This window comes from Pseudomonas sp. KB_12 (assembly GCF_052114545.1).
In the GTDB taxonomy this organism is placed as follows: domain Bacteria; phylum Pseudomonadota; class Gammaproteobacteria; order Pseudomonadales; family Pseudomonadaceae; genus Aquipseudomonas; species Aquipseudomonas brassicacearum.
The window spans coordinates 1-56,540 of record NZ_JBFREY010000027.1 but is presented as its reverse complement, the minus strand read 5'-3'; the positions used below and the strand labels follow the sequence as shown (position 1 = coordinate 56,540).

General features: G+C 61.0%; 55 protein-coding genes and 1 tRNA gene (1 of these 56 running past the window's edge). 24 read left to right on the top strand and 32 right to left on the bottom strand.

Annotation, left to right across the window (positions count from 1 at the left end):
- The 4 genes from AB4Z20_RS20605 to AB4Z20_RS20590 all read right to left on the bottom strand — a co-directional run.
- Window positions 1-32 carry the start of a C40 family peptidase gene (locus AB4Z20_RS20605; RefSeq protein WP_214509579.1) on the bottom strand. The gene continues 595 nt to the left of window position 1, outside the view, so only the first 32 of its 627 coding nucleotides appear in the window; the start codon lies at window positions 30-32; its stop codon lies beyond the left edge, outside the window.
- 212 nt (window positions 33-244) lie between these two features.
- Entirely contained in the window at window positions 245-949 is a 705-nt protein-coding gene (hda, locus tag AB4Z20_RS20600; protein ID WP_003178999.1) for a DnaA regulatory inactivator Hda, read from the bottom strand.
- A 169-nt stretch (window positions 950-1,118) separates the two neighbouring features.
- Window positions 1,119-2,192, bottom strand: coding sequence for an AI-2E family transporter (locus AB4Z20_RS20595; protein ID WP_253477211.1), 1,074 nt, complete (start codon window positions 2,190-2,192; stop codon window positions 1,119-1,121).
- Between the two features lie 32 nt (window positions 2,193-2,224).
- Window positions 2,225-3,283 carry a DUF2066 domain-containing protein gene (locus AB4Z20_RS20590; RefSeq protein WP_253477214.1) on the bottom strand — a complete coding sequence of 353 codons (1,059 nt, stop codon included), beginning with the start codon at window positions 3,281-3,283 and terminating at the stop codon, window positions 2,225-2,227.
- 365 nt (window positions 3,284-3,648) lie between these two features.
- Between AB4Z20_RS20590 and purM the strand changes: the two genes are divergently transcribed.
- The 3 genes from purM to AB4Z20_RS20575 are packed head-to-tail and all read left to right on the top strand — an operon-like array spanning window position 3,649 to window position 6,079.
- Window positions 3,649-4,707 carry a phosphoribosylformylglycinamidine cyclo-ligase gene (purM, locus tag AB4Z20_RS20585; RefSeq protein ID WP_018610352.1) on the top strand — a complete coding sequence of 353 codons (1,059 nt, stop codon included), beginning with the start codon at window positions 3,649-3,651 and terminating at the stop codon, window positions 4,705-4,707.
- Window positions 4,707-5,357 (top strand): phosphoribosylglycinamide formyltransferase, encoded by a 651-nt coding sequence (gene purN / locus AB4Z20_RS20580; RefSeq protein ID WP_014339750.1) that lies wholly within the window; start codon window positions 4,707-4,709, stop codon window positions 5,355-5,357. The genes purM and purN overlap by 1 nt, the downstream gene beginning before the upstream one ends.
- A gap of 8 nt (window positions 5,358-5,365) precedes the next feature.
- A complete protein-coding gene (locus AB4Z20_RS20575) occupies window positions 5,366-6,079 on the top strand; it encodes a DUF3108 domain-containing protein (protein ID WP_003204662.1) in 714 nt (237 codons plus the stop codon).
- Between the two features lie 192 nt (window positions 6,080-6,271).
- On the opposite strand, the gene AB4Z20_RS20570 is transcribed toward AB4Z20_RS20575, so the two are convergent.
- Window positions 6,272-6,748, bottom strand: coding sequence for a hypothetical protein (locus AB4Z20_RS20570; protein WP_442090504.1), 477 nt, complete (start codon window positions 6,746-6,748; stop codon window positions 6,272-6,274).
- 513 nt (window positions 6,749-7,261) lie between these two features.
- On the opposite strand from AB4Z20_RS20570, the gene AB4Z20_RS20565 reads away from it, so the two are divergent.
- Window positions 7,262-7,456 carry a hypothetical protein gene (locus AB4Z20_RS20565; protein WP_442090503.1) on the top strand — a complete coding sequence of 65 codons (195 nt, stop codon included), beginning with the start codon at window positions 7,262-7,264 and terminating at the stop codon, window positions 7,454-7,456.
- Between the two features lie 187 nt (window positions 7,457-7,643).
- Here the strand turns inward: AB4Z20_RS20565 and AB4Z20_RS20560 are convergent, their stop codons facing one another.
- The 5 genes from AB4Z20_RS20560 to cysM form a co-directional block, all read right to left on the bottom strand.
- Entirely contained in the window at window positions 7,644-8,183 is a 540-nt protein-coding gene (locus tag AB4Z20_RS20560; RefSeq protein WP_214509576.1) for a DUF2058 domain-containing protein, read from the bottom strand.
- A gap of 26 nt (window positions 8,184-8,209) precedes the next feature.
- Entirely contained in the window at window positions 8,210-9,043 is an 834-nt protein-coding gene (gene mazG / locus AB4Z20_RS20555) for a nucleoside triphosphate pyrophosphohydrolase (protein ID WP_063324752.1), read from the bottom strand.
- 188 nt (window positions 9,044-9,231) lie between these two features.
- A complete protein-coding gene (relA, locus tag AB4Z20_RS20550; protein ID WP_442090502.1) occupies window positions 9,232-11,478 on the bottom strand; it encodes a GTP diphosphokinase in 2,247 nt (748 codons plus the stop codon).
- Between the two features lie 100 nt (window positions 11,479-11,578).
- A complete protein-coding gene (gene rlmD / locus AB4Z20_RS20545) occupies window positions 11,579-12,949 on the bottom strand; it encodes a 23S rRNA (uracil(1939)-C(5))-methyltransferase RlmD (RefSeq protein ID WP_442090501.1) in 1,371 nt (456 codons plus the stop codon).
- Window positions 12,949-13,851, bottom strand: coding sequence for a cysteine synthase CysM (gene cysM, locus AB4Z20_RS20540; RefSeq protein ID WP_442090500.1), 903 nt, complete (start codon window positions 13,849-13,851; stop codon window positions 12,949-12,951). The genes rlmD and cysM overlap by 1 nt, the downstream gene beginning before the upstream one ends.
- Window positions 13,852-14,126: 275 nt before the next feature.
- Here cysM and AB4Z20_RS20535 point away from each other — a divergent pair, with 275 nt between their 5' ends.
- The 4 genes from AB4Z20_RS20535 to AB4Z20_RS20520 all read left to right on the top strand — a co-directional run bounded on the left by AB4Z20_RS20535 (window position 14,127) and on the right by AB4Z20_RS20520 (window position 19,108).
- Window positions 14,127-16,877, top strand: coding sequence for a response regulator (locus tag AB4Z20_RS20535; RefSeq protein ID WP_253477252.1), 2,751 nt, complete (start codon window positions 14,127-14,129; stop codon window positions 16,875-16,877).
- Window positions 16,878-17,068: 191 nt separating this feature from the next.
- Window positions 17,069-18,058, top strand: a complete 990-nt coding sequence (locus AB4Z20_RS20530) for a 2-hydroxyacid dehydrogenase (protein WP_253477255.1) — start codon at window positions 17,069-17,071, stop codon at window positions 18,056-18,058.
- A 211-nt stretch (window positions 18,059-18,269) separates the two neighbouring features.
- A complete protein-coding gene (locus AB4Z20_RS20525) occupies window positions 18,270-18,704 on the top strand; it encodes a hypothetical protein (protein WP_024619740.1) in 435 nt (144 codons plus the stop codon).
- Entirely contained in the window at window positions 18,704-19,108 is a 405-nt protein-coding gene (locus tag AB4Z20_RS20520) for an META domain-containing protein (RefSeq protein WP_253477258.1), read from the top strand. The genes AB4Z20_RS20525 and AB4Z20_RS20520 overlap by 1 nt, the downstream gene beginning before the upstream one ends.
- Window positions 19,109-19,227: 119 nt before the next feature.
- Here the strand turns inward: AB4Z20_RS20520 and AB4Z20_RS20515 are convergent, their stop codons facing one another.
- Complete coding sequence (locus AB4Z20_RS20515) at window positions 19,228-19,692, bottom strand: TlpA disulfide reductase family protein (RefSeq protein WP_253477261.1); 465 nt, start codon at window positions 19,690-19,692, stop codon at window positions 19,228-19,230.
- A 114-nt stretch (window positions 19,693-19,806) separates the two neighbouring features.
- Here AB4Z20_RS20515 and arsC point away from each other — a divergent pair, with 114 nt between their 5' ends.
- Genes arsC through AB4Z20_RS20500 form a run of 3 tightly spaced genes read left to right on the top strand, consistent with a single transcriptional unit; the run spans window position 19,807 to window position 21,180 of the window.
- A complete protein-coding gene (gene arsC / locus AB4Z20_RS20510; RefSeq protein WP_018610326.1) occupies window positions 19,807-20,160 on the top strand; it encodes an arsenate reductase (glutaredoxin) in 354 nt (117 codons plus the stop codon).
- Complete coding sequence (wrbA, locus tag AB4Z20_RS20505) at window positions 20,157-20,762, top strand: NAD(P)H:quinone oxidoreductase (RefSeq protein WP_003204695.1); 606 nt, start codon at window positions 20,157-20,159, stop codon at window positions 20,760-20,762. Before arsC ends, wrbA begins: the two co-directional genes overlap by 4 nt.
- Complete coding sequence (locus AB4Z20_RS20500) at window positions 20,755-21,180, top strand: DUF2069 domain-containing protein (RefSeq protein ID WP_214509567.1); 426 nt, start codon at window positions 20,755-20,757, stop codon at window positions 21,178-21,180. Before wrbA ends, AB4Z20_RS20500 begins: the two co-directional genes overlap by 8 nt.
- A 97-nt stretch (window positions 21,181-21,277) precedes the next feature.
- Here AB4Z20_RS20500 and AB4Z20_RS20495 read toward each other — a convergent pair whose 3' ends face one another.
- Both AB4Z20_RS20495 and ttcA read right to left on the bottom strand, forming a co-directional pair.
- Window positions 21,278-21,952, bottom strand: coding sequence for a DNA-3-methyladenine glycosylase I (locus AB4Z20_RS20495; protein ID WP_442090499.1), 675 nt, complete (start codon window positions 21,950-21,952; stop codon window positions 21,278-21,280).
- A 64-nt stretch (window positions 21,953-22,016) separates the two neighbouring features.
- On the bottom strand, window positions 22,017-22,841 hold the full coding sequence (ttcA, locus tag AB4Z20_RS20490) for a tRNA 2-thiocytidine(32) synthetase TtcA (protein WP_063324743.1): 825 nt from the start codon (window positions 22,839-22,841) through the stop codon (window positions 22,017-22,019).
- 414 nt (window positions 22,842-23,255) lie between these two features.
- On the opposite strand from ttcA, the gene AB4Z20_RS20485 reads away from it, so the two are divergent.
- Window positions 23,256-23,858: a Yip1 family protein gene (locus tag AB4Z20_RS20485; protein ID WP_214509565.1), complete on the top strand. Its 603-nt coding sequence runs from the start codon at window positions 23,256-23,258 to the stop codon at window positions 23,856-23,858.
- A gap of 174 nt (window positions 23,859-24,032) precedes the next feature.
- Window positions 24,033-24,527, top strand: coding sequence for a SprT family zinc-dependent metalloprotease (locus AB4Z20_RS20480; protein ID WP_003204703.1), 495 nt, complete (start codon window positions 24,033-24,035; stop codon window positions 24,525-24,527).
- A gap of 120 nt (window positions 24,528-24,647) precedes the next feature.
- On the opposite strand, the gene AB4Z20_RS20475 is transcribed toward AB4Z20_RS20480, so the two are convergent.
- Both AB4Z20_RS20475 and AB4Z20_RS20470 read right to left on the bottom strand, forming a co-directional pair.
- Window positions 24,648-25,829, bottom strand: a complete 1,182-nt coding sequence (locus AB4Z20_RS20475; protein ID WP_253477267.1) for a CaiB/BaiF CoA transferase family protein — start codon at window positions 25,827-25,829, stop codon at window positions 24,648-24,650.
- A 317-nt stretch (window positions 25,830-26,146) separates the two neighbouring features.
- Entirely contained in the window at window positions 26,147-27,499 is a 1,353-nt protein-coding gene (locus AB4Z20_RS20470) for a dicarboxylate/amino acid:cation symporter (protein ID WP_442090498.1), read from the bottom strand.
- 332 nt (window positions 27,500-27,831) lie between these two features.
- Here AB4Z20_RS20470 and AB4Z20_RS20465 point away from each other — a divergent pair, with 332 nt between their 5' ends.
- Window positions 27,832-28,830: an AraC family transcriptional regulator gene (locus AB4Z20_RS20465; protein WP_442090497.1), complete on the top strand. Its 999-nt coding sequence runs from the start codon at window positions 27,832-27,834 to the stop codon at window positions 28,828-28,830.
- Between the two features lie 164 nt (window positions 28,831-28,994).
- Here AB4Z20_RS20465 and AB4Z20_RS20460 read toward each other — a convergent pair whose 3' ends face one another.
- The 3 genes from AB4Z20_RS20460 to AB4Z20_RS20450 form a co-directional block, all read right to left on the bottom strand.
- Window positions 28,995-30,341 carry an ATP-binding protein gene (locus AB4Z20_RS20460; protein ID WP_442090496.1) on the bottom strand — a complete coding sequence of 449 codons (1,347 nt, stop codon included), beginning with the start codon at window positions 30,339-30,341 and terminating at the stop codon, window positions 28,995-28,997.
- The gene (locus AB4Z20_RS20455) at window positions 30,338-31,015 is read right to left on the bottom strand and encodes a response regulator (RefSeq protein ID WP_214509560.1); all 678 of its coding nucleotides are present in this window, start codon (window positions 31,013-31,015) and stop codon (window positions 30,338-30,340) included. Before AB4Z20_RS20455 ends, AB4Z20_RS20460 begins: the two co-directional genes overlap by 4 nt.
- Window positions 31,016-31,120: 105 nt before the next feature.
- Window positions 31,121-31,720, bottom strand: a complete 600-nt coding sequence (locus AB4Z20_RS20450) for a porin family protein (RefSeq protein WP_253477273.1) — start codon at window positions 31,718-31,720, stop codon at window positions 31,121-31,123.
- Between the two features lie 147 nt (window positions 31,721-31,867).
- Here AB4Z20_RS20450 and AB4Z20_RS20445 point away from each other — a divergent pair, with 147 nt between their 5' ends.
- Window positions 31,868-32,656, top strand: a complete 789-nt coding sequence (locus AB4Z20_RS20445; protein WP_253477276.1) for a dienelactone hydrolase family protein — start codon at window positions 31,868-31,870, stop codon at window positions 32,654-32,656.
- Window positions 32,657-32,856: 200 nt separating this feature from the next.
- Window positions 32,857-33,582: a 4'-phosphopantetheinyl transferase family protein gene (locus AB4Z20_RS20440; protein ID WP_442090495.1), complete on the top strand. Its 726-nt coding sequence runs from the start codon at window positions 32,857-32,859 to the stop codon at window positions 33,580-33,582.
- Between the two features lie 115 nt (window positions 33,583-33,697).
- Here AB4Z20_RS20440 and AB4Z20_RS20435 read toward each other — a convergent pair whose 3' ends face one another.
- A complete protein-coding gene (locus AB4Z20_RS20435; protein WP_320389327.1) occupies window positions 33,698-35,308 on the bottom strand; it encodes an ATP-binding protein in 1,611 nt (536 codons plus the stop codon).
- Window positions 35,305-36,027: a response regulator gene (locus AB4Z20_RS20430; RefSeq protein WP_253477285.1), complete on the bottom strand. Its 723-nt coding sequence runs from the start codon at window positions 36,025-36,027 to the stop codon at window positions 35,305-35,307. Before AB4Z20_RS20430 ends, AB4Z20_RS20435 begins: the two co-directional genes overlap by 4 nt.
- Before the next feature lie 853 nt (window positions 36,028-36,880).
- Here AB4Z20_RS20430 and AB4Z20_RS20425 point away from each other — a divergent pair.
- A complete protein-coding gene (locus AB4Z20_RS20425; RefSeq protein ID WP_018610285.1) occupies window positions 36,881-39,772 on the top strand; it encodes a ribonucleoside-diphosphate reductase subunit alpha in 2,892 nt (963 codons plus the stop codon).
- Between the two features lie 286 nt (window positions 39,773-40,058).
- On the opposite strand, the gene flgE is transcribed toward AB4Z20_RS20425, so the two are convergent.
- The 6 genes from flgE to AB4Z20_RS20395 all read right to left on the bottom strand — a co-directional run bounded on the left by flgE (window position 40,059) and on the right by AB4Z20_RS20395 (window position 45,146).
- The gene (gene flgE, locus AB4Z20_RS20420) at window positions 40,059-41,357 is read right to left on the bottom strand and encodes a flagellar hook protein FlgE (protein WP_253477302.1); all 1,299 of its coding nucleotides are present in this window, start codon (window positions 41,355-41,357) and stop codon (window positions 40,059-40,061) included.
- 28 nt (window positions 41,358-41,385) lie between these two features.
- The gene (gene flgD / locus AB4Z20_RS20415; protein ID WP_214509553.1) at window positions 41,386-42,108 is read right to left on the bottom strand and encodes a flagellar hook assembly protein FlgD; all 723 of its coding nucleotides are present in this window, start codon (window positions 42,106-42,108) and stop codon (window positions 41,386-41,388) included.
- A gap of 15 nt (window positions 42,109-42,123) precedes the next feature.
- Window positions 42,124-42,567 (bottom strand): flagellar basal body rod protein FlgC, encoded by a 444-nt coding sequence (gene flgC / locus AB4Z20_RS20410; protein ID WP_003204730.1) that lies wholly within the window; start codon window positions 42,565-42,567, stop codon window positions 42,124-42,126.
- Window positions 42,568-42,570: 3 nt separating this feature from the next.
- The gene (gene flgB / locus AB4Z20_RS20405) at window positions 42,571-42,978 is read right to left on the bottom strand and encodes a flagellar basal body rod protein FlgB (protein WP_253477305.1); all 408 of its coding nucleotides are present in this window, start codon (window positions 42,976-42,978) and stop codon (window positions 42,571-42,573) included.
- Window positions 42,979-43,337: 359 nt separating this feature from the next.
- On the bottom strand, window positions 43,338-44,165 hold the full coding sequence (gene cheR / locus AB4Z20_RS20400; RefSeq protein WP_214509551.1) for a protein-glutamate O-methyltransferase CheR: 828 nt from the start codon (window positions 44,163-44,165) through the stop codon (window positions 43,338-43,340).
- A 54-nt stretch (window positions 44,166-44,219) separates the two neighbouring features.
- On the bottom strand, window positions 44,220-45,146 hold the full coding sequence (locus AB4Z20_RS20395; protein WP_214509550.1) for a chemotaxis protein CheV: 927 nt from the start codon (window positions 45,144-45,146) through the stop codon (window positions 44,220-44,222).
- A 79-nt stretch (window positions 45,147-45,225) separates the two neighbouring features.
- Here AB4Z20_RS20395 and flgA point away from each other — a divergent pair, with 79 nt between their 5' ends.
- The 4 genes from flgA (at window position 45,226) to AB4Z20_RS20375 (ending at window position 47,834) form a co-directional block, all read left to right on the top strand.
- A complete protein-coding gene (gene flgA, locus AB4Z20_RS20390; RefSeq protein WP_253477308.1) occupies window positions 45,226-45,990 on the top strand; it encodes a flagellar basal body P-ring formation chaperone FlgA in 765 nt (254 codons plus the stop codon).
- A 172-nt stretch (window positions 45,991-46,162) separates the two neighbouring features.
- Entirely contained in the window at window positions 46,163-46,480 is a 318-nt protein-coding gene (gene flgM, locus AB4Z20_RS20385; RefSeq protein WP_253477311.1) for a flagellar biosynthesis anti-sigma factor FlgM, read from the top strand.
- Window positions 46,481-46,527: 47 nt separating this feature from the next.
- Window positions 46,528-46,995, top strand: coding sequence for a flagella synthesis protein FlgN (locus AB4Z20_RS20380; RefSeq protein WP_214509548.1), 468 nt, complete (start codon window positions 46,528-46,530; stop codon window positions 46,993-46,995).
- Between the two features lie 92 nt (window positions 46,996-47,087).
- Entirely contained in the window at window positions 47,088-47,834 is a 747-nt protein-coding gene (locus AB4Z20_RS20375; RefSeq protein ID WP_253477314.1) for a flagellar brake protein, read from the top strand.
- A gap of 61 nt (window positions 47,835-47,895) precedes the next feature.
- Here the strand turns inward: AB4Z20_RS20375 and AB4Z20_RS20370 are convergent, their stop codons facing one another.
- The 5 genes from AB4Z20_RS20370 to AB4Z20_RS20350 form a co-directional block, all read right to left on the bottom strand.
- Entirely contained in the window at window positions 47,896-49,263 is a 1,368-nt protein-coding gene (locus AB4Z20_RS20370; protein ID WP_253477317.1) for an MFS transporter, read from the bottom strand.
- A gap of 70 nt (window positions 49,264-49,333) precedes the next feature.
- Window positions 49,334-50,575: a glutamine synthetase family protein gene (locus AB4Z20_RS20365; RefSeq protein WP_253478635.1), complete on the bottom strand. Its 1,242-nt coding sequence runs from the start codon at window positions 50,573-50,575 to the stop codon at window positions 49,334-49,336.
- 334 nt (window positions 50,576-50,909) lie between these two features.
- Window positions 50,910-51,602: a sensor histidine kinase gene (locus tag AB4Z20_RS20360; RefSeq protein ID WP_253477319.1), complete on the bottom strand. Its 693-nt coding sequence runs from the start codon at window positions 51,600-51,602 to the stop codon at window positions 50,910-50,912.
- Window positions 51,595-53,202 carry a tetratricopeptide repeat-containing response regulator gene (locus AB4Z20_RS20355; RefSeq protein ID WP_214509545.1) on the bottom strand — a complete coding sequence of 536 codons (1,608 nt, stop codon included), beginning with the start codon at window positions 53,200-53,202 and terminating at the stop codon, window positions 51,595-51,597. Before AB4Z20_RS20355 ends, AB4Z20_RS20360 begins: the two co-directional genes overlap by 8 nt.
- A gap of 350 nt (window positions 53,203-53,552) precedes the next feature.
- Window positions 53,553-53,629, bottom strand: a tRNA-Arg gene (locus AB4Z20_RS20350).
- A gap of 525 nt (window positions 53,630-54,154) precedes the next feature.
- On the opposite strand from AB4Z20_RS20350, the gene AB4Z20_RS20345 reads away from it, so the two are divergent.
- The 3 genes from AB4Z20_RS20345 to AB4Z20_RS20335 all read left to right on the top strand — a co-directional run bounded on the left by AB4Z20_RS20345 (window position 54,155) and on the right by AB4Z20_RS20335 (window position 56,149).
- Window positions 54,155-54,481: an Arc family DNA-binding protein gene (locus tag AB4Z20_RS20345; protein WP_053124387.1), complete on the top strand. Its 327-nt coding sequence runs from the start codon at window positions 54,155-54,157 to the stop codon at window positions 54,479-54,481.
- A gap of 167 nt (window positions 54,482-54,648) precedes the next feature.
- Window positions 54,649-55,449 carry an AraC family transcriptional regulator gene (locus AB4Z20_RS20340; RefSeq protein WP_253477323.1) on the top strand — a complete coding sequence of 267 codons (801 nt, stop codon included), beginning with the start codon at window positions 54,649-54,651 and terminating at the stop codon, window positions 55,447-55,449.
- Window positions 55,450-55,540: 91 nt separating this feature from the next.
- Complete coding sequence (locus AB4Z20_RS20335; RefSeq protein WP_253477325.1) at window positions 55,541-56,149, top strand: LysE family translocator; 609 nt, start codon at window positions 55,541-55,543, stop codon at window positions 56,147-56,149.
- Window positions 56,150-56,351: 202 nt separating this feature from the next.
- Here AB4Z20_RS20335 and AB4Z20_RS20330 read toward each other — a convergent pair.
- Window positions 56,352-56,540: hypothetical protein (locus tag AB4Z20_RS20330; RefSeq protein WP_442090494.1), on the bottom strand; the 189-nt coding region annotated here is incomplete at its 5' end.

Below are 56,540 nucleotides of genomic sequence, written 5' to 3'. Positions count from 1 at the left end.
AGAGGCACGAGGGGTGCGAAGCGATTTAGCATGGGCACGACCGTGGCTGAAGTAGTAAAGATGGCGAGACTATGCCTTCTATCAACCTCATTTGCAAATTCAATCGATGCAAATGTGACTTCTCGGTTTTACGTTTACATCTAAGCGCTTAAGCCCATTTTGAACGTCACGTGGCCTGCAGCCCAGCAGGACCGCGGGTTTCGCCGCGCCCAGAGCAGGCCAAGAGCCACTATTTGCAACGGTTCTACCAGCCCAAAGTTTCTTTCAAAAAAGGAATAGTCAGCTTGCGCTGGGCCTGGAGTGAGGCCTGGTCGAGGCGTTCGAGCAGTTCGAACAACGCGCTCATGCTGCGGGTGCCCCGGGTGAGGATGAAATGCCCGACTTCGTCGGTCAGGTGCAGGCCACGCCGGGACGCGCGCAGCTGCAAGGCACGAAGTTTGTCTTCGTCGGACAGCGGGCGCATCTGGAAAATCAGCGCCAGGGTGAGACGGGACTTGAGGTCCGCCAGCTTCACCGGCAGCTCCCGTGGCGACGTCGACGCGGCGATCAGCAAGCGCCGACCGCTGTCGCGCAACCGATTGAACAGATGAAACAGCGCTTCTTCCCAGTCAGCCTTGCCGGCCACGGCCTGGAGATCGTCCAGGCAGACCAGTTCGTACTGCTCAAGGTTGTCGAGGATTTCAACGCCGCGATCGAGCAACTCGGCCAACGGCAGGTACACCGCAGGTTCGCCCAATTGCTCGAACCGCAGGCACGCGGCCTGCAACAGATGCGTGCGCCCTACCCCGTCCTTGCCCCACAGATAGATCAGGCTTTCGGTCCAGCCGGCGTCGGCTTCGCAAAGCCGCTCGACATAGCCGAGTGCAGCGGCATTGGCGCCTGGGTAGTAATTGATAAAGGTGGCGTCATCACGCAGACGCACACCTAGGGGCAGCTGAATCGGTTTCATGCTGACTGAACAGTTCCTCGGGAACCGTTAGTGGCCTCTGTGTAAAGTGCGCAAAGTTTATACCCGTGGCGCGGACCGCACAATGCGCCGGACCACGAGCAAAATCAAAGGTTTGCAGCGGTAAGACAGCGGAGCGGCGGTTTCCCTGACGCTCCGCCCGACATTCGCCCTACAGATCAGGGTCTTCGGCGCCGCTATAGATGTCCGAATCCTTGTACAAATCGTGCATATGACGCACCAGCACCATGATCACCGCCGCCACCGGCAGCGCCAGCAGGATCCCGGTGAAGCCGAACAACTCGCCCCCCGCCAGGATCGCGAAGATCACCGCCACCGGATGCAGGCCAATACGATCGCCCACCAGCAGCGGCGTCAGCACCATGCCCTCCAGGGCCTGACCGACCATGAACACCGCGACGATGCCCACCATCGGGTACAGGTCGCCGCCGAACTGGAACAATCCGGCGATCAATGCCGCGCCAATACCAATCACAAAACCCATGTACGGCACGATGGCGGCCAGGCCGGCGATCAGGCCGATCAACAGCCCCAGCTCCAGTCCCACCAACATCAGGCCTGCCGCATAGATGAAACCCAGGGCCACCATCACCAGCAGTTGCCCGCGCACAAACGCCCCCAACACTTCGTGGCATTCGCCGGTCAGGGTCATGATGCGTTCTTCACGATGACGCGGCAGCAGGCTGCGAATCTTCGCCATCATCAGATCCCAGTCCCGCAGCAGATAGAAGGCCACCACTGGAATCAGCACCAGATTCGCCAGCCAGCCGATCAACGCCAGGCCCGAGGCCGTGGCCTGGCTCAACACCACGCCGACGATGTCGGTGGTCTGGCCCATGTGCTCGCTGATAGCCGCCTTGACCTTGTCAAACTTCCAGAAACCGTCCGCCAACCCCAGCTTCGACTGCACCCACGGCACCGCGCTGTGCTGCAACCAATCGAGCATCTGCGGCGCCAATTCGTACAGGCGCAACAGTTGCTTGGCGAGCATCGGGATCAGCACCAGCAACAGTGCGCCCACAATCAAGGTGAACAACGCAAACACCGCCACAACGCCCCAGGTTCGCGACAGGCCGAGTTTTTCCAGGCGATCCACCACCGGGTCGAACAGATAGGCCAGCAGCAGCGCAACCAGGAACGGCGTCAGGATCGGATGCAGCAAATAGATAAGCGCAATCAGCAGGGCAACCCCGCCCAACCAGAACCAACGCCGCGTATCGACCATGAACCACTCCTAGCTATATAAAGAAAGAAAACCTACCAGCGGAACCGCAGATTGGCTGCCGGCGCCGGCACAGGTGCTGCAACCGGGGCCAAGCCATCGGCGGCGGGCGGCGCCACTGGCACTGGCGCGACGGCCTCGCCGGGCGGGATCTCCTGCAGTTTCGCCAGGGCCAACTGCGCCTTCAGTTGTTCGGCACTGCCGTTGACCCGATAGACGATCCGGTCGCCTTCGACCCGCTGCAACTGCCCGCCAAATGGTTCGAGTAAACGCCCAAGCGCCGCATACCGCTCAAGGTTCATGCCCTGCACCTCCAGCAACTGTTCAGTCGCCACGCCCGGCTTGGCAACGAAGCGTGGCGCCAGGCGCTGGTTCACCGCCAGCATCACCGCGTCAGCCAGTGCGGCCGGATCGGCGCCCTGGGCAGTGCCCTGCTCACGCTGATCGCCCAGCCACAGGCGCCAGGTGCCGTGCCACTGTCCACCCTCTTCCTTGGCATGGACCGCCAGCAAAGCGTCTGTCGCGTAACGCTCCGAGGCATCGCGCAAAGGCGCCGGGTCGCTGCCTTCCAGGTTGGGTGCGGTGGCAACGATCTGCTCGCTCAAGTCCGCCAGCGGCAGGTGCAATGCCAGCCCCCGATGCTGGGCGGCACGCCGCAATGGCGTGGCGCTGGCCTGGCCATCGCCCACCAGGCTGGAGCCCTCGGCAGAGTCGTTCAGCCACCAGCCCAGGATCGATGGCCGGTTCGCGCTCCACAGCGACAAGCCTGCCGAGCGCAATGCCCGGTCGGTACTCGCCGGGTCGAAGTCCACCTTGAGGCTTTCCGGCGGGCCGGCGTCGTAGCCATATTGAAGAATGATCTGTTGCGGGTCCTTGCGGATCGCCGCCAGACCAGGATTCTGGGCAGCCTTGGCGTCGCCGGTCAGGCGCAGCACCAGAGTGTCCAGGGCGCGCAGGGTCGCCTGGTTACGCTCCTCCGGGGTCTGGTTGCTGACCGGTTCGAGCACCTGATAGAGGCCATTGACGGTTTCGGCATGGCTCGCCAGGCTGATCAGCGACAAGCAGCTCACGGACAAGAATTTGAACAAACGCATGGAAGATTCCCGGACATAACGGCTGGAACAGGCCGTGTGAAGAAGATTGAGCATGGCTGTGACCACAGCACCCGGCAAAACATTCACACACCCGGTGGAAGTTTCGCACGGTCATCACCATAACCGGTTACCGCTACACCTTATACAGACGCGCTACGCAGTACCAATATAAGAAATATCGGTTTTTTTCCGTGGATATGTCCCTGCCCGTCGGCGCGAGGATGGCCGCTGCCCCTCAAGCCTGATAAAATCGCGCGCCTTCGCAGACCGGCAATGGCTGGGCTCCCGGAATAATTCGTACAACGGTTATTCAATGGCCCCGGCGTCGGTCGTTACCCAGAAATCCCCCCCTAAAGGCCTGGATCATGAGCAAGCAACCCTCCCTGAGCTACAAGGACGCCGGTGTAGACATCGACGCCGGTGAAGCATTGGTCGAACGCATCAAGAGCGTCGCCAAGCGCACTGCGCGTCCGGAAGTCATGGGCGGCCTGGGCGGTTTCGGCGCCCTCTGCGAGATCCCGGCCGGCTACAAGCAACCGGTCCTGGTCTCGGGCACCGACGGCGTCGGCACCAAGCTGCGCCTGGCCCTGAACCTGAACAAGCACGACAGCATCGGCATCGACCTGGTGGCCATGTGCGTGAACGACCTGGTGGTCTGCGGCGCCGAGCCGCTGTTCTTCCTCGACTACTACGCCACCGGCAAACTGAACGTCGACACCGCCGCCCAGGTCGTGACCGGCATCGGCGCTGGCTGTGAGCTGTCCGGCTGCTCCCTGGTCGGCGGCGAAACCGCTGAAATGCCTGGCATGTACGAAGGCGAAGACTACGACCTGGCCGGCTTCTGCGTCGGCGTCGTGGAAAAGGCCGAGATCATCGACGGCTCGAAAGTCGCCGCTGGCGATGCCCTGCTCGCCCTGCCGTCCTCCGGCCCGCACTCCAACGGCTACTCGCTGATCCGCAAGATCATCGAAGTCTCGGGTGCCGACATCGAAAACACCCAGCTCGACGGCAAGCCACTGGCCGATCTGCTGATGGCCCCGACCCGCATCTACGTCAAGCCGCTGCTCAAGCTGATCAAGGACACCGGTGCCGTCAAGGCCATGGCCCACATCACCGGTGGTGGCCTGCTGGACAACATCCCGCGCGTGCTGCCAAAAGGCGCCCAGGCCGTGGTCGACGTAGCGAGCTGGACCCGCCCGGCGGTGTTCGACTGGCTGCAAGAGAAAGGCAATGTCGATGAAACCGAAATGCACCGCGTGCTGAACTGCGGCGTGGGCATGGTCATCTGCGTGGCCCAGGAGCACGTCGAGACGGCCCTGAACGTACTGCGTGAAGCTGGCGAGCAGCCTTGGGTCATCGGCCAGATCGCTATCGCGGCCGAAGGCGCTGCACAGGTCGAGCTGAAAAACCTTAAGGCGCACTGATGTCCGCAACCTGTGACGTGGTGGTGCTGCTGTCCGGCACCGGCAGTAACTTGCAGGCCTTGATCGACAGCACACGGACCGGCGACAGCCCGGTCCGTATCCGCGCGGTGATTTCCAACCGCGCCGATGCCTACGGCCTGCAACGCGCCAAAGAGGCGGGTATCGACACCCGCGTCCTGGATCACAAGGCGTTCGAGGGCCGCGAAGCCTTCGACGCCGCGCTGATCGAGCAAATCGACACCTTCAATCCGCAACTGGTGGTCCTCGCTGGCTTCATGCGCATCCTCAGCGCTGGCTTCGTGCGTCACTACCAGGGCCGCCTGTTCAATATCCATCCCTCGCTGCTGCCCAAATACAAAGGGTTACACACTCACCAGCGGGCGCTGGAGGCCGGAGACACGGAGCACGGCTGCTCTGTGCACTTTGTCACCGAGGAACTCGATGGCGGACCACTGGTCGTACAGGCAGTAATACCGGTAGAGTTGCACGACACGCCGCAAAGCCTGGCGCAACGGGTTCACGCCCGCGAGCACCAGATCTACCCGATGGCCGTGCGTTGGTTTGCCGAAGGAAGGCTGACCCTCGACGATCGCGGAGCCTCACTGGACGGCCAGTTGCTCGCCGCCAGCGGCCATTTGATTCGATACTAGGAGATTTTATGCGTCGCGCCCTGCTCTTCGCTTGCGCTCTGCTTGCCTTGCCCCTGGCACAGGCTTCGGAACTACAACCGTTCTCCGCCAGCTACACCGCCGACTGGAAACAGTTGCCCATGAGCGGCACCGCCGAGCGCAGCCTGACCAAGGAAGCCAACGGCACCTGGAAGCTGAGCTTCAAGGCTTCGATGATGATCGCCAGCCTGACCGAAGAAAGCACGCTGACCCTGGACAAGGACACGCTGCTGCCACAGTCCTACCACTTCGAACGCGGTGGCCTGGGCAAAGCCAAGAAGGCCGACCTGGACTTCGACTGGAACACCAAGATGGTCACCGGCACCGATCGCGGTGACGCGGTCAAGCTGCCGCTCAACCGTGGCATGGTCGATAAATCCACTTACCAGTTGGCCCTGCAGCACGACGTGGCGGCCGGCAAGAAAAGCATGAGCTATCAGGTCGTCGATGATGGCGAAGTCGATACCTATGACTTCCGCGTGCTGGGCTCGGAAAAAGTCGACACCAAGGCCGGCCAGATCGATGCGATCAAGGTCGAGCGCGTGCGCGACCCGACACAAAGCAAGCGCATCACCGTGCTCTGGTTCGCCAAGGACTGGGACTACCTGCTGGTGCGCCTGCAACAGGTCGAGACCGACGGCAAGGAGTACAACATCATGCTCCTGGACGGTACGGTCAACGGCAAGGCTGTGAAAGGCAGTTGATCGACACCGATAACACCAAGCCCCGCCGATGCGGGGCTTTTTATTGCCCGGATTCCAAACTCGCGCCCCACAGGTTCGAGTGCATAGAGGAGCAACGGCCACTTTTATAAACCTCACCCATGCGGATGAAGGTCATGAAAAATCTGCGCTTTACGCCCTTTTTAAAGCCAATATATTTTAAATTTAATTTATTTATGGCTGCGCCGAAGGTTTCGTGCGAACGCAACTTAGTTTCCCCTTAATCGGCACAGAGGTATTAGTTTTTTTCTTTACCAGCACAACCCCTCTCACTGCAACTGAGCCCTCTGGAATACTTTTCAATTCCTCCAAGTTAACCCAACGAGTAGTAATAGGATGAATAATGGTTTTTATTTCGAAATTCCACTCTTGCGTAGAGCCGTCGCACCTTTCTGATTCAAACCGTATCGTCGTGGCCGAAGGTACATTATCAAGTTGAAAGTAAGTCATCTGATCATTTTTACATCCATAATACTGCATATCATAATAGCCATCTTTATCAGTAGGAAGACTACAGGAATCGCCTGTCCCTCCTTCTCTCTCAGAAAACTTAACGACCCCCTTTGGCGTATCAGCAGCCATTACTGAATAGCCCCCCACCCAGCTGGATATAACGACAAACCCAACAAATATAACTTTGGAAAGATTCATCATATAACTCCTCTGACTACCACCCGCCATGGACTTCTACGACTGTTTCATCTCGAAAACAGACTAAGCACTGTCGACTATCACCCAAACACATCCCGTCGCGCCGCACTGGATAGAAGTAAACAAGATTTTGGGGAACGGGGTAACTGTCAGAGTTGACAGGTGCGCTAAAAAATCTCTTGCAGGCATGCCAATCGTCGAGCTTGTCCTGTTGCGACGGCTTGACCCTCCGCTTTGGGGGGAGGGATTGTCATTGACTGTGATGGCCTCTTCGCGAGCAAGCTCGCTCCCACAGAGGGCTTGCGCTCCCTCAAGGCTTGCCGCTGCAACATGAAACCTTTTTCATGAACAATACCTGCGACCGAATGCCGCGCACTGCCTGGCCTGCAGGATTGCTGCGCTTTCCATGAAAATTTCTTAACGCGCCGAAGCATTTACTTAGCACGCTACCAAAATCTATAACAAAGTCCTGCACACGCCTTGCTGCAGATAACAGAGATTGGAGCTTGCAAGATGACTGTGAAAGTAACTGAACGCGACGACGCTCACATGTCCCACGAAGGCATTGCCGCCGGTATCCGGATCTGGGATGTGCATCAACAGGATTTACTGGTGGGGATGTTCCACTCCGAAACGGACGCCCACAGCTACAAGGCCGAGCTGGAGTGTGAGGAGCGGCAGCGCTCGCATGAGACCGCAGAATCCTGAACAACACAAACCCCTATGGGACTTGTGCCTGTGGGAGCAAAGCTTGCTCGCGATAGCACTGTGTCAGACAGAAAAATATTGCCTGATACTGCGCTATCGCGAGCAAGCTTTGCTCCCACAGGCTCCCACAGTTTTTCTGGAGACCTCTGCAGATGCTCCAGGTTGTGCGTTTAGCTTACAGCCCTGCTTACCACATCAAATCATCAGGAATCTGATACGCCGCGTACGGATCATCGGCATCCACTTCTTCGGTCTGGGTGTTGAGCTGGACGATGCGCAGGGGGTCGCGTTCCTGGATCTTCAGGGCCGCCTCGCGCGGGATCACTTCGTAGCCGCCGGCATGGTGGACAATCGCCAGCGAGCCACTGCTCAGCTTGTTGCGCATCAGAGTGTTGACCGAGATGCGCTTGACCTTCTTGTCGTCGACGAAGTTGTAATAGTCCTCAGTGGTCAGCTTCGGCAGGCGCGAGACCTCGATCAATTGCTTGATCTGCGCGGCCCGAGCTTTCTGCTCGACCTTTTCCTGCTGCTGACGGTTGAGTTCCTGGTCGCGCTTGACCTTCTCGGCCAAAGCTTGCTGGGCGGCACGCTGCTGGGAGTCATCCAGTTCGATCTGGCCTTTATGGGCCAGGCGTTGCTGCTTCTGTTTCTCTTTGCCGACCTGCTTGGCCTGCTTTTGGTTGACCAGCCCTGCTTTGAGCAACTGGTCGCGAAGGGAAAGGCTCATGGTGCTTACTCACTTAGGCAACGGCCTCAGCCACAGCTGGGCAAATTCTTTTCCTGACGTTTGGCTTCGCCCCACAAGGCGTCCAACTCTTCGAGGGTGCAATCTTCCATGGGACGGTGGGTGTCGCGCAATGCCTGTTCGATAAATCGGAACCGCCGCTCGAACTTTCCGTTGGCGCCACGCAGGGCGGTTTCCGGGTCGACCTTGAGGTGGCGAGCCAGATTCACCACGCTGAACAGCAGATCGCCGATCTCGTCGCTGATGGCCACCGGATCGTTGTCGGCCATGGCTTCGAGCACTTCGTCCAATTCCTCCCGGACTTTGTCGAGCACCGGCAACGGGCCTGGCCAGTCGAAACCGACCTGAGCCGCACGCTTCTGCAACTTCGCCGAACGGGACAACGCCGGCAGCGCCCCCGGCACATCGTCGAGCAACGACAACTGCTCGGGCGCAGCGGCTTTCTCGGCCCGCTCCTCTGCCTTGATTTCTTCCCAGCGCTGCTTGACCTGCTCTTCGCTCAGGCGCGGGATATCCACAGGCGCATACAGGTCACCGGTAGGAAACACATGGGGATGACGGCGGATCAACTTGCGGGTGATGCTGTCGACCACGCCGGCGAACTCAAAGCGGTTTTCTTCCCGGGCCAGTTGGCTGTAATACACCACTTGGAACAACAGGTCGCCCAACTCGCCCTGCAAATGATCGAAGTCGCCGCGCTCGATGGCATCGGCCACTTCGTAGGCTTCTTCCAGGGTATGAGGGACGATGGTCGCGTAGGTTTGCTGGATATCCCACGGGCAGCCGTACTGCGGGTCCCGCAGGCGGTTCATCAGGTGGAGCAGGTCTTCAAGGCTGTACATTAAATCCGTCTCATCACACAAAGCCCTGTGGGAAATAATCCATAGGAGCAGCCTGTGGTGAGAGAGCCTGTGGGAGCAAAGCTTGCTCGCGATTGGGGCTGTGGACCCAACCTATATAGAGGCTGACCCACCGTTATCGCGAGCAAGCTTTGCTCCCACAGGCTTTCTCCCACATTAGTGGTTAGGGATCACCCCGGCGTCCGGTTACGCCGGGTCTCGATGATGTTCGGCAACTGGGAAATCCGCCCCAACAACCGCCCCAGCGCATCCAGCCCCGGAATCTCGATGGTCAGGGACATCAGCGCGGTGTTGTCTTCCTTGTTCGAACGGGTGTTGACCGCCAGCACGTTGATCCGCTCGTTCAGCAACACCTGGGACACGTCACGCAGCAGGCCGGATCGGTCGTAGGCGCGGATGACGATGTCCACCGGGTAGGTGAGCACCGGCACCGGGCCCCAACTGACCTGGATGATCCGCTCCGGCTCGCGACCGGACAGTTGCAGCACCGAGGCACAGTCCTGGCGGTGAATGCTCACACCACGGCCCTGGGTGATGTAGCCGACGATCGCATCCCCCGGCAATGGCTGGCAGCAGCCGGCCATCTGGGTCATCAGGTTGCCCACGCCCTGGATCTGGATATCGCCGCGCTTGCCTGGCTTGTAGCCGGTGGCCTTGCGCGGGATCAGCTCCAGTTGCTCGTTGCCCCGCTCCGGCTCCACCAGTTGCTGGGCCAGGTTGACCAACTGCGCCAGGCGCAGATCGCCGGCACCGAGGGCGGCGAACATGTCCTCGGCGGTTTTCATGTTGGCTTTTTCGGCCAGCTTGTCGAAATCCACTTGCGGCAGGCCCAGGCGACCGAGCTCACGCTCGAGCAGGGTCTTGCCAGCGGCGACGTTCTGGTCGCGAGCCTGCAACTTGAACCAGTGGACGATTTTCGCCCGTGCCCGCGAGGTGGTGATGTAGCCCAGGTTCGAGTTCAGCCAGTCGCGGCTCGGCGTACCGTGCTTGCTGGTGATGATCTCGACCTGTTCACCGGTCTGCAGGCTGTAGTTGAGCGGCACGATCCGCCCGTTGATCTTGGCGCCACGGCAGTTGTGGCCGATCTCGGTGTGGACCCGGTAGGCGAAGTCCAGCGGCGTCGAGCCCTTGGGCAGGTCGATGGCGTGGCCGTCGGGGGTGAAGATATAGACCCGGTCCGGCTCGATATCGACCCGCAGCTGTTCGGCCAGGCCGCCGATGTCACCCAGCTCCTCATGCCACTCGAGGACCTGGCGCAGCCAGGAGATTTTCTCTTCGTAGTGGTTGGACCCGGACTTGACGTCGGTGCCCTTGTATTTCCAGTGGGCGCAGACGCCCAGCTCGGCCTCCTCGTGCATGGCATGGGTACGGATCTGCACTTCCAGTACCTTGCCCTCGGGGCCGATCACTGCGGTGTGCAGCGAGCGATAGCCGTTTTCCTTGGGGTTGGCGATGTAGTCGTCGAACTCCTTCGGAATGTGCCGCCACAGGGTGTGGACGATCCCCAGCGCGGTGTAGCAGTCACGCATTTCCGGGACCAGGACACGAACGGCGCGAACGTCGTAGATCTGGCTGAATTCCAGGCCCTTGCGCTGCATTTTTCGCCAGATCGAGTAGATGTGCTTGGCCCGGCCACTGATGTCGGCTACCACGCCGGTGGCCTGCAACTCTTCGCGCAGTTGGGTCATCACATCGGTGATGAAACGCTCGCGATCCAGGCGCCGCTCATGCAACAGTTTGGCAATCTGCTTGTACTGATCGGGCTCCAGGTAGCGGAAGGACAGGTCCTCCAGCTCCCACTTGATATGACCGATGCCGAGACGGTGGGCCAGGGGTGCATAGATATCGAACACCTCCCGGGCGACGCGATTGCGTTTTTCGTCATCGGCAGACTTCACGGCGCGGATGGCGCAGGTGCGTTCGGCCAGCTTGATCAGCGCGACGCGCACATCGTCGACCATCGCCACCAGCATCTTGCGCAGGTTTTCCACCTGGCCCTGGGTGCCCAGCACCATGGACTGGCGCGGGCTGAGGCTGGCGCTGATGGCGGCCATGCGCAGCACGCCGTCGATCAGCTTGGCCACCACCGTGCCGAAGCGCTGACTGACCATCGGTAGCTGGATCTGCCCTTCGCGCACGCCGCGGTACAGCACCGCCGCCACCAGCGAATCCTGGTCGAGCTTGAGGTCAGCGAGAATTTCGGCGATCTCCAGGCCCGTCTGGAAACTCGAGGTGCCTTCGGACCACAGGTTCTTCGCCGCATTATGTTGCTGCTCCGCCTCACGAGCGAACTCGCAGGCGGCCTTCAAGGCTTCGCGATCCAGAGCCATGTCGACGCTGACCGCATGATCGAGCCAAGCCTCGAGATTGATACTGCCGTCGGTGTTGATCGGCTGGTGTGCTCTCACCTGTACCATCTTTACTTACCTTCCCTACGACGCAGATTCAATGCGTCAACTTCGCTGACCTTCATGCCCGTGTTTTCGCCCAGGACTGTGGCGGGTTGGCACGAACGGGTCAGTCGGACAAGCCATCCTGGCTCGCTTCAAATAACGCCATGGCCTCGACATGCGCCGTTTGAGGAAACATATCGAGAATCCCGGCACGTTTTAACCGGTAGCCCTGCTTGATCAGTTCGACCGTATCCCGGGCTAAAGTTGCCGGGTTGCACGATACATAGACCAACCGTTTGGCACCCAGGGACGACAGTTTGCGCACCACCTCGAAAGCACCGTCACGGGGTGGGTCCAAGAGTACCGCAGAAAAGCCTTCGCCGATCCATTCGGCATCAGCCAGAGGCTGGGATAAATCGGCCTGAAAAAAGGCCGTGTTATTCAAATTGTTGCTGACGGCATTGGCCGCCGCACGATCCACCATGGTCTGCACGCCTTCGACAGCCACCACCTGGCGCACGCTTTTGGCCAGCGGCAAGGCAAAGTTGCCCAGGCCGCAGAACAGATCCAGCACCCGCTCCTCGGTTCGCGGTGCCAGCCATTGCAAGGCCTGGGCGATCATCGCCTCGTTGACCCCGGCGTTCACCTGGATGAAGTCCCCGGGCCGGTACGCCAGCTCAAGGTCCCAGGCATCCAGGCGAAACCCCAGGGCCTGCCCAGGCTCGACCGGTTGCGGCTCACCTTCACCGTGCAGCCACAACTGGGCTTCATGGAACGCGCAGAAGTCCTTGAGGATCGTCAGGTCGGCCTCCGACAGCGGCGCCATGTGGCGCAGCAATACCGCGAGGGACGAACCGGCGAACAACTCCACATGCCCCAGCGCCTGGGGTTTGCTCAGGCGACGCAGCATCTCCGGCAGGCGGCTCATGATCGGCTGCAAGGGCTGTACCAGCACCGGACAATCACCGATGGCCACGATGTCCTGGCTGCCGACGGCACGGAAACCGACTTCGAGTTTTTTCGCTTTCTGGTCCCAACGCACCGCCACCCGGGCGCGACGTCGATAACCGAATTCCGGCCCGCTCAACGGCGCTGCCCATTCCTCTGGCGCCACCCCGGCCACCCGCGACAGTTGCTCGGCGAGCATGCGCTGTTTCAGGGCGAGTTGTTCGTCATGGGGCAAATGTTGGACGCTGCAACCGCCGCAGCGACCGGCATGGATGCACGGCGCCGCACGACGCAGTTCACTGGACAGGAACACCCGCTCGGTACGCGCCTCGACCACTTTGCCATGGGCACCGAGCACCCGCGCCTCGACTTCTTCGCCGGCCAGGGCGCCGATGACAAACCAGGTGCGCCCCTCGACAAAGGCGATGCCCCGGCCATCGTTGGCCAGACGCTCGATGGTCAAGCGCTGCTTTTTACCGGTGGGCACTTGCGGGGCCCGGCTTCCGCCGCTGGGCTGGAAGCGCAAGCCTCTTTCTTGTTTGGCCATCAGTTGGGCGCGTCGAAAATGCCGGTCGACAGGTAACGGTCGCCACGGTCGCAGATGATCGCGACGATCACCGCATTTTCAACTTCCTTGGACAGGCGCAGCATCCCCGCCACGGCACCGCCCGAAGACACGCCGCAGAAGATGCCTTCTTCGCGCGCCAGGCGACGGGTCACGTCCTCGGCTTCGCTCTGGGCCATGTCGATGATGCGGTCCACGCGCTCGGCCTGGTAGATCTTCGGCAGATACTCCTCGGGCCAACGACGAATGCCGGGGATGGCCGAGCCTTCCATCGGTTGCAGGCCGATGATCTGCACGTTCGGGCTCTGTTCTTTGAGGTAGCGCGAGGTGCCCATGATGGTGCCGGTGGTGCCCATCGAGCTGACGAAATGAGTGATGGTGCCGTCGGTCTGGCGCCAGATCTCAGGGCCAGTGGTGGTGTAGTGGGCCTCGGGATTGTCGCCGTTGGCGAACTGGTCCAGCACCTTGCCACGACCCTCGGCCTGCATGCGCTCGGCCAGGTCCCGGGCGCCTTCCATGCCCTCCTCCTGGGTCACCAGGATCAACTCGGCACCGTAGGCCGTCATCGCTGCCTTGCGCTCGGCGCTGGAGTTGTCGGGCATGATCAGGATCATCTTGTAGCCCTTGATCGCCGCCGCCATCGCCAGGGCAATACCGGTGTTGCCGGAAGTCGCCTCGATCAGCGTGTCGCCGGGCTGGATCTGCCCGCGCAATTCGCCACGGGTGATCATCGACAGCGCCGGCCGGTCCTTGACCGAACCCGCGGGGTTATTCCCTTCGAGCTTGAGCAAAAGCGTATTGGTGGTCACGCCGGGCAAGCGTTGCAAACGGACCAGCGGAGTGTTGCCGACGCAATCGGCGATGGTTGGGTACTGCAGAGTCATGGCGTATTCGCAATCCGGACTGCGGGGGCGCCTATCATACCGGCAAACCTGGCGAGGCCATATCACGCAAAGTAAGGGGGTTATGGCTTATAGGAATAAGCGAAGCGAAAGCCGAGGGCGTGCTCGGTTCTTCCTTGACGGTGATTCCATAAACCATAACCCCATGGCCTTGTGAATTTTACGAAGATCGCCCGCCCGCAAATCGCTACACTGCGCAGGTAATGCGTGCCGGATGCGCGCACCGCTCAATCAGACGCTGGATGCAGGAGACAAGTGTGCTCAAGAAACTGGGAATCAAAGGCCGCGTGCTGTTGCTGACCCTGTTGCCAACCAGCCTGATGGCGCTGGTCCTGGGCGGCTATTTCACCTGGATGCAGCAATCGGAGCTGCACGTCCAGTTGTTGCAACGTGGTGAAATGATCGCCGAACAACTTGCGCCGCTGGTCGCCCCGGCCATGAGCCGCCAGGACACCGATCTACTGGAGCGCATCGCCACCCAGTCCCTCGAACAGGCGGACGTGCGCGCCGTAACCTTCCTCGCCCCCGACCGCATACCGCTGGCCCACGCCGGCCCGACCATGCTCAACCGGGCGCCGGAGGGCAACAGTACGCAATTGCTGCAACGCACCGGCAACGACGCCACGCGCTACTTGCTGCCGGTATTCGGCAAGCACCGCAATCTGGCGGGCGAACTGATTCCCGAAGAAGCCGACCGCCTGCTGGGCTGGGTCGAGCTGGAGTTGTCCCACAGCGGTATGTTGCTGCGCGGCTATCGCAGCCTGTTCGCCAGCCTGCTGCTGATCGGCGCCGGCCTGTGCCTGACCGCGTTGCTGGCCCTGCGCATGGGCCGCACGATCAACCGCCCACTGAGCCAGATCAAACAGGCCGTGGCGCAACTCAAGGACGGTCACCTGGAAACCCGTCTGCCGCCGCTGGGCAGCCAGGAGCTGGACGAACTGGCCTCGGGCATCAACCGCATGGCCAGTACCTTGCAGAACGCCCAGGAAGAATTGCAGCACAGCATCGACCAGGCCACCGAAGACGTGCGCCAGAACCTGGAAACCATCGAGATCCAGAACATCGAGCTGGACCTGGCTCGCAAGGAAGCCCTGGAAGCGAGCCGGATCAAATCCGAGTTCCTGGCGAACATGAGCCATGAAATCCGCACGCCGCTCAACGGTATCCTCGGCTTTACCCACCTGTTGCAGAAAAGCGAACTGACCCCGCGCCAGCTCGACTACCTGGGCACCATCGAGAAATCCGCCGACAGCCTGCTGGGGATCATCAACGAGATCCTCGACTTTTCGAAGATCGAGGCCGGCAAGCTGGTGCTCGACAACATTCCGTTCAACCTGCGCGACCTGCTGCAAGACACCCTGACCATCCTCGCCCCCGCCGCCCATGCCAAGCAGTTGGAACTGGTGAGCCTGGTCTACCGGGACACGCCGCTGTCGCTGGTGGGCGATCCACTGCGCCTCAAGCAGATCCTCACCAACCTGGTGAGCAACGCCATCAAGTTCACCCGCGAGGGCACCATCGTCGCCCGGGCCATGCTCGAAGACGAGCACGAAGACAGCGTGCAGTTGCGCATCAGCATCCAGGACACAGGTATCGGCCTGTCCAACCAGGATGTGCGGGCGCTGTTCCAGGCGTTCAGCCAGGCTGACAACTCGCTGTCGCGGCAACCGGGGGGCACCGGGTTGGGCCTGGTGATTTCCAAGCGCCTGGTGGAACAGATGGGCGGGGAAATCGGCGTCGACAGCACACCGGGCGAAGGCTCGGAGTTCTGGATCAGCCTGCGCCTGCCCAAGACCCGTGACGATGCCGAGGACCTGCCCGGCCCGCCGTTGCTGGGCCGGCGTGTAGCGGTGCTGGAGAATCACGAACTGGCCCGCCAGGCCTTGCAGCACCAACTCGAAGACTGTGGCCTGCAAGTGACGCCGTTCAACACCCTGGAAAGCTTGACCAACGGCATCACCATCGCCCACCAGACCGATCAGGCGATCGACCTGGCCGTGCTGGGCATCACCAGCAACGACATGCCACCGGAGCGCCTCAACCAACACATCTGGGACCTTGAGCATCTGGGCTGCAAAGTACTCGTGCTGTGCCCCACCACCGAACAGACCCTGTACCACCTCTCGGTGCCCAACCCTCACAGCCAGCTCCAGGCCAAGCCGGCCTGCACCCGCAAGTTGCGCCGCGCGCTTTCCGACCTGGTCAACCCGCGCCCGACCCGCAGCGAACCCCACGAACCGGTTTCCAGCCGCGCCCCGAAAGTGCTGTGCGTGGACGACAACCCGGCCAACCTGCTGCTGGTGCAGACCCTGCTCGAAGACATGGGCGCCAAGGTGCTGGCCGTGGAAAGTGGCTATGCGGCGGTCAAGGCCGTGCAGAAGGAAACCTTCGACCTGGTCTTGATGGACGTGCAGATGCCCGGCATGGACGGTCGCCAGAGCACCGAGGCGATCCGCCAGTGGGAAAGCGAGCGGCACTGCACGCCGCTGCCGATCGTCGCCCTCACCGCCCACGCCATGGCCAACGAAAAGCGCGCCCTGCTGCAAAGTGGCATGGATGATTACCTGACCAAACCCATCAGCGAGCGGCAACTGGCCCAGGTGGTGCTCAAATGGACTGGCCTGGCCCTGCGCAACCAGTCACCGGAGCGCAGCGGCGATGCCCCGGGCGGCAGCGAACTGTTGGTGCTCGATCACGAAGAAGGCCTGCGCCTGGCCGCCGGCAAGGCCGACCTGGCGGCGGACATGCTGGCGATGCTGCTGGCCTCCCTGGAAGCCGACCGCGAAGCGATCCGCCAGGCCTGCGAGGCCAACGATCACAACGCACTGATCGAACGCGTCCACCGCCTGCACGGCGCCACCCGCTACTGCGGCGTACCGCAATTGCGGGCGGCCTGCCAGCGCAGCGAAACCCTGCTCAAGCAACAGGACCCCAAGGCCGCCGCCGCCCTGGAAGAATTGGAGCGGGCCATCAACCGCCTGGCCAGCGAGGCGCGTATCAGCGCCTGATCCAGGGCAATACCCCGGGAATCGGAATCACTGAAAATCCACGCTCCGACCCCGGACCGTAGGAGCTGTCGAGCGAAGCGAGGCTGCGATCTTTTGATCTTTCGCTTGCAACTCAATTGTCAGCGTACAGATCGCAGCCTCGTTGCACTCGACAGCTCCTACGGCCCTGTTTTTTCTGCCAGGAGGCCGCCATGCGCGTGATTTTTTTCAGCAGCCAGACCTACGACCGCGACAGTTTCACCCAGGCCCCGACGCCCGCAGGCCTTCAATTGCAATTCCAGCCCGCCCGCCTGAACCTCGACACCGTGGCCCTGGCCGAACGGCATGAAGTGGTGTGTGCCTTCATCAACGATGACCTCAGCGCCCCGGTGCTGGAGCTGTTGGCCGAAGGCGGCACGCGGCTGATCGCCCTGCGCTCGGCCGGCTACAACCACGTCGACCTGCTCGCCGCCCAGCGCCTGGGCTTGAGCATCGTCCGGGTGCCGGCCTACTCGCCCCATGCCGTGGCCGAACATGCCGTGGCATTGATCATGGCCCTCAATCGATGCCTGCACCGCGCCTACAACCGCACCCGGGACGGCAATTTCAGCCTGCATGGGCTGACCGGGTTCGATCTGGTGGGCAAGACGGTCGGGGTGATCGGCACCGGACAGATCGGCGCGACGTTCGCACGGATCATGGCCGGCTTCGGCTGCCAGTTGCTGGCCTACGACCCCTACCCCAACCCGCAGGTCGAAGCCTTGGGCGCCCGCTACCTGCCCTTGGCGGAGCTGCTCGCGCAGGCGCAGATCATCAGCCTGCATTGCCCGCTCAATGAACAAAGCCGACACCTGATCAACGCCCAATCGCTTGCTGCGATGCAACGCGGCGCGATGCTGATCAACACCGGGCGCGGCGGCCTGGTGGACACACCGGCCTTGATCGAGGCGTTGAAAAGCGGCCAACTGGGCTACCTGGGCCTGGATGTCTACGAGGAAGAAGCCCAGCTGTTTTTCAAGGACCGCTCCGACCTGCCCTTGCAGGACGACGTGCTGGCCCGGCTGTTGACCTTCCCCAACGTGATCGTCACCGCCCACCAGGCGTTCCTGACCCATGAAGCCTTGGCTGCGATTGCCCTGACCACCCTGGACAACATTGCCGCCTGGGCGGCCGGCACGCCGCAAAACCTGGTGGACAGCTAACCCTTGAACCAGCACAAACCCTGTGGGAGCGAGCTTGCTCGCGATAGCGGTGTATCACAGCCAGCCTCGATGTTGACTGACACACAGCCATCGCGAGCAAGCTCGCTCCCACAGGGGATGGAGTTTCGTCGGCCTGATCTCCAGGTGCCCGCCATCGAGACCATCCAAAGCCATGCCCCGTGCTAGCATGTCGCGCCTATTTGGAGGACCCATGGCCGAACACGATTTCCGCTACACCCTGATGAACCCGCAGCACACCTTGACCGAAGTCCGCGCACTGGCGCCGGGCCGCTACCAGGTCACCGGCAATGGCGGTTCGATCCAGGCCAACGATGTATTGCTCGTCACGCTCAAGGGCAGCAAGGACTTGTCCATGCGCCTGACCGTGGACACCGTGCGGCACCTGCTCAAGCCCATGGGCCAATGGACCGCCATGACCACCGGCCCGGTGTTCGGCGAACTGGCGATCCACACCTGGCAGGTCAACTGCGACAGCTGCGCCAAGGAACTGAGCTTCGAATTCGCCGTTGATGCCAAGCTCGGCGTCAAGGCCCAGAAACCGGCCGCCACCGCACGGATCGCCGAACTGGGCTGGACCACCGTGGGTGAAAAACACCTGTGCCCGAAATGCCAGGAAGCCGCCTGATGAAACGTTTGGCCCTGTCCGCGTCGATCGGCATGAGCCTGATGGGGTGTGCCGCTGAACCTGTGCAGCTGCAACATAACCGCAGCTACATCCTGGAGTGGATCGGTGAGCGGCCATTGATGGACTACAGCCACCTGACCATCACCCTTGGGGATGACGGTCGTGCCTATGGCAACGGCGGCTGCAACCACTGGTTCGCGCCCTATACCCAGGAGGGCCACCGCTTGAGCTTCGGCAAGATCGGCAGCACGCGCAAACTCTGCGCCCCGGCGGTGATGGAGCAAGAAACGCGCTTCTTGCAGGCGCTGGAAAAGGTCGAGCGCTGGGACATCTCGCCCATCGAGCAGATACGCTTCTGGCCGGCCCAGGGCAAGCCGCTGCGGTGGTGGCTGGAAGAGGGCTGAGGCTGACCGCTGGACTGCCCTGTAGGAGCTGCCGAAGGCTGCGATCTTTTGATCTTGATCTTTCGCTCAAGATTCAATTGTCTGGGACAAGATCGCAGCCTCGTTGCACTCGACAGCTCCTACAGCGCCTGCAACGCCTCAAGCTTGGCCATCACCCCCGCCGCCGTCTGCTCCCCCAGCAACTGCTCGCGCACCTTGCCCAGGTTATCGATGATGTACGTCACCGGTAGCCCTTCGCTGCGAGGCAGGTCGAAGATCTCGGCCGGATCCCGGGCCAGCACCGTGAAGCGAATCCCCATCTTGTCGCTGGCACTCTTGAGTTCTTCGCCCTGCACCTGGTCGAAGTTGACCCCGAATACACCGACGTTGCGCCCCTTGAGCTGTTCGGCCAAGGCATTGAATTCCGGGATTTCGGTACGGCACGGCGCACACCACTCGGCCCAGTAGTTGAGCACCACCCATTGTTTGTCCAGCCGCTGCGAGGCAATGGCCTGGCCGTTCTGGTCCACGCCGTAGTCGTTCCCGCAACCGGCGAGCAACAAAATCCCGATGAATGTCAGTGCCGCCGTCAATCGCCTTGCCATGTGCCAATCCTTGTCTGAATGTGAACGCTGCTGCGACCCGTCGCCTCTCTCAGGTGCTAGGGGCTTCGCGGCACAGTAGAATAGCCGCCACCTTACGCAAGATGCGACCCGCTCATGACCGATCTGACGCTTTATCACAACCCGCGCTGCTCGAAATCCCGCGGTGCGCTGGAACTGTTGGAGGCCCGTGGCCTGACGCCCACCGTGGTCCGCTACCTGGAAACCCCGCTCGACGCCGCGCACCTGGAACGCCTGCTGGGCAAGCTCGGCATCACCGCCCGGCAATTGCTGCGCACCGGCGAGGACGAATACAAAGACTTGAACCTGGCCGACGAAAGCCTGAGCCAAGCCCAGTTGATCGCGGCCATCGCCGCCCACCCGAAACTCATGGAACGGCCGATTCTGGAAGCCGGGGAAAAGGCCATGATCGGCCGTCCGCCGGAGAAGATCCTGGAGATCCTGCCGTGACCACGCCGTACATCCTGGTGTTGTATTACAGCCGCAGTGGCTCCACCAACGAAATGGCCCGGCAGATCGCCCGTGGTGTCGAGCAGGCCGGGCTGGAAGCCAGGTTGCGTACGGTGCCGGCCATTTCTGCCGAGTGCGAAGCGGTTTCGCCAGACATCCCGGAACAGGGCCCGCTCTACGCCAGCCTTGATGACCTGAAGAACTGCGCTGGCCTGGCCTTGGGCAGCCCGACCCGTTTCGGCAACATGGCCGCGCCGCTCAAGTACTTTCTCGACGGCACCAGTAACCTGTGGCTGACCGGCGCACTGGTGGGCAAACCGGCCGGGGTGTTCACCTCCACCGCGAGCCTGCACGGCGGCCAGGAAACCACCCTGCTGTCGATGATGCTGCCGCTGCTGCACCACGGCATGCTGATCACCGGCCTGCCCTACAGCGAATCAGCCCTGATCGACACCCAGGGCGGTGGCACGCCCTACGGACCGAGCCATCACGCCGGGGCCGACGGCAAAAGCGGCTTGAACGAACATGAGGTCGCCCTGTGTCGCGCCTTGGGTTTGCGCCTGGCGAAAACCGCCCTGTTGCTGGAGAACGGCCGTGGCTAAGAAGCCGAAGATCCTGCCTTCGATCCAATGGCTGGAACCGCGCGTACGCATCGCCCGCGCCCTCAGCCTGCTGTGCTTTTTCGGCCTGGTGGGGTTGCTCAGCGCCTACTACCTGCTGATCGCCGACCTGCACGGCGCGCGCCCCTGGGTGATTCTGCTGATCGAACTGGTGCCGCTGCTGATACTCGCCCCCGGCATGCTCACCGGCAGCGCCCGCGGACACTCGTGGATGTGCTTCGTGGTGAACCTGTATTTCATCAAGGGCGCACTGGCAGCCTATGACCCGAATCGGCAACTGTTCGGCGTGCTGGAAATGGCGGCGAGCGTGGCGGTGTTCTGCTCGGCGTTGTTGTATGTGCGTTGGCGGTTTCAGTTGAATCGGCGGCTGGCGGGCGAAGGCGAGGTCTCCGTCGCCTGATACGCCGCTATCGCGAGCAAGCTCGCTCCCACAGGGTTTTGGAACGCCAAAGATCCAGTGTGGGAGCGAGCCTGCTCGCGATGGCCGCGACGCGGTCTCAATGATTGACGGTGAAAGCCAGCATCATCGAAATCTGCGACATCGGCCGCCCGCCACTCTGTTCATGCCACTGGTTGAAGGCATTCTGCACCGTCGCCAGGTCTCGCTGGCTGGTGGGGACTTTGTCGATGATGTCCTGGGCATTGAGCGCCGCCACGACGTCATAACTGGGCGAGAAGGTGTCCTTGCCCATCATTCGCAGGTAGCGCGGTGCCGACTGGCCGCCCAGTTGATGGCCGTGCTTTTTCAGGTAGGTCCACAGGCCGACGATGTCAGTCACCGGCCAGTCGGCGACCAGCGCGCCGAAGCTGCCCTTTTCGTGGGCCACGTCCAATATCATCTGCGCGTTGCGCGGCACGCTCTTGAGCTTGCCCAGGTGGCGGATGATCCGCGTATCCTGCATCAATCGCTCCAGATGCTCAGCGCCCATCAGCACGACTTTTTCCGGGTCGAACTTGAAGAATACTTCCTCGAACGCCGGCCACTTGGCGTCCACCAGGCTGTGCTTGAGCCCGGCGCGAAAGACCCGCAGCGCCATGGTCGAGAGGTAGCGGTCGTCGCTGATCTTGCGCAGTTGCGCCGGGGTATTGGGCACCGGCAGACGGGCTTCCAGTTCAGCCGCCGAACCGAAGCGGTTCAGACAGTACTCGTGCAGCCACTTGTAATCGCGCATGCCCTCTCCTGGGGGTTAAAAATGAAAACGGCGCTTGAAAGCGCCGTAATAACTATCGGTAGAGTCAGAGATTCACCACATTGACGAACCGCGGCGTGGCGTTTTCGTCGATGCGCAGGTTAGTGAAGTCGAACAGGTTGCGATCCGCCAGTTGCGACGGAATGACGTTCTGCAAGCCGCGGAAAATACTCTCCGTACGGCCCGGCGTCTTGCGCTCCCACTCCTGGAGCATCTCCTTGACCACCTGGCGTTGCAGGTTTTCCTGGGAGCCGCACAGGTTGCAGGGGATGATCGGGAATTGCTTGAAATCCGAATAGGCCTGGATGTCTTTCTCACTGCAATAGGCCAGCGGGCGGATCACCACGTTGCGCCCATCATCGGCGCGCAGCTTGGGCGGCATGGCCTTGAGCGAGCCGTTGTAGAACATGTTCAGGAAAAAGGTCTCGACGATGTCGTCGCGATGGTGCCCCAGGGCCATCTTGGTTGCGCCGATCTCGTCGGCGAAGGTGTAGAGCGTTCCGCGCCGCAGGCGTGAGCACAGCGAACAGGTGGTCTTGCCTTCGGGAATCAGTTCCTTGACCACCGAATAGGTGTCTTTCTCGACGATGTGATATTCCACGCCCAGCGACTCAAGGTAAGCCGGCAGCACATGCTCGGGGAACCCGGGCTGCTTCTGGTCCATGTTTACCGCGACGATGTCGAACTTGATCGGCGCAACCTTCTGCAGATGCATCAGCACATCGAGCAAGGTGTAGCTGTCCTTGCCGCCGGACAGGCAGACCATGACCTTGTCGCCGTCCTCGATCATGTTGAAATCGGCGACCGCCTCACCGGCCAGGCGGCGCAGGCGCTTTTGCAGTTTGTTCTGGTTGACCGTAAGAGTGCCCATGACGCGAAATCCGTGAGGTGTGACGAAGGGCCGGCATTTTACGCAAAAACCGGCTTTCGGCGAAGAGTTGATGCACCACTGTTGTGGTCAGGGTTTGTGGGAGCAAAGCTTGCTCGCGAAACAGACGCCTCGGTTTCTGAAAGACCGCATCGCTTCCATCGCGGGCAAGCCTTGCTCCCACAATCGCCTCGCTACAAGGTGAATTTCTTTGCCAAGGGTTGTGTACAGACCCATCGGCGATTAGCACCACGGCCAACAGCGCGATTTGCTCTAAGCCCCCCATCCCCCTCGGGGTGACTCCTTTCTATACTGCGACATAAGGTCGCACACACTTACAGACCTTCACTTACCCGGCCATTTGGCCCGTAGGCGCTCCGTTGGGGGGCGATGGCAATAACAAAGGAGTGACTGACTATGATCCATCATGTCGTGGGGCTCTTTACCCACCCTGATCAAGAATGGAAAGAAATCCGTGGCGATCAGGAGGAAAGCATCAGCCACATGTACCTCACCCACACGCTGATCCTGGCGGCCATTCCCGCGATATCGGCGTTCATCGGCACCACGCAGGTGGGATGGGTCATTGGCAATCGTGCACCGGTCATGCTTACCCAGGAAAGTGCGCTGTGGATGACCGTCATGTCGTACCTGGCCATGTTGGGCGGTGTGGCAGTGATGGGCGCCTTCATCCACTGGATGGCCCGCACCTATGACGCCAACCCGAGCCTGGCCCGTTGCGTCGCGTTCGCCACCTACACCGCGACACCTTTGTTCATCGGCGGCCTGGCGGCGCTCTACCCGCACATGTGGCTGGGGATGATCGTCGGCACGGCGGCGATCTGCTACACGGTCTACCTGCTGTATGTGGGCTTGCCGACGTTCATGAACATTCCCCAGGACGAAGGTTTTCTGTTTTCCAGTTCGGTGCTCGCCGTCGGCCTGGTGGTGCTGGTCGCCATCATGGCGTTCACGGTGATTGTCTGGGGGCTCGGCGTCGGCCCGGTCTATACCAATTGAAGGATTGAAACGATCCCGATAGTACCCTCCAATAAAAAAGCAGGATCTGCCGACACAGGCCGCCGCAAGGCGGCCTTCCTGTGTTTGAGCCGCTCGAAACGACCACTGGGCGCCTGGACGATTCGCAACGACCGACGCTTGCGGCATACTCGGGCTTCTGGAGACCCGTAAAGCATGCTCGAGCAACTCAATACCCGCGTCGAAGAGTGTTACCAACAAGCCGAATCCTTTTTCAAACGTCCTTTCAAACGCCCAGTGGTCAGCTTCAAGTTGCGTGGCCAGAAGGCTGGTGTTGCGCACTTGCATGAAAATCTGCTGCGCTTCAATCCACAGTTGTACCGGGAAAACGCCGAAGACTTCCTCAAGCAGACCGTCGCCCATGAAGTCGCGCACCTGATCGCCCATCAACTGTTTGGCGAACGCATCCAGCCCCATGGCGAAGAATGGCAACTGATCATGCGCGGGGTGTACGAACTACCGCCCAACCGCTGCCACACCTACGAAATCAAACGCCGCAGCGTGACCCGCTACATCTACAAATGCCCCTGCGACGGCAGCGACTTCCCGTTCTCGGCCCAGCGCCACAGCCTGGTGCGCCAGGGGCGGCGGTATTTGTGCCGGAGCTGCCGCAATACCTTGGTGTTCAGTGGAGAAACCCGGGTCGAGTAGTCAGGCTTTGTGGTGTCTGGGCTGGCCTCATCGCGAGCAAGCTCGCTCCCACACTGGATCTTCGGCGTTCACAAATCCCCTGTGGGAGCGAGCTTGCTCGCGATGAGGCCCTAAAGGGCACTACAAAATCACCTTGGCATCCCGCAATTGAGCGATCCGCTGCGCACTAAACCCCAACTCCCCCAACACCTGATCCGTATGCGCCCCCAACTCCGCGCCAATATACCGAGGCTCGGGCAACCCTTCGGAAAATCTCAACGGGCAAGCCATCTGCGCCTGGCTCGAACCATCGCCGCGGGGCACCTGTGTCACCAGCTCCCGAGCCTGTAACTGCGGATGCCGAACAGCTTCCTCCAGGCTCAGGACCGGCTCGACGCAGGCATCGATCCCGGCAAACAGGCTGCACAGCTCGGCAAAATCGTGTTTTTCAAACTCGCCTTGCAGCGCCTGCTTAAGGGCGTGTTGTTGTTCAGGCTTGGGCGACAACCCCTGGGCCGCCAGTTCCGGCCGCCCCAAGGCCTCGCACAGCGCCTGCATGAACACCGGCTCCAGGCTACCCACCGACATCCAGCGACCATCGCGGGTGCGGTAATAGTCATAGAAGCTGCCGCCGTTGAGCATCTGCTTTTCCCAACCCGGCTCGACACCGCAGGCCAGGTAACCGGCACCGGCCATGGCGTTGAGGCTGAACACACAGTCAGTCATGCTCACGTCAAGATGCTGCCCCTGACCGGTTTGATGGCGGGCGATGACCGCCGCCAACAACCCGATCACCCCGTGCAACGAACCACCGGCGATGTCCGCCGCCTGGATCCCCAGCGGCAACGGACCGCTGTCGGCGCGGCCGGTGTGGCTGGCCAGCCCCGCCAGGGCCAGGTAATTGATGTCGTGACCGGCGCGGTCCTTGTAGGGCCCGGTCTGGCCGTAGCCGGTGATCGACACATAGATCAGCCGCGGATTGATCGCCTTCAAGGCCTCGTACCCCAGGCCCAGTCGCTCCATCACGCCGGGGCGGAACTGTTCCAGCAGGATGTCGTAGTCCTTCAGCAATTGCGTGACCACCGCCAACGCTTCCGGTTGCTTGAGGTCCAGGGCTAGGCTGCGTTTGTTGCGGTTGAGGTAGGCGTGGCTGGCCGAGGTGCCCTGATCGTGGGGCGGCAGCACCCGCAGCAGGTCCTGGCGGGTCGGCGACTCGATGCGCAACACCTCGGCCCCCATGTCCGCCAGCAACAGCGAGGCGAACGGGCCGGGCAACAGGGTCGAGAAGTCCAGAACCTTTAGCGATGCCAGTGGGCCTTGCATGGGCGATCTCCGAGAGGGTGATGGTTGAAGACTAGGCAGGGATGGGGGGTGGGGCAATTACCGCAGCTGTCACAGGAGATGACCATTGCGCTCACGGCTGGCGCAGATCCCTTTGTGGCGACGCAGGGCTGTGGGAGCAAAGCTTGCTCGCGAAACAGACGCCTCGACTTCTGAAAGACCGCATCGCCTGCATCGCGGGCAAGCCTTGCTCCCACAGAGTGTGGGATACATCCCCTCGGCGCAAAAGCACTCTCACCCCGAGAACTCCGGCCCATGAAAAAACCCGCCGAAGCGGGTTTTTCATTGCAGCCTGAAGATTACTTCACAGCGCCTGGAGCAGAGGACTCAGCCGCTGCAATCTGCGCCGACGCGATCTGCTCGTCATCTTCACGAACGTCGGAGATACCGCGACCACCGGAAGCCAGCTCGGTGTGCAGTTGATCTACGTTCAGTTCCTTGACCCACTTGGCAACCACGATCGTGGCGACGGCATTGCCCACCAGGTTGGTCAGGGCGCGGGCTTCGGACATGAAGCGGTCGATGCCCAGGATCAGTGCCAGGCCGGCCACCGGCAAGGTGCCCACGGCCGACAGGGTGGCGGCCAGTACGATGAAGCCGCTACCGGTCACGCCAGCCGCACCTTTGGACGACAGCAACAGCACCAGCAACAGGGTGATCTGGTGAGTAATGTCCATCTGGGTGTCGGTGGCCTGGGCGATGAACACCGCGGCCATGGTCAGGTAGATCGAAGTACCGTCGAGGTTGAACGAGTAGCCAGTCGGGATGACCAGGCCTACGACCGACTTCTTGGCACCCAGGCGTTCCATCTTGATCAGCATGCGAGGCAGGGCCGATTCCGACGAGGAAGTACCCAGCACGATCAGCAGTTCTTCACGGATGTAGCGGATCAGCTTGATGACGCTGAAGCCGTGGGCGCGGCAGATGGCGCCCAGTACTACCAGCACGAACACCAAGCAGGTGATGTAGAAGCAGATCATCAGCTGGCCCAGTTGCACCAGCGAACCGACACCGTAGGCGCCAATGGTGAAGGCCATGGCACCGAACGCACCCAGCGGAGCCAGCTTCATGATCATGTTGATGATGATGAACATCACGTGGGCGAAACGATCGATGAAGTCCAGCACCGGCTTGCCATAGGCACCCAGGCGATGCAGGGCGAAACCGAAGATCACCGAGAACATCAGCACCTGCAGGATGTCGCCGTTGGCGAACGCACCAACGATGGTGCCAGGGATCACGTTGAGGAGGAAAGCAACGATGCTCTGGTCTTTACCTGCCGCAATGAAACCGGCGATCTGCTTGGTGTCCAGGGTCGCTACGTCGATGTGCATGCCGGCGCCCGGTTGCACGACGTTGACCACGACCAGGCCGATCAGCAGGGCGATGGTGGAAACGATTTCGAAGTACAGCAGCGCGTAGCCGCCGGTCTTGCCCACCGACTTCATGTTCTGCATGCCGGCGATGCCGCTGACAACGGTACAGAAGATGATGGGAGCGATGACCATTTTGATCAGTTTGATGAACCCGTCGCCGAATGGCTTGAGGGCAACACCGGTCTGTGGGTAGAAGTGGCCGAGCAAAATACCGATGGCAATGGCTACGATCACCTGGAAATACAGGGATTTGTACAGTGGCTGACGAGTCGTCATGGCAAACCTTCCTCAAGAGTCCCGTTTGACGACATCCACCTGTCGCCTACGGCACCTCAATTGCGAACCCTCCTGCACTGGAGGGATTTGTTTTTTGTCGGCTGCACGCGGCAGACCTACGTAACCCATCGCAAAGCGCGTGCCATTTTTGCGAACCCCCCTACATCCGGTATAGCAGACGGGTTAGCGGATTTCACATGGATTAAACGAGGTGTATAAGGTGGCGGATTTCCGCCTACAGACCGTTTACTGTTCCGGGATTTGGCGGATATCCGCCTTGTTCAGCCTCCCTCCCCTGCTACCATCGCCCGCTCAACGGACGGACTTCAGCCATGCGCCAACGCACGATCGCCAGCCACTTCGCCCGCGCTGCCCTGGGCGGCGCGCGTCGGCAAGGCTTCGACTATTTGCCTTTGCTGCAACAGCTGGGCATCAGCCCAGAGCTGTTGGATGAGCCGCGCGCACGGATTGCACCCGAGCAGTTCGCGCGCCTGTTGCAGGCGCTGTGGCTGGCATTGGGGGACGAATACCTGGGGTTCGGCAGGGCTGCGAGTAAACCCGGGACGTTTGCCATGATGTGTCACGCGTTGATCCACTGTAGGACCCTGGGCAAGGCCCTTCAACGCGGCTTGCTGTTCTACAGCCTGTTCCCCGACGCGCCGAGCCTGACCCTGGAAGTCGAAGGCGAGCGAGTGCGGCTGGTGCTGGACGATTCGACGCTGTGGGACCCGGATCACTTCCTGACTGAAAGTTTGCTGGTAGTCTGGCATCGCCTAGCCAGTTGGCTGATCGGCCAGCGGATCGGCCTGGAACAGGCGACCTTCGGCTACACCAAACCCACCCACGGTGCCGAATACGACCTGCTGTTTCCCTGTCCGCTGGTGTTCGAAGCGCGCAGCAGCAGCCTGTTGTTCCACAGCCGTTACCTGGATATGCCACTGCTGCAGGACGAACGCACCCTCAAGCATTTCCTCGAACGCTCCCCCGCCGACCTGCTGTCGCGCCCGGACGATGGCCACAGCCTGAGCAGCCAACTGCGCCGCCTGCTCAGCCGCGACACCGCCCGCTGGCCCGACCTGGACACCGTCGCCGGCCATCTGCACATCAGCCCGCAGACCTTGCGCCGGCATTTGCGTGAGGAAGGCACCAGCTTCCAGGAACTCAAGGATCAGCTGCGGCGGGATATCGCCATCTACCATCTGGGGCGGGCGGACTTGTCGTTGCAGCAGATTGCCGAGCAGTTGGGGTTCTCAGAGCCATCGGCGTTTCACCGGGCGTTCAAGAAGTGGACGGGGCTGACGCCGGGGGCTTACAGGGAGTTGGAGAACTGAGTGGTGACATCCAACTTCTGTGGTGTATCCACCGTCTCCTGTGGCGAGGGAGCTTGCTCCCGCTGGGCTGCGAAGCGGCCCCAAAAACTTGCGAGCGCTGCGCACTCGAGCGGGAGCAAGCTCCCTCGCCACAGAGGCCCGCACACACACCGAAAACACTCCAGTCAAACCACCGGAAAATGAATCCTGAACGCCGCCCCGCCCAACTCTGAATCCCCCAGGGTCAACTTGGCGCCGTAGCTCTCGATGATGTCTTTCACCACGGCCAGCCCGATCCCCTGCCCCGGATGCTGGCGATCCAGTCGCTCGCCCCGCTGGAGAATCCGCGCACGTTGATCCGGTGGCACCCCCGGCCCGTCGTCCTCGACACTCAACTCCGTGCCGCCGAGGGTCTGGTGCACGCTGACGCGCACCTCGCCCAGGCACAGCCGATAGGCGTTTTCCAGCAGGTTGCCGAGCATCTCCAGCAAGGCGCCCTGTTCGATCGGCACCTGGCAGTGCTCCGGCAGATCGAAACTGACATTGACCCGTTTGTCGCGATAGACCTTGTCCAGGGTGTCACACAGACTTTGCAGCACCGGGCGCAAGCGCACCTGATGACGCACCAGCCCGCTTTTGCGCAGGCTGGCGCGCTGCAACTGGTAGCCGATCTGCTGGCTCATGCGCTCGATCTGGGATTGCAGCACCCAAGCCTGTCCACGGTCCTCGGGGCGCCGGGCCATGTCCTCGCTGACGCCCTGCAACACCGCCAACGGGGTCTTCAGGCTGTGGGCCAGGTCATCGAGGGAATCGCGATAACGGCTGCGTTGTTCCCGCTCGCTGTACAGCAGCCGGTTGAGGGAGCCGGTCAGGCGCAACAGTTCCCGGGGATGTTCGGTACTGAGGCTTTCCCGGGCCCCGCTTTCGATTTCGTCCAGTTCCTGGCTCAAGCGCCGCAGCGCCCGAAGGCCCCAGGTCAGGCCGATCCACAACAGCGCCAGCAACACCAACAAGGCCGCGCCAAAGCCCAGGTAGAGATTGTCCCGCAGCCCCTGCAGGGTCACTTCGTAGTCGCGCACCGGTTGCAGCGTGACGATGCTGAACGCCGCGCTCTGGCCGCCGAGCAGCTTGATCTCGACGTCATAGACAAAAAACTCCTGGCCGTCGTTCTCGCGAATGCGCGCGAACTGGTTGCCCTGGCCGTCATAACGCGGCGTGTAATTGATGTTCTCTTCCTGGGTGGCCTTCGAGCGCCAGACCAACCGCCCCTCGCGATCATAGATGTAGCCCAGCAGGCGGGCATCGGCGAGGTTGAAGCGCTCATCGGGCAACTGCACTGGCATCTTCAAGCGGTTGTTTTCCACTCGGGCGGCGGAAATCAGCGTGGTCACGTCCGAGGCCAGGCGTTGCTCGATGGACTCCTGCAATGCCAGGCTGAACGCGCCCTGCATGGCCGGCAACAGTGCCAGCATGAACAGCACCGCCAGGGTCATGGCGGCCAGCATCAACCGCAGGCGAAGCGAACGAATCACTGGCAGCGCTCGTTGAACAGGTAGCCCAGGCCGCGCACGGTATCGATCGGCTTGAAGCCAGCCGGCGCTTCCAGCTTACGACGCAGGCGCCCGACCAGCACTTCGATGACATTGGGATCACGCTCGTCGTCATCGGGGTAAAGCTGCTCCATCAAGCGGTCCTTGGCCACCACCTGCTGGTGATGGCGCATGAGGTATTCGAGGATGCGGTATTCGTAGGCGGTCAACGCCAGCGGTTCCTCATCGAGGGACGCCTGCTTGCGATTGAGGTCGAGCAGCAACGGACCGGCGACGATGGTCGATTGGGTAAAACCACTGGAGCGGCGCAACAGGGCATTCAGCCGGGCCTCCAGCTCTTCGAACTGAAACGGCTTGACCACGTAGTCATCGGCACCGGCGGCCAGGCCTTCGACCTTGTCCTGCCAGTTGCCGCGGGCGGTGAGGATCAGGATCGGAAACGTCTTGTCCTGCGAGCGCAGCCGACGGATCAGTTCCAGCCCGCTGATGCCCGGCAGGCCCAGGTCGATCACCGCCAGGTCATGGTTGAATTCCCGGATCTGGTACAAGGCCTCTTCGGCATTGGCCACGGCCTGCACCACATGGCCGCTGTCGGTGAGACGGGTTTGCAGATGGTGACGCAACAGCGCTTCGTCTTCGACGACCAGTAATTTCATGGAGCCTCTCCCCAGGCAAATCAAACAATCCAGTGCGGCGCACTTCAACGAAAGGCGCCGGATCGTCTTCGACCGATCCGGCTGGATACGCTCACCATCGACCGCTTAGAACGTGTAGTTGGCGGACAGGTACGTCTGGGCGCTGCTGGTCAGGTCCAGCGAGCCAACCTTGTCGCCACCGTGCGGGCTCATCTCGGTGCTGGCGTTGCTGCGCAGGTAACGGTAACCCAGTTCAACCGAGGTGTTTTGCGAAATTTGTTGCAGCACGCCGCCCTGCAAGCCCACGGCGTAGCCGATGTCGCTGTCGCGGCTGAAGCCGGGAGAATCCTGGGTCAGCTTGGTCAGGCCCGCCGTGCCGCCACCGAACAGCTTGGTGCTGCTGGTGACCGGATAGAACACATCGTAGCTGCCCAGCAGGTTTTCCTGGCGCAGCTTGATGCCGTTGTGGGTGCCCGAGACGTTGTCGTAGGTGGCGTAGTAGCGGCCCTGGTCGTTTTGCTTGCCCAGTCGCAGGCCATACGTGGTGTCCTTGCCGATGACGCCGTCGGCGTTCGGGTTGTTCAGGGCGTTGTCCAAGGCGTTGGATTTCTTCACCTTGTCGCTGGTCTGGCCGAGGGTCAGGCTGGCGAAGTTGTCATCGGCGTGGGCCAGGGCACTGGCGCCCAGCACGGTGAAAGCCAGCAGCAGTTTTTTCATGGCAGTCATGATCAAGTTCCTTTGCAACGTGGGTGAATTGTGAAGTCGCCGTCACCTTAACCAGCGATCCCTGAACACCCCTTGAACGTTCTCTGAACCTGCGCTGAATGAATCGACTAGAGTGTCCTGTCCCAGCACTTTTTAAGGAGATCCATCATGCGCAGGCTGCTTGCTGTTGTACTTCTGGCCATTAGCGGCGTGAGCCACGCCGCCATCCAGACCCAGGAGCTCCCCTACACCAGTGCCGACGGCACCAAGCTGATCGGCTATTACGCGTATGACGACGCCGTCAAAGGCCCGCGCCCGGGCGTGGTGGTGGTGCATGAATGGTGGGGGTTGAACGACTACGCCAAGCGCCGTGCCCGTGACCTCGCGGGCCTGGGCTATAGCGCCCTGGCCATCGACATGTACGGCGACGGCAAGAACACCGAGCACCCCAACGACGCCATGGCCTTCATGCAGGCGGCGCTCAAGGACGGCGCGGCGGCCAGTGCCCGCTTCCAGGCTGGTCTCGACCTGCTGAAGAAACAACCCCAGACCGATCCGGACAAACTCGCCGCCATCGGCTACTGCTTCGGCGGCAAGGTGGTGCTCGATGCCGCGCGCCAGGGTGTGCCGCTGGCCGGCGTGGTGAGTTTCCACGGTGCGCTGGTGACCAACACCCCGGCAACGCCTGGCAGCGTCAAGGCCAAGATGCTGGTCGAGCATGGCGCCCTGGACAGCATGGTCACCCAGGACAACGTCACCGCGTTCAAGAGCGAGATGGACAAGGCCGGCGCCGACTATAAATTCGTCAGCCTCAAAGGCGCCAAGCACGGCTTCAGCAACCCCGATGCCGACCGTTTGAGCCACGGCGAACATGGCGGGCCGGACATTGGCTACAACAAGGAAGCCGATGAGAAGTCATGGGCGGATATGCAGAAGTTCTTCAAGAAAATCTTCTGATACATCCCCTTGTGGCGAGGGAATTGTGGGAGCAAAGCTTGCTCGCGACCCAGGCAACTCGTTTTCTGGAGGACCACATCGCCTTCGTCGCGGGCAAGCCTTGCTCCCACAGCAAGCTCCCTCGCCACAAGAGCCGGCCTCTGCTCCATACACATGCCCCCCACTACCCAGCCTCAGGCCAACCCGGCAAAATGCCCGGCATGAACACACTCCCTACCCTACCCGCCTGCTGCTCGCCCCTGGACGAGCACTGGCTATTGCCCGATGCCCTGCCCGATACGGTGCTGCTGAGCACGCGCTTCGACCCGTTGTTGCTGGTGGGCGCCGACTTCTCAAGCAGTGCCATCGAGCCCCCGGCGAGCATCCAGCGCTCGGTCGCCAAGCGCCAGGCAGAATTCCTGGCCGGGCGGATCTGCGCCCGGGCGGCGTTGCAGCGGCTCGACGGCCTGACCTGCGTGCCGGCCATCGGCGAAGACCGCGCCCCGGTGTGGCCGGCCCATGTCAGCGGTTCGATCACCCACAGCACGGGTCGGGCAGCGGCCATCGTCGCGAAAAAAGATCACTGGCAAGGGCTGGGCATGGACGTGGAAAACCTCCTCGACCCCGAACGCGCCGAACGCCTGGCCGGTGAAATCCTCACCCCGCCAGAGCTGCAACGCATGACCAAGCTCGCCCGCGATGACCGGGCCTTGCTGGTGACCCTGACCTTTTCCGTGAAGGAAAGCCTGTTCAAGGCGCTGTACCCCATCGTCAGGCAGAGCTTTTATTTCGAGCATGCCGAGGTGCTGGATTGGACACGCGACGGACAAGTGCGCCTGCGCCTGCTGACGGACCTGTCGACCGAGTGGCGCCATGGCAGTGAGTTGCAGGCGCAGTTTGGAGTGAAGGATGGGCAGCTATTGAGCCTGGTGGGGATCAGGGCCTGAGATCTTGGGTGTTTTCGAGGGCCTCATCGCGAGCAAGCTCGCTCCCACAGGTTGAACGCATGCCCATGTGGGAGCGAGCTTGCTCGCGATGAGGCCAGTACAGGCCCCCCACCTATCAAGACCTGTCCTGATGCCTCGGCCAACTCAAGCTGAAGCACGCCCCGCCCAGGCTCTTGCTCTTGCCGATCAGCGCCCGGCCGTCATGCCAGTGGATGATCCGCCGCACGATCGACAGCCCCAGCCCATGGCCGCCCGACGCCCGGGCGCGGCTGTCGTCCAGGCGCAGGAAGGGCTTGAAGATCCGCTCCCATGCCGCTTCCGGCACACCGGGCCCGTCGTCTTCCACATCCACCCGGCAGCGCAGCTGGCCCACCTGGTAGCTGACGGTGACCCGGGAGCTGGCGTGGCGCATGGCATTGCCCACCAGGTTCTGCAGGGCACGATGCAGAAAGCGTGGCTCGGCCTCGACCCAGGCGCCGTCGCAATCGGCGGCCGACAGGCATAGACCGCGCTCGACCGTGATCCCGGTCCGCAATGGTCCCAGCTCATCGATCACTTGATTGACCAGCGCATCCAGATCCACCCGCTGGAAATTCAGGGCCGGTGAACCCTGCTCCAGCCGCGCATAGGTGAGCATTTCGTCCACCAGCCGATCCAGGTCTTCGATGTCGTGATCCATGCCCGCCAGGTATTTGTCCCGGGCCTGGGGCGTGGTGGCGCTGCCGAGCATTTCCAGGCCGAAGCGCAGGCGCGCCACCGGGGTACGCAATTCGTGGGACACCGCCCGCACCAGCTCACGCTGGATCGCCAACAGTTGCTGCAGGTGCTCGGCCATGCCATTGAACGCCGCGGCCAGTCGCCCGACCGAGTCGGCGCCTCGGGCCGGCACCCGGGTTTCCAGGCTGCCCTGGGCGATCTGCGTGGCGGCCGACTCCAGGCCACGCAAGCGCCGCTCCAATTGGCGCACCAACAGGTAGACGATCAAGCCGATCAGGCTCAAGCCCAGCGCCGCGATCAGCACCAGCCATTGCGGCGGATAAGGGTTCATCTGGTACAGCGGCCCGATCTCCAGCACCCACGGCGTGCCGACCATGCCGGCGAAGACCCGGATGGAATCGCCGCCCTTGCCCAACGCCATCACCGTATCGCCCTCGGACACACGACGGCGCTGGTCTTCGTCCATGTCCGCCTGCTCGGCGGTCATGAGTCGCAGGTCGAAACCAAAGCCTTTTTCCTGCGCCAGTTGCGCCAGCCGTCTGGGTTGTTCGGCCACCGGATAACGCACCAGCTCATCAGCCAACAGGTAAATGGTTGCGCGGGCCAGTTGTTCGCTGATTTGCTGGACTTCCCCCACCAACATCAGTTGCTCGCCATCGCTGACCAGCCGATAGACTTTCGCCGCATGCGGCCCGGTCTGTTCGACCAACGCCTGGCCACGCAGTACGCGGGTGCGCTGGCCGAGGTCGAGGTCGGTCTGGGCAAAGGTCTGCAACGCCAGGGGAATGCCCAGCAGGCGCTCCCACACCAGCAACGCCCGCCGCCGCTCGGTGTCGTTCATCGGCCGCAGGTTGTCGGCCATCAACGAAAACGTGCCGTGGGCCAGGCGCTCGCGGTATTGCTCACTGCGGGTCTGGTTGAGCAGGTGCAAGGCCAGTACACCGAGGACCGCCACCAGCACCAGTGCCGCACACATGCCGCCATAAATACGCAGGAAGATCGAATTCACGGTGCCAGGTCTACGCAGGCTTCAGGAACGAACAGGTAACCTTTGCTGCGAATGGTCTTGATCAACCGTGGATGGTCCGGGTCGTCGCCGATCTTGGGGCGGATGCGTGAAATGCGCACGTCGATGGAACGGTCCTGGCCGTCATAACCAATGCCGCGCAGGGCGGTAAAGATTTCTTCCCGGGACAGGATGCGCCCGGCATTGGACACCAGCAGCCACAGCAGGTCGAATTCGGCGCTGGTCAGCTCGATACCGTCGCCCTGCAACCAGGCTTCGCGCAGGGCGTCGTCGACCACCAGCGGGCCGAATTGCAGGCGTCGCGGCTTCTGCGCGGCGCTCGGCTCCGGTTCGCTGCGCCGCAGCAAGGCCTGGATACGCGCCAGGAGCAATCGCGGGCGAACCGGCTTGCAGACGTAGTCATCGGCGCCCAGGTCCAGGCCCTGGATCTGATCGGTGTCGTCGGTGCGGGCGGTGAGCATCAGGATCGGCCCGTCATAATGCCCGCGCACCTTGCGACAGATGCTCAGGCCGTCTTCGCCGGGCAGCATCAGGTCCAGGACCACCAGGTCCGGCTGCTCGGCAATGATCCGCGCCGCCGCCACCGCGCCGTCGCCTTCGATGGCGACACGCAACCCGTTGCTTTCGAGGTACTCCCGGGTCAGCTCGGCCAGACGCTGGTCATCCTCGACGATCAATACCTGCCAGGCTTCTTGTTCCACTGGGGCCTCGTCTTGCTGCGAATATAAAAGGAAGGATCAGCACTCACCTGTGGCGAGGGAGCTTGCTCCCGCTGGGCTGCGAAGCGGCCCCAAAAACTTGCGAGCGCTGCGCACTCGAGCGGGAGCAAGCTCCCTCGCCACAAGGAGCGCCTTCAAATACAGCGCCTCCACCCGTCTTTTTGTCATGTTAAAGGAGGATAAACACCCCCATGCATGGGCCGATTGTATAAACGTCACCTGCGTAGAAAACAAGCGGACAAATGCGTTTCGATCGGCAGGGTTTTATGTGGTAATGTCCGCGCCCGCAAAAATCACCGGGCTGTTTTCAGATCGTCGAAACCGATGAAAAAAGGTCCACTCCAGCTAGGTCGCGGCCTACAGAGCCGTTCCACGTTTCGCACACAAATTACGCACAGGCTTATCCACAGGTAGCACGTTGCATACCCCCCAAAAACGCATTATCTTGTAGCCCGCCGCGCAAAAAACCCTACATGTAGGGTTTCAGGCCAAAAACCAAACACAAGTCGGACAGAGAATTCAAGCGCTTTTCTTGCTTCTGTCCAACTGAAACAGTGCATTTCCCCAAGCCCAGACCGCCCCTGCGGATGGCAACTGTTTCCAGGTCGAAAACGACCGAAACGGTACGGGTGTTGCAGTCAATTGCTGCCACCCCGGCAACCCGGTTTCGAGCCCCGCTCGCAACCTGAGAACTTCGGATGGAAGCGGTATTAAACGCCTGCTTCCTACTGTCCCGAAGTTGTTATGCCCGGCGCCAGTCGGTTGTAGTGCTTCAGGACGGAACGGTGGGCACCGTGATGGTGCCCAAACAAACATAGAGAACGTGGAGACACCCATGCACACCGACACAACTCGCGAGAACCCGCAGGGCACCGCGCCGCTGGCCGCCGATTCGAACCCGGATCTGTCCGCCACCGCGCCGGGCCAACTGCGCGTGATCAAGCGTAACGGCACTGTCGTTCCTTACACCGATGACAAGATTACCGTCGCCATCACCAAAGCGTTTCTCGCAGTTGAAGGCGGCACCGCTGCCGCTTCGTCGCGAATCCACGACACCGTGGCCCGCCTGACCGAACAAGTCACCGCGACCTTCAAGCGTCGCATGCCCTCGGGCGGCACCATCCACATCGAAGAAATCCAGGACCAGGTCGAACTGGCCCTGATGCGTGCCGGCGAGCAGAAAGTTGCCCGAGACTACGTGATCTACCGTGACTCCCGCGCCAAGGAACGTGCTATCCGCACCCCGGCCGACGCACCGGTCCAGGCTCACCCATCGATCCGCATCGCCCGCGCCGACGGCAGCCTGGCGCCGCTGGACATGGGCCGCCTGAACACCATCGTCACCGAGGCCTGCGAAGGCCTGGAAGAAGTCGATGGCGACCTGATCCAGCGCGAAACCCTGAAGAACCTCTATGACGGCGTTGCACTCAAGGACGTCAACACGGCCCTGGTGATGACTGCGCGGACCCTGGTGGAGCGCGAGCCGAACTACTCCTTCGTGACCGCCCGCCTGCTGATGGACACCCTGCGTGCCGAAGGCCTGAGCTTCCTGGAAGTCGCCGAGAGCGCGACCCACCACGAAATGGTCGACCTGTACGCCAAGGCGTTGCCAGCTTATGTAGCCAAGGGTATCGAGTTCGAATTGCTGAACCCGGTCCTGGCCGAATTCGACCTGGAAAAACTCGGCAAGGCGATCAACCACGAGCGCGACCAGCAGTTCACCTACCTGGGCCTGCAAACCCTGTACGACCGTTACTTCATCCACAAGGATGGCGTGCGTTTCGAACTGCCGCAGATCTTCTTCATGCGCGTGGCCATGGGCCTGGCGATCGAAGAGAAGCAACGCGAAGACCGTGCGATCGAGTTCTACAACCTGTTGTCGTCCTTCGACTACATGGCCTCGACCCCGACCCTGTTCAACGCCGGCACCCTGCGTCCACAGCTGTCGAGCTGCTACCTGACCACCGTTCCGGATGACCTGTCGGGCATCTACGGCGCCATCCACGACAACGCCATGCTGTCGAAATTCGCCGGTGGCCTGGGCAACGACTGGACCCCGGTTCGCGCATTGGGCTCGTACATCAAGGGCACCAACGGCAAATCCCAGGGCGTCGTGCCGTTCCTCAAAGTGGTCAACGACACCGCGGTCGCGGTCAACCAGGGCGGCAAGCGCAAGGGCGCGGTCTGTGCCTACCTGGAAACCTGGCACATGGACATCGAAGAGTTCATCGAGCTGCGCAAGAACACCGGTGATGACCGTCGTCGTACCCACGACATGAACACCGCCAACTGGATCCCTGACCTGTTCATGAAGCGTGTCTTCGATGACGGCAAGTGGACCCTGTTCTCGCCATCCGAAGTGCCGGACCTGCACGACCTGACCGGCAAGGCTTTCGAAGAGCGCTACGAGTACTACGAAGCCCTGACCGAGTACAACAAGATCAAGCTGTTCAAAGTCGTCCAGGCCAAAGACCTGTGGCGCAAGATGCTGTCGATGCTGTTCGAAACCGGCCACCCATGGCTGACCTTCAAGGACCCGTGCAACCTGCGCAGCCCGCAGCAGCACGTGGGCGTGGTCCACAGCTCGAACCTGTGCACCGAGATCACCCTGAACACCAACAAGGATGAGATCGCGGTCTGCAACCTGGGCTCGATCAACCTGCCGAACCACATCGTCGACGGCAAGCTGGACACCGCCAAGCTGCAACGCACCGTGAACACCGCCGTGCGCATGCTCGACAACGTGATCGACATCAACTACTACTCGGTGCCACAGGCGAAGAACTCCAACTTCAAGCACCGTCCGGTCGGACTGGGCATCATGGGCTTCCAGGACGCGCTGTACCTGCAGCACATCCCGTACGGTTCCGATGCCGCGGTCGAGTTCGCCGACAAGTCCATGGAAGCGGTCAGCTACTACGCGATCCAGGCTTCCTGCGACCTGGCCGACGAGCGTGGCGCCTACGAGACGTTCCAGGGTTCGCTGTGGTCCCAGGGCATCCTGCCGCTGGACTCGCAACAGATCCTGATCGCCCAGCGCGGCCAGAAGTACATCGACGTTGACCTGAACGAATCCCTGGACTGGGCACCGGTTCGCGCCCGTGTGCAGAAAGGCATCCGTAACTCCAACATCATGGCCATCGCACCGACCGCCACCATCGCCAACATCACTGGCGTGTCGCAGTCGATCGAACCGACCTACCAGAACCTGTATGTGAAATCGAACCTGTCGGGCGAGTTCACCGTGATCAACCCGTATCTGGTTCGCGACCTCAAGGCCCGTGGCCTGTGGGACTCGGTCATGATCAACGACCTGAAGTACTACGACGGTTCGGTGCAGCAGATCGAGCGTATCCCGCAAGAGCTCAAAGAGCTCTACGCCACTGCGTTCGAAGTGGACACCAAGTGGATCGTCGACGCCGCCAGCCGTCGCCAGAAGTGGATCGACCAGGCTCAATCGCTGAACCTGTACATCGCCGGCGCGTCGGGCAAGAAGCTGGACGTGACCTACCGCATGGCTTGGTACCGTGGCCTGAAAACCACTTACTACCTCCGTGCCCTGGCCGCCACCAGCACCGAGAAGTCGACCATCAACACCGGCAAGCTGAACGCTGTTTCCAGCGGCGGCAACCACGGTGACGATTCGGTCCTGGCTGCTCCAGCAGGCCCTGCGCCAGTGCCAAAGGCCTGCGCGATCGACGAGCCGGATTGCGAAGCTTGCCAATAAGCTGAGCGAGTGGGCGCGTAAAGGCGCCTGCTCAAAGAAGCCCCCGATAGACCGCTGGTTTATCGGGGGTTTTCTTTTGCCTGGAGAAAAGTCGGCGCCTGGCCCGCCCCCATCGCGAGCAAGCTCGCTCCCACATTGGAATGCGTACACATAACCCTGTGGGAGCGAGCTTGCTCCGGGCGGCGATCCGACGATGAGGCCGGCACAGGCACCACAAAAATAGCCGCCCACAAAAAAGCCCCTCTTTCGAGGGGCTCCTTGTGCAGCCTTCAAACAACCATCGATATCAGGCCATCTGAATGATGGTCTGCATGATGGTGCTCTGGGTGGAGATGGTCTTGGCGTTCGCCTGGTAGTTGCTCTGGGCCTTGATCAGCTCGACCAGTTCGTTGGTCAGGTTGACGTTGGACTCTTCCAGGGAGTTGGAGACGATCGAACCCAGGGTGCCGGTTTGTGGAGCATCGTAGCCTGGGATACCCGAGGCAAAAGTTTCCTTCCAGCTGGTGCCGCCTATTGGCTGCAGGCCTTGCTCGTTGGTGAAGCTGGCGAGGGCGAGCTGGCCGATCGGCTTGGTCTGGTTGTTGCTGAAGTTGGCCAGCAATACACCGCTGCCGTCGATGGTCAGGTTGGTGATCTGGCCAGTGGCGTAGCCGTTCTGGGTTGGGATCGACCGGGCGGTGTCAGCGTTGAATTGGGTGGTGTTGCCCATGGAAATCGTGATGGTCGGCGCACTGGCGGCGCCGTTGGCGGTCCATACGCCGTTGGTCACAGTGCCGGGGACCCAACCGGTCAGTACCAGATCGCTATTGACCGTCGCTGGCGGAGTGGTGACCGTGGTCAACTTGCCGCTCGAATCGAAGTTCATGGTCGAAGGAACCGGCGCAGTCGCACCCGTCGTGGTCGGCAAGCTGCCGTTCAGGTTACGACCATCGATCAAGGTATAGACATTCCAAGTGTTGCCGGCAGTCTTGACCATGTACTGGTCCATGGAGTGCTGGTTGCCCTGGGTGTCATAGACCGGGGTAGTGAACTGCTTGGTGAACGTGGCCGTGTCAGCCGGATTGAACGCCGCAGTGATCGGCGTCGCCGTCGAGTTCAGGTTGATCGTCGACGAAACCAGGCTGGTGGCAGTCGGCGGCAGGTTCGAGGTGTCGATGCGCAGGTCGGTCAGGATACCGTTCTGGATCTTGCCGTTGGCATCCACGCCATAGCCCTGCAGGCGCGACGTGCCGTCGCTGTTGGTGATGAAGCCTTCCTTGTCGGTCTTGAAGGTACCGGCACGGGTGTAGCTCAGGGAACCGTCGTTGCTCAGGACAAAGAAGCCCTGGCCCTGGATGCCCATGTCCAGTACGTTGCCGGTGTTGTTCACATCACCCTGGCCGAACTGCTGGGAAACGTTGGCCAGGCGTACGCCGTTGCCGACGGTCTTGCTACCCGAACCCAATTTGGTGGCCGAGTAGACGTCTTCGAATTCCGCGCGGGACGATTTGAAACCGGTGGTCGCCACGTTGGCGATGTTGTTGCCGGTCACGTCCAGCTGTTTGTTGGCTGCATAGAGACCGCTAAGGCCGATGTTGAAAGACATGTTGACTCCTTTTGCCGGTTAGTCGGCTCTACATACCAATAGTTTGTACTTTGGACAGGGCAATGCTGCCCAGCCCGGCCAGGTTGAGCATCAGCTCACCGCCCGTCTGGCTGATCGTCACGCTGCTGACCGTGGCCGGCAGGTTGGTGATCAGCGACGTGGCCTTGCCGTCGATGGTGGTCGAGGCCGCGAAGGTGTAAGTGCCCGATTCAACGACCGTGCCCGCATCGTTCTTGCCATCCCAGATGAACGCGGAGTTGCCGGCGTTCTGGCTGCCCAAGTCGATGGTGCGAACGGTCTTGCCGTCCTTGTCCACGATCTTGACCGCGACGGAGGACACCGATGCCGGTACCACCACCGTGCCGTTGAGGCTCTTGGAGGTATCGACCACGGCTTTGTCGCCCGGAGCGATGACCGAGCGACCGACCAGCGACGAGGCTTGCAGGGCCTGGGACGAGTTGTAGTTGCCAGCGATACCGCTCACGGTGTCGTTAAGGGTGGTGATGCCTTCCAGGCTGCTGAACTGCGCCAGTTGGGCAACGAACTCGCCGTTATCCTGTGGCTCCAGCGGGTTCTGGTTTTTCAGCTGGGTCACGAGCAACTGCAGGAACGCATCCTTGCCCAATTCCTTCTTGCCGGTCGCCGCACCGGTCGCCGCGCCGAGGGCATCGGTGGTGGTGTTGGTCTTGACCGAGGAATTGGCCAGGATCTCGTTCAGGCTCAAGCCGCTGGTAGTGTTGGTAACGCTCATGTGAATCGCCCCTTATCACTGACCGAGGGTCAGGACCTTCTGCATCATGGTTTTGGCGGTGTTCATCATTTCGGCGTTGGTCTGGAACGAACGACTGGCGGAAATCATGTCGGCCATTTCTTCGACAACGTTGACGTTCGGGTAGTAGACATAGCCCTTGGCATCAGCGGCCGGGTGGTTCGGCTCATAACGTGCTTCGAGGTTGCTCTGGTCTTCGACTACGCCAAGCACCTGTACGCCCTGCCCGGCCGCGTCCTGCTCCTGGAACAGCGAGTCGCTGCCGCCGGACTGGCCGCCCTGGAACATGGTGGCGAATACCGGGTGGCGGGCGCGGTAGGTCTGGTCGATGCTCGACGAAACGGTCTCGGCGTTGGCGATGTTACTGGCGACGGTGTTCAGGCGAGTGGTCTGGGCACTCATGGCACTGCCGGCAATGTTGAATACGCTAGCAATCGACATGGCTTACTCTCCGCGCAGGGCCGATACCAGCCCTTTGAACTTGCTGTTGAGCAGGGTGAAGCTGGCCTGGAAGTTCACGGAGTTTTCCGCGTAGTTGGACTGTTCCAGTTGAGCGTCCACGGTGTTCTGGTCGATCGAAGGCTGCATCGGCGTGCGATACATCAGCGATTCGTCGCCATTGCCCAGGCCTTCGGCTTCGATATGCCGGTTGTTGGTCATGTTCAGGGCGAAGCTGCCGCTCTTGGTCTTCTCGTTCTGCTCGGCGAGCACTTTGGAGAAGTCCAGGTCCCGAGCCTTGTAGTTCGGGGTGTCGGCGTTGGCGATGTTGTTGGCCAGGACTTCGGCACGCTGGGCGCGGAAGCTCAGGGCCTGTTCGTGGATACCGAGCGCTTTATCGAAGCTGATGCTCATGTCGGAAACCTTTGGGTGACCAGAATGTACGTACGATGGACTTAGCAAGCGCCGTGCCACTTTGGAAAAGCCCATAAACTGGGGCTTTGCGGGCATCGGCAAAGCGGCAATGCCAGAAAAGCGGCAACTGGCTTCCGCCGGCTGCCGCTTTTCTGCCGCTTTCGCCCAGGCAATGGGGATCAAATGTGGGAGCGAGCTTGCTCGCGATAGCGGTGTGTCAGTCAACATTGATGTCGCCTGCAATACCGCTATCGCGAGCAAGCTCGCTCCCACAGGGATAATGGTGATGGGGAGGAAATTAGCGGGCAAAAAAAACGGGAGCCCGTGGGGACTCCCGTTTTTTTGACAGTTCAAGCCAATCACTTCGCCTGGTAAATGATCCCCGGGCTGCACTGGACCATCTGGTAATGATCCGGCAAACCGTTCAACGCCTCGGAGGCGCCGAGGAACAGGTAGCCGCCCGGCTTGAGCGTGCTGTGGATGCGCAGCAGGATGTCTTTCTTCACTTCGGCGGAGAAGTAGATCAGTACGTTGCGGCAGAACACGATGTCGAACTTGCCCAGGCTGGCATAGCTGTCCAGCAGGTTGAACGAGCGGAACTCCACCCGGCTCTTGATCGGCGCCTTGACCACCCATTTACCCGGCCCTTTCGGATCGAAGAACCGTTGCAGGCGATCCGGCGACAGGCCCCGGCCGATGGCCAGGCTGTCGTACTCACCGGTCTTGCAGTTATTGAGCATGGTCCCGGACAGGTCGGTGGCGACGATCTGCACGCCGCCTTTCAACTGGCCGAGGTTGGACCGCTCGAACTCATCGATGGACATCGACAGCGAATAGGGTTCCTGTCCCGACGAACAGGCCGCCGACCAGATCCGCAGACGCTGGCCTGGGCTCGCCTTAATGGCCGCCGGCAGCACTTTGTTCTTCAACACCTCAAACGGATAGGTGTCGCGAAACCACAGGGTTTCGTTGGTGGTCATCGCGTCCACCACCATCTCGCGCAAGCCACTGCGCGGCTGGGTCTGGATACGCTGCACCAGTTCGCCCAATGACTTGAGGCCCTGTTGCTCCATCAATTTATTGAGACGGCTCGACACCAGGTACTGCTTGTTTTCACCAAGCAAGATGCCACAGGCTTTTTCCAGGAAGACCCGGAACTGCTCGAAATCCAAATTACCCGTAGACAAGATACCGCCTCTTTCATCGTGTTGACTTGCCGGGCGCACAACGCGCCCAACCTTTTATTCTGCTGCTTTGATCCGCTCGACGACCCGGGAAGCCAGGTCATCGGGACGGAATTTCGCCAGGAAATCGTCGGCGCCGACCTTCTTGACCATCGCCTGGTTGAAAACCCCGGACAACGAAGTATGCAAGATGATGTGCAGCTTTTGCATGCGCGGGTCGCTGCGGATTTCCGACGTCAGGGTGTACCCGTCCATCTCCGGCATTTCGATGTCGGAGATCATCATCAGGAACTCTTCCTCAGGCTTCTTGCCCTCGTCGACCAGTTTGCGCAGGTAATCCAGCGCCTGTCGCCCGTCATTCAACGCCACCACCTCAACGCCAATCGTTTGCAGGCAACGGGTCACCTGCTTGCGGGCCACCGAAGAGTCATCGACGGTCAACACCCGCAGCGAAATCGCCTTGTGCTGGGTTTCGGCATCCACCACTCCCATGGAGATCGCTTCCGGCGTGGGCGCTACTTCGGCGAGGATCTTCTCCACGTCGATGATTTCCACCAACTGGTTATCGACCCGAGTCACTGCCGTGAGGTAGTGATCGCGGCCGGTGCCCTTGGGCGGTGGATGGATCTCTTCCCAGTTCATGTTGACTATGCGCTCCACCGAGCGGACCAGGAAACCCTGGGTCTTGGTGTTGTACTCGGTGATGATCACAAACGGATTGCTCTGGTCCAGCAGCCGACCGGAACCGGTCGCCATCGCCAGGTCGAGAATCGGGATGGTCGCACCCCGGATATTGGCCACACCGCACACGACGGGGCTGGACTTGGGCATCAAGGTCAGCTTGGGGCATTGCAGCACCTCGCGAACCTTGAACACGTTGATCCCATACATTTGTTGGCCGTCGAGACGGAACAACAACAGCTCCAGGCGATTCTGACCGACCAGCTGAGTGCGCTGGTTTACCGAATCCATTACTCCCGCCATGCCCTGACTCCTACCTAACGCTAATGTGTCCGACGCGCATTCATTCACTAAACGGCACGGGGCTTGCTATTGAACCGGCATGAACGCACAAACGACATTTTCTCGACGCCTGACCACTCACTGCCGCCACTGGCTCGGTGCACTGCTGGCTGTCTGCCTGTTCACTTCGGGCGGTCCTGCCCTTGCTGCTGTTCCGGTTACCTTGCCTGATCTCCTTATCGGCGTCACTCAGGGCTTTCTTGAATTCACCGTAGAAGACTATCTGGCTACCAGTCAAACCGAAGGGCGTTACGAAATCGAAGTCAACCAACTCGACCCTCGCCTGCGCATGCCGATGTGCGACAAGGAATTGACTGCTTCGCTGGAGAGTCCCGCTCGCCCGCTGGGCCGCGTCACGGTGAAGGTTCGTTGCGACAGCGCCGCGCCCTGGACGGTGTTCGTGCCCGCTCAAGTGCGCCTGTTTCGGGAAATTGTCACCACCACTCGTCCGCTCAAGCGGGCCGGGATCGTCGAGCCCCAGGACGTGATGTTGCGTGAACGGGACATCAGCCAGATCACCCAGGGCTTCCTGACCTCCGTCGATCAGGCCATCGGGCAGAAACTTGTCCGACCAATGGTCGCCGATCAGGTCGTGACGCTGGTGCATCTGGAGCAGGCCGAGGTGGTCCGCAAGGGCGACCAGGTGGTGATCACCGCCCGCAGCGGCTCCCTGGCCGTGCGGATGCCCGGCGAAGCCCTGTCCAACGGCGGCATGAGTGAACAGATACGGGTAAAAAACCTTAATTCCCAGCGCGTGATCAAGGCGCAGGTGACGGCCCCAGGCCAAGTGGAAGTGGCGATGTAGTGATCAGGTAGAGGAGGTAGAAAGCTGGCGCTTGATCCCGGTGTTCCCTAGACTGTGCCTTACGCAAAGGCAAGCGCAGACGTGCGCACGTTCATTTCATAAATGAGCCTAAAGTTTTTTTGGGGATGGCCGAAAACATGGCAAGCGTCCAAATACCCAGAGGTTTTTTACCATGGTCATCGATTTCAATCGTTTAAACAGCTCTTCACCGCTGACAGGCACTACGCGTACCAGCGCCACCAAGGAAACCGCCGAAGCCGGCAAATCCGCGCCGCTGCCTACACCCGCCGAACAAATCAGCAACGGGGAGTCGGTACACCTCAGCACTGAGGCTCAGCAGTTGCAGAAGGTCACTGACAAGCTGCGCGATCAACCTGTCGTCGACAACGCCCGCGTGGCCGAGTTGAAAGCAGCAATCGCCGATGGCAGCTACAAAGTCGACAGCAACCGCGTAGCCAGCAAACTGCTCAACTTCGAAGCCCAGCGCTAGGCCGCCGCCTGCGCCAGGCTTTTGGACGCTAAGACCCAAGGCCAGCCATGCACGACACTACTTTATTGCAACTGATCATCGACGACTTCGTTCCAGCGCAACAATTGCTGGAGTTATTGCAGGCCGAATCCTTGGCACTGCACGGTCGTGACATGCCTTTGCTGGAAACTATCCTGGCGCAGAAACAGGCACTGATCATCTTGCTCGACCAGCATGGCCGCAAGCGCAGCGAGATCCTCACCAGCCTCAACCTGCCCGCCAGTCCTGACGGCCTTGAGCAGTTGGCCAGCCAGTCGACCGTCGGCGACCAGTTGCGCTCCCAGAGCAAAGTGCTCAACGACCTGCTCGCCCAATGCCAGGCAACCAACGCTCGCAACGGCCAGTCGATCCTGATGCAGCAGGCCGCCACCGCCAACCAGTTGCGCATTCTCAACGGTGGCGAGATCCCGACGCTGTATGACGCTAGCGGTTCAACGGCCAGAATGGTCAAGCACCGCCCGCTCAGCCAGGCATGAAACGAACAATGCCTTCGCTCTATCAACGCGCGATACATGCTGGCAAAATGCCGGCCATTCGTAGTCGTATTTTGCCTGGAGATTGACTCACCGTGTTCAATGCCTCAAACGCGGATGATGCTCCGCAGCCCCCCAAGGTCCTCACCACACCCCTGGAAATCGCCGGCAACCTGCGGATGCTGCAAGATAGCCACGACCCGCTGATCATTACCTTCCATGAACGTACCCAGCGCTTCCAGAGCTATCTGGTCGACGTCGATCGCGAGACCAACTCCATCGCCCTGGATGAAATGATTCCCCGGGATGGCGAGCGTTTCCTGCTGGCCGGCGAGCCTTTTCGTGTCGAGGGTTTCCATGACGGCGTGCGTATCGCATGGGATGGCAAGGGTCCACTGACCATTGATGAATCCAGCGACGGTCGCTGCTATCGCGGCGCCCTGCCCGACGAAGTGGTCTACCACCAACGTCGCAACGCCTTCCGCGCCGCCCTGAAACTGGCACAGCTGGTAAGCGTTGAACTGGGCGGCGACAAGATGAAGTCCCCGGTGGACGGCAAGCTGCTGGACATTTCCGCCACCGGTTGCAAGTTACGCTTCGAGGGCGACATCACAGAGCGCCTGCAATTGGGCCAGGTGTACGAGCGCTTCATCGCAGCCCTGCCGTTTGGCAACATGACCGCGCCAGTCGAGCTGCGCTACCTGCATTTCGAAGAAAGGATCAACACCACGTTCGCCGGTGTACGCTTCCACAACATCAGTGGCCTGGTGCAACGGCAGGTCGAGCGGTTCGTCTACCAGCTCCAACGAGAAGCCCGGCGCTTCGATAAAGACGACCTCTGATTTTCGAGGCATAAAAAACGGGCAGTCCCTTGCGGCGACTGCCCGTTTTTTTATGCCTGCTTCAAGGTCTGGCCTGGGTAAAACTCGGTGTCTCAGGCGTCTCGGCTTCAGTTTCAGCCTCCGCCGCAGTCTCAGTGGCCGGCTCAGGCTCCACGTCCGGATTGGCCGGCGCCTGCATTTGCTCCTGCACCACCTGCTCATCCACCCGCGGATCAAGACACGCCACCAAAGGCGAACTCGACATGCTGTCCGGCATCGCCACGTGATGCAGCGGTGCGTCATCGACCTGATGCAAGTTGGTCACCGCTTTCGGCCGGATCCGCCACACCAGCACCAAGGCAAAGAAGGCGAAGAAGGCGTAGAGCATCTGGCTGCCGAACATCTTCATCAGCACGCCGGCCACCAGCGGCCCGATGCTGGCCCCCACGCCGTAGGTCACCAGCAGCATCGCGGTCAGGGACACCCTTCGATCAGCTTCGACGTGGTCGTTGGAGAACGCTACCGCCAGCGGATACAGGCAGAACTGCACCAGCGAACAGAAGAACCCCGCGACGAACAGCACCTCCAGCGGCACCGTCGGAAGAATCGCCAATGGCAGCGCACAGATCGTCAGGACCAGCGCAAAGCAGCGGATCAGCAGCGCCCGGTCATATCGATCGGACAGCCAGCCCAGGGGCCACTGCACCAGCAGTCCGGCGAAGATGCAGCTACCCATGAACAGACCGACCTGCTCGGTCGACAGGCCCTGCTGAGAGGCATACAGGGGCGCCAGGCCATAGAACGAGCCGACGATCAACCCGGAGCCCAGCACAGTACTCAATGACTGCGGCACACGCTTGATGAAGAAGCGCGGCTCCATGGGCGCCGGATGCAGCGCCGCCGGGTGAATCCGCCGGGTCAGTGTCACCGGCACCAGGCACAAGGCGAAGCACAGCGCCACCAGCATCAACAGCTCAAGCCCCAGGGCCGGGTGCATGACCAGGATCAACTGACCCAGCACCAACCCCAGGTACGAGGCGATCATATAGCCGCTGAACACCACCCCACGCTGCTTGGCATCGGCTTGCTCGTTGAGCCAGCTCTCGATGACCATGTACTGGCACATCATCCCGAGGCCGACAATCATCCGCAGCACGATCCAGGCCGGCAGCCAGTCCACTAGGCCATGGCCCAGCACTGCCGCCCCGACAATCCCGGCGCAGGCCGAATAGGCGCGGATGTGGCCGACACGAGCGATCAGCCGGTGGCCGATCTTGCCACCCAGCACCAGGCCGAAATAGTTGGCAGCCATCAGCGCACCGACCCAGAGGCTGTCCACATGGTCGGCGGCCAGGCGCAAGGCCAGGTAAGTACTCAAGAGGCCCGAGCCGATCAACATCATCAGCGAGGCGAAATAAAGCGCTCGAAAAGGTTTCCAGATTTGGCGCATCGGCGTTCCGAGCGGCTCCTTGAGGTGAGTAAGGGCTACCTGTTGAAGATAGCCCGAATGCGACGGTTCGTTAGGCCTGGGCCGCCAGGACACGCCGCTCCCAGGGCGTGATTTCATCGAAGAAGCTGGTCAGTTCCAGGGTCTTGGAGGCGATGTAGCCTTCGATGAACTCCGTACCGAACAGTTCCTTCGCCAGATGACTACGCTTCAGACGCTCCAAGGCGGCATGCAAGGTACATGGCAGCGACAGATTATCCGGCACTTCGAATTCACCCTGGATCGCCGCGCTCGGCTCCAGCCGATGTTCAATCCCATACAGCCCGGCGGCCAGGCTGGCGGCAATCGCCAGGTAGGGGTTGGCATCGGCCCCCGGCAAGCGGTTCTCGACCCGCCGGGCCACTGGCGAACTGGCGGGAATCCGCAACCCGGCCGAACGGTTGTCGTGGGACCAGCAGGCATTGTTCGGCGAGGCGAACGGGTGGCACAGGCGCTGGTAGGAATTCACGTTCGGCGCGAACAACGCGGTGAAATCCGCCAGGCACGCCTGTTGCCCACCGATGAAATGCCGGAAAGTCGCCGTCGGTTCGCCTGCCTCGTCGCTGAACACGTTGCGACCGCTGTCCGCCTCGACGACGCTCTGATGGATGTGCATCGAACTGCCCGGCGTGTGGGCCAGGGGCTTGGCCATGCAGACCACGGTCAGGCCGTGCTTGAGCGCCACTTCCTTGAGCAGGTGCTTGAACAGGAAAGTCTGGTCGGCCAGCAACAGCGGGTCGCCGTGCAGCAGATTGATCTCGAACTGGCTTACGCCCATTTCATGCATGAAGGTGTCGCGAGGCAGGCCCAGCGCCGCCATGCATGCATAGACCTCACTGAAGAACGGGCGCAGGCCATTGTTGGAGCTGACGCTGAACGCCGAATGGCCGTCTTCGCGACGTCCATCCAGGCCCATCGGCGGCTGGAACGGCTGGGTCGGGTCCGGATTGGGGGCGAACACGAAGAATTCCAGTTCGGTCGCCACCACCGGCGCCAGGCCAAGGGCGGCATAGCGAGCGACAACCGCCTTGAGCTGGCCGCGCGTCGAGAGCCGGGAGCTTTCACCGGTCAACTCGTCGGCATCGCAGACCGCCAGGGCACGGGGCTGCTGGCTCCAAGGCAGGCGATGAATCTGTTTCGGATCGGCCACCAGCGCCAGGTCGCCGTCGTCGCTGCCGTAGAAACGCGACGGCGGATAACCACCCATGATGCATTGCAGCAGCACGCCCCGCGCCAACTGCAACCGCCGGCCTTCGAGGAAACCCTCAGCGGTCATTACCTTGCCCCGCGGCACGCCATTCAAATCCGGTGTGACACATTCAATCTCATCAATGCCCGTCAGTCGCTGCGCGAGTGAACGCTGGCCATCGGTCGTCATGACGCAATCCTTGTTATGTGCGAGCCGCGAACGGCAACCCGTACAAAATAGGCTTCGGCTGTTCGGAATATCAAGCACCCACAGACAATTAAAATCTTGTGCAATACGAGTGTGGGAGCGAGCTTGCTCGCGATGGCTTCGGCTCAGTCAATATTGAGCTGACTGATACATCGCTATCGCGAGCAAGCTCGCTCCCACAGGGGATTTTTGCTGTTTTTTATAAAGCGCACGCTCAGGGCAGGTAAAGCCGGAACACCCCACCGCCCAACACACCGCCATTGGCAATCTCGGTACGCCCGCTCACGCCGCCGCGCTGGTGCAGCCCGGCGATCCGCGCGGCGAAGTACAGGCCCAGCCCGGTGCTGCCGCTGCTGTGGTTGATGCCCTGCACATACTCGGCCTGACGCTCGATCATCTCTGGCGGGTAACCTTCGCCGTCGTCATTGATCGTCAGCACCAGTTGCCCGGCCTCGTCGCTGACACTGATCAGCAGTGCCTGGCGCGCATGGCGAATGGCATTGTTGATGCAGTTGTCGAGCACCGAAGCAATCAGTTCACGGTCGAAAAAGCCCAAGGGGCTGAGCGGATCGACGTCATAAGTGACCATGATCCCGCGACTGCGGAACACGTCCTGATGGCCGGCCAGTTGCGCCTCGATGAAGTCATCCAGCTCATGGTAGGCCGGGTGCAGCGGCAACTGGTTGACACCGAGCTTGTACAGCCCCAGCAGTTGCACCAGCAAACCATTGAGATGGGCGAACTCGAACTCGATGACGCCTTGCTCCGAGGTCTGGCGCTCGGCGTCGGGCAAGCGCTCGAGCCATTGCGTATGCGTCTGCATGAGCAAGGTCAGGGAGTTCTTCATGTCGTGCACGGTAGACGCGATCACCGTGGAAAAATCGAGGGCCTGTTCGCTGTCATTCATCGCCAAATGCCTTGCTTCGCAGTTTTTGATAACGCGCAAAACGCGCATCGGTGTCGGGCATCATGCCCACCAGTTTCAGACAGGCGCGGCACTCCTGCAGCAGTTCCGACTCCACGCTGGTGTCGGTGCCATGCAGCAGCGATTGCGCCATGTTCAGGGCAATACTGATGTTCTTCGGTTGCATCTTCAGGGCGCGGCGGAACAGCTCCCGCGCCTCCGGCAACGCGCCGGTCTTGTAGACCCGCACGCCTTCGCGGTTCAACTCGGCGGCGGCATTGCCCTGGTTGAGGATGTTCGGATCGTCGGTCAGCTTGGCGATGCCTTGCATCACCGTCGGGTCATCACCGTAGATTTCCGCGCAGTTCTTGAGCATCGACTCGCCGGCACTGGTCTGGCCAAGCATTTGCAACTGCTTGGCCACCAGCAACGCGGCCTCGGCGCTCATGAATTGCTCCATGCCATCGAGGCGCTGCAAAGCCTGTTCGGTGAGCTTCTCGGCAGTTTCGGCATCGTTGAGCAACAGGCTGGTGGCCTTCATCAGCCGCGCCCGAACCTGCAGCCCCGGGTCGTTGAGGTTCTCCTTCGCCACGGCGCTGAGCGTGGTGTTGATCTCCAGCCGTGTTCGGGTATCGAGGCCTTTTTCGCTGCCCTTGCTGATCAACGCATGGGCCAGGCCGAGGTTGCTTTCCGGGTCCTTGAAGCGCGACTGCGCGCCCTGCCCGACCGCCTGGCGATAGGCCCGGGAAGCCGTGTCGTAGTCTTCGTTGGTCATCGCCAGCTTGCCCAACAACGATTGGCGACGCACCGCCAGCGGCGACAGGCGCACCGCCTCTTCCAGCACGTGCTGCGCCTGTTTGGTGTCACCTTCGGCCACCAGCACGTCGGCCATGCCGTCGTACAACGCCGGCATCATTGGAAAGACTTTCAGGGCCTTTTCATAAACGGCCTTGGCCTGCGCCACCTGGCCACGCTTGAACATCAACTTCCCAAGCCCCACGTAGGCCCACGGCAACGGGCGATCCGCGATGATGGAGTTGTATAGCCGCTCAAGGGCCTCGTTCTGATTCAGGTCGCGCAACGCATCGGCTCGATAACGCAGGCACAACGGTCCGTAGCGCGGATCCTGCTTGCACAGGGCGATACAGGCATTGAGCACTTCCATCGGCTTGCCACGATCGAGGGCTTGCAGGATCGGCTTGAGCAGGGTCTTGCGCTGCTCGAGCCGCTCCAACCGCTGGGCCAGGCCGGAGCGGTTGAACGGTTTGGTCAGGTACGCATCGGGCTCATGCTCCAGGGCACTGAGCACCATCGCCTGGCTGGTCTCGGCGGTCACCATGAGGAAGACACTTTCATGGCTGATCAACTTTTCGACCATCAGGTCTTCAAGCACCTGCTGGCCATTCTTGCGCCCATCGCCCAGGTGATAGTCCTGCAAGATGAAGTCATAGCGTTTCTGCGAACACATGCGCAGCGCCACTTCACCGGTGTCGGCGGTGTCCACGTCCTTGACGCCCAGCTCACGCAGCATGGAGCGGATCGAACTGCGGAAATCCGAGAAATCATCGACGATCAAAAAACTTTTTTGGTGGTACGCCAGCATCGAGGATGTCCAGGCAAGTAAGAAAATAACCCAATGGCATAACAACGAAACGCCGTGTCACAGCCCCGAGGCGCGCAGATGATAGCCACCAACCAGCAACGTTCAAGGGATTTCAGCAACCGCTTGGCCTGGCTGAGTCGTGACGCACATTGCGAGCCGAAACGTTGGAGAGAAACGGGCTCATCGGGTTATCGGCAGGAGATGGCGTTCCGTTAAGGGGAAGGTGTGGGAGAAACCGAGTGCGAAGGATCAGCTAAACACAGAACCCGTGGCGAGGTTGTTGATCGTTCGGGAGATGGGGATGCGAGCAGGAAAAGTCAGCGACAATTTCGCTAACCCATTGTTTATAATGGTGTCCCAGGGCAGGTTCGAACTGCCAACCTTCCCCTTAGGAGGGGGATGCTCTATCCAATTGAGCTACTGAGACACGAGTCGACCACGAGAGACGCGGTGCGCAGGACGGCGTGCATGTTAACGACCTGCCCTGCGTTTGTCATGTCGCCCATGGCTTTTTAAGTGTAGGCAAATAGTAGTCCCTGTAAGGCTGACAGATCCTGGACGTCGAGCTTAGGCCGCCATTCATCTGTCCTGGCTCGCTTATCCTAGTAAATCGGCCATTTGCCACTATCCTGTACAAGACAGGGACGGCACACGTTTTTGTCCATTTCCGTTATCCGCCAGACGGTATGGCACATAGACACAATCCGACGGTCACAGATGCGAACCTGTTGTTTTTTACCAACCAGTCCGCATTTTTTGATGAAGGGTACTGGCAGAACGCCTTTACCCGGATCAGAATTTGTCACAGAATTGGCGCCAATGATCTGGCAATTTTGAGGCATGATGCGGGCCTCTTAACAATTCAGGTTGAACATTTGGCAATGGAGCTTGTCCTATCGACATCCTGCGGCCAATCCCGAGAACCGCTCCCCTGAACTAACCGGTTAAATATATGCGCCCAATGAAACAGGCAATTTATTCCAGCCGTACGGCTGACAAGTTCGTCGTACGTCTGCCAGACGGAATGCGGGAACGCATTGCCGAAGTGGCTCGCAATCATCACCGCAGCATGAACTCTGAAATCATCGCGCGTCTTGAGCAAAGCCTTATTCAGGAAGGCGCGCTGGGTGAAGAGTTGAGCATGCGCCTGGACAGCCCAGAGCTGTCATTGCATGAGCGCGAACTGCTTCAACGCTTCCGACAACTCTCCCATCGCCAGCAGAACGCCCTCGTTTCGCTGATTGCCCATGACGCAGAAATGGCCGCAGACGCGACCTGATAGCCCAAAAATACTCAAGCCAGCCTCGTGCTGGCTTTTTTTTGCCTGGCGTTTGGCCTCAAGCCTGCTTTTCAAGCACTCATCAGAGCCATCGATCCAACACCACTGCTGATCCATGGCAGTGATGCTAAATTGATCCGCTAAAAAGTATGGGCATGGAGGCCTGCATGACAGGTCACGCATTCAAGATTCAAAGAATCCCAGGGCTGGGCGTGGAAATCGTCGAGGCCGATTCAGATCGAACGTTTGTCCGGCATATGCACGAGCATTTCGGCATTGGCTTGCTTGTGCGCGGAGCGCAACGCTCAGCCAGCGGCCGAGGCCAGGTAGAAGCGACGGCTGGCGACCTTATATCGGTCAATCCGGCCGAAGTGCATGACGGCGTCCCCATCGGAAACGGAACGCGTCGTTGGCAGATGCTGTATTTCGACCCGCCGTTGATTGCGCAGGCATTCAAGGATATGGCGCACGATGGGGGCATCTGCGCCCAGGAATTCGCCTATCCGGTACTGCAAAGCCCGCGTGCAGCAGAATTGTTCCGCACTTTGTACCAAGCCGTCGCTCAAGCCGAGGAGTTTGGCGATCACTTGAAGATCGAAGAAACGCTCGTGCTTTTGCTCGAACATCTGCTGGATCGCTCCATGCCGATAGCGTCTTTGCCGGAGGTCGCGGCAAACCGTGCAAAAGCCTTGATCGACGACGATCCGCAGTCGTCCATGTCGCTTGCCCTGCTCGCCAGGGAGGCCGATTTAAGCCGCTTTCAACTGGTACGCGCCTTCACCCGCCTGACCGGTTTGACACCCCACGCCTATCTGCTGCAACGACGCATCCACCGAGTACGACAACTGATCGCTGCTGGCATGCCGCTGGCCGATGCGTCCCTGGCCAGCGGTTTCGCCGATCAGAGCCATATGACTCGATGCTTCGTGCGCAGCTTTGGATTCTCACCGGGCATGTACGTCCGGTAAGGACACCCATAGCGACCTGCAATTTCGTTCAAGACGCCCCTTCTCACTGCAGGCAGGCTGGAGACTTCATAACTGCCAAGGTCGGCGTCGCATGAACCTCGAATTTTTTATCACTTCCCTGATCGTGGCAGCTTCGCCTGGCACTGGCGTGGTCTATACGGTGGCGGCCGGCCTGGCCCGGGGCTGGCGCGCAAGCGTGGTAGCGGCATTGAGTTGTACCCTGGGGATTGTGCCGCACATGCTGGCAGCCATCACGGGCCTCGCTGCACTGCTGCACACCAGCCCATTGGCCTTCGAGATCGTCAAGTACCTGGGCGTCGCTTACCTGTTGTGGATGGCATGGAACACGCTCCAGAGCCATGGGGCATTGCATATTGATCCGCACAAGACTCCGCGATCGAATGGCGCGGTGATTTTGTCGGGCATCTTGATCAATCTGCTGAATCCAAAGCTGTCGATTTTTTTCCTGGCCTTTCTACCGCAATTTCTCGCGCCAGGAGAAACGGATGCCATGTGGCGCATGCTGCAACTGAGCTTCATCTTCATGGCGATCACCTTTGCCGTCTTCGTCATCTATGGCGTGCTCTGCGCATCGATGCGCCGCCATGTTCTGGAGCGCCCATCCGTGTTGCAGTGGATACGCCGGCTATTCTCGGCAGCTTTTTTGTTACTGGCGGCGCGATTGGCGTTGATGCAGTGATGCGTGGGGGATTTTGCGTGATGAACAAAACCGCCAATAGGTTAGTGCTCGGAGATTTTGATCTGCCGTTCAGGGGGGCAAACGACACAAAAACCTGTGGGAGCGAGCTTGCGCGTGATGAGGCCGGCACATCCAACATCACCGCAAACTGACCCTCCGCCTTCGCGAGCAAGCCCGCTCCCACAGGAGAAATGCGGTCTCATCAAGAACCAGGTCGGCTATCAGGCCGCCTCGCGGTAGACGTTGATCTCGGCGCCCCGTTAACCACGATGGCCGAACGCAGGCATTGTGGAGTGGGCATCCCGGCATGGATGCCGGGATAGCCGCGCTGGGCCATGGATGGCCCTTCGCGGCGGGCCCACGGAGCAATGCCGGAGTGAGGGCATGCCGA

Coding starts and splice junctions, on each gene's coding strand:
- hda (WP_003178999.1), bottom strand. CDS start 949: ATGAAACCGATTCAGCTGCCCCTAGGTGTGCGTCTGCGTGATGACGCC.
- AB4Z20_RS20595 (WP_253477211.1), bottom strand. CDS start 2,192: ATGGTCGATACGCGGCGTTGGTTCTGGTTGGGCGGGGTTGCCCTGCTG.
- AB4Z20_RS20590 (WP_253477214.1), bottom strand. CDS start 3,283: ATGCGTTTGTTCAAATTCTTGTCCGTGAGCTGCTTGTCGCTGATCAGC.
- purM (WP_018610352.1), top strand. CDS start 3,649: ATGAGCAAGCAACCCTCCCTGAGCTACAAGGACGCCGGTGTAGACATC.
- purN (WP_014339750.1), top strand. CDS start 4,707: ATGTCCGCAACCTGTGACGTGGTGGTGCTGCTGTCCGGCACCGGCAGT.
- AB4Z20_RS20575 (WP_003204662.1), top strand. CDS start 5,366: ATGCGTCGCGCCCTGCTCTTCGCTTGCGCTCTGCTTGCCTTGCCCCTG.
- AB4Z20_RS20570 (WP_442090504.1), bottom strand. CDS start 6,748: ATGAATCTTTCCAAAGTTATATTTGTTGGGTTTGTCGTTATATCCAGC.
- AB4Z20_RS20565 (WP_442090503.1), top strand. CDS start 7,262: ATGACTGTGAAAGTAACTGAACGCGACGACGCTCACATGTCCCACGAA.
- AB4Z20_RS20560 (WP_214509576.1), bottom strand. CDS start 8,183: ATGAGCCTTTCCCTTCGCGACCAGTTGCTCAAAGCAGGGCTGGTCAAC.
- mazG (WP_063324752.1), bottom strand. CDS start 9,043: ATGTACAGCCTTGAAGACCTGCTCCACCTGATGAACCGCCTGCGGGAC.
- relA (WP_442090502.1), bottom strand. CDS start 11,478: ATGGTACAGGTGAGAGCACACCAGCCGATCAACACCGACGGCAGTATC.
- rlmD (WP_442090501.1), bottom strand. CDS start 12,949: ATGGCCAAACAAGAAAGAGGCTTGCGCTTCCAGCCCAGCGGCGGAAGC.
- cysM (WP_442090500.1), bottom strand. CDS start 13,851: ATGACTCTGCAGTACCCAACCATCGCCGATTGCGTCGGCAACACTCCG.
- AB4Z20_RS20530 (WP_253477255.1), top strand. CDS start 17,069: ATGCGCGTGATTTTTTTCAGCAGCCAGACCTACGACCGCGACAGTTTC.
- AB4Z20_RS20525 (WP_024619740.1), top strand. CDS start 18,270: ATGGCCGAACACGATTTCCGCTACACCCTGATGAACCCGCAGCACACC.
- AB4Z20_RS20520 (WP_253477258.1), top strand. CDS start 18,704: ATGAAACGTTTGGCCCTGTCCGCGTCGATCGGCATGAGCCTGATGGGG.
- AB4Z20_RS20515 (WP_253477261.1), bottom strand. CDS start 19,692: ATGGCAAGGCGATTGACGGCGGCACTGACATTCATCGGGATTTTGTTG.
- arsC (WP_018610326.1), top strand. CDS start 19,807: ATGACCGATCTGACGCTTTATCACAACCCGCGCTGCTCGAAATCCCGC.
- AB4Z20_RS20495 (WP_442090499.1), bottom strand. CDS start 21,952: ATGCGCGATTACAAGTGGCTGCACGAGTACTGTCTGAACCGCTTCGGT.
- ttcA (WP_063324743.1), bottom strand. CDS start 22,841: ATGGGCACTCTTACGGTCAACCAGAACAAACTGCAAAAGCGCCTGCGC.
- AB4Z20_RS20485 (WP_214509565.1), top strand. CDS start 23,256: ATGATCCATCATGTCGTGGGGCTCTTTACCCACCCTGATCAAGAATGG.
- AB4Z20_RS20480 (WP_003204703.1), top strand. CDS start 24,033: ATGCTCGAGCAACTCAATACCCGCGTCGAAGAGTGTTACCAACAAGCC.
- AB4Z20_RS20475 (WP_253477267.1), bottom strand. CDS start 25,829: ATGCAAGGCCCACTGGCATCGCTAAAGGTTCTGGACTTCTCGACCCTG.
- AB4Z20_RS20470 (WP_442090498.1), bottom strand. CDS start 27,499: ATGACGACTCGTCAGCCACTGTACAAATCCCTGTATTTCCAGGTGATC.
- AB4Z20_RS20465 (WP_442090497.1), top strand. CDS start 27,832: ATGCGCCAACGCACGATCGCCAGCCACTTCGCCCGCGCTGCCCTGGGC.
- AB4Z20_RS20455 (WP_214509560.1), bottom strand. CDS start 31,015: ATGAAATTACTGGTCGTCGAAGACGAAGCGCTGTTGCGTCACCATCTG.
- AB4Z20_RS20450 (WP_253477273.1), bottom strand. CDS start 31,720: ATGACTGCCATGAAAAAACTGCTGCTGGCTTTCACCGTGCTGGGCGCC.
- AB4Z20_RS20445 (WP_253477276.1), top strand. CDS start 31,868: ATGCGCAGGCTGCTTGCTGTTGTACTTCTGGCCATTAGCGGCGTGAGC.
- AB4Z20_RS20440 (WP_442090495.1), top strand. CDS start 32,857: ATGAACACACTCCCTACCCTACCCGCCTGCTGCTCGCCCCTGGACGAG.
- AB4Z20_RS20425 (WP_018610285.1), top strand. CDS start 36,881: ATGCACACCGACACAACTCGCGAGAACCCGCAGGGCACCGCGCCGCTG.
- flgE (WP_253477302.1), bottom strand. CDS start 41,357: ATGTCTTTCAACATCGGCCTTAGCGGTCTCTATGCAGCCAACAAACAG.
- flgD (WP_214509553.1), bottom strand. CDS start 42,108: ATGAGCGTTACCAACACTACCAGCGGCTTGAGCCTGAACGAGATCCTG.
- flgC (WP_003204730.1), bottom strand. CDS start 42,567: ATGTCGATTGCTAGCGTATTCAACATTGCCGGCAGTGCCATGAGTGCC.
- flgB (WP_253477305.1), bottom strand. CDS start 42,978: ATGAGCATCAGCTTCGATAAAGCGCTCGGTATCCACGAACAGGCCCTG.
- AB4Z20_RS20395 (WP_214509550.1), bottom strand. CDS start 45,146: ATGGCGGGAGTAATGGATTCGGTAAACCAGCGCACTCAGCTGGTCGGT.
- flgA (WP_253477308.1), top strand. CDS start 45,226: ATGAACGCACAAACGACATTTTCTCGACGCCTGACCACTCACTGCCGC.
- flgM (WP_253477311.1), top strand. CDS start 46,163: ATGGTCATCGATTTCAATCGTTTAAACAGCTCTTCACCGCTGACAGGC.
- AB4Z20_RS20380 (WP_214509548.1), top strand. CDS start 46,528: ATGCACGACACTACTTTATTGCAACTGATCATCGACGACTTCGTTCCA.
- AB4Z20_RS20370 (WP_253477317.1), bottom strand. CDS start 49,263: ATGCGCCAAATCTGGAAACCTTTTCGAGCGCTTTATTTCGCCTCGCTG.
- AB4Z20_RS20365 (WP_253478635.1), bottom strand. CDS start 50,575: ATGACCGCTGAGGGTTTCCTCGAAGGCCGGCGGTTGCAGTTGGCGCGG.
- AB4Z20_RS20360 (WP_253477319.1), bottom strand. CDS start 51,602: ATGAATGACAGCGAACAGGCCCTCGATTTTTCCACGGTGATCGCGTCT.
- AB4Z20_RS20355 (WP_214509545.1), bottom strand. CDS start 53,202: ATGCTGGCGTACCACCAAAAAAGTTTTTTGATCGTCGATGATTTCTCG.
- AB4Z20_RS20345 (WP_053124387.1), top strand. CDS start 54,155: ATGCGCCCAATGAAACAGGCAATTTATTCCAGCCGTACGGCTGACAAG.
- AB4Z20_RS20340 (WP_253477323.1), top strand. CDS start 54,649: ATGACAGGTCACGCATTCAAGATTCAAAGAATCCCAGGGCTGGGCGTG.
- AB4Z20_RS20335 (WP_253477325.1), top strand. CDS start 55,541: ATGAACCTCGAATTTTTTATCACTTCCCTGATCGTGGCAGCTTCGCCT.